The 57,671-nt window shown below is 39.3% G+C and carries 50 protein-coding genes and 1 pseudogene (2 of these 51 only partly in view); 26 read left to right on the top strand and 25 right to left on the bottom strand.

Going from position 1 to position 57,671, the window contains the following annotated elements; translation table 11 throughout:
• From CL667_01420 to CL667_01390, 7 genes are all read left to right on the top strand, one after another.
• Positions 1-5, top strand: the 3' end of a protein-coding gene (locus CL667_01420) for a sodium-dependent transporter (protein ID MAL16342.1). 1,342 nt of this gene lie to the left of the window's left edge; 5 of the gene's 1,347 nt are visible here — the last part of the coding sequence; the start codon falls outside the window, past its left edge; its stop codon occupies positions 3-5.
• Between the two features lie 67 nt (positions 6-72).
• Positions 73-642 carry an elongation factor P gene (gene efp / locus CL667_01415; protein ID MAL16341.1) on the top strand — a complete coding sequence of 190 codons (570 nt, stop codon included), beginning with the start codon at positions 73-75 and terminating at the stop codon, positions 640-642.
• A gap of 9 nt (positions 643-651) precedes the next feature.
• Complete coding sequence (accB, locus tag CL667_01410; protein ID MAL16340.1) at positions 652-1,128, top strand: acetyl-CoA carboxylase, biotin carboxyl carrier protein; 477 nt, start codon at positions 652-654, stop codon at positions 1,126-1,128.
• Between the two features lie 9 nt (positions 1,129-1,137).
• A complete protein-coding gene (gene accC / locus CL667_01405) occupies positions 1,138-2,490 on the top strand; it encodes an acetyl-CoA carboxylase biotin carboxylase subunit (protein ID MAL16339.1) in 1,353 nt (450 codons plus the stop codon).
• Position 2,491: 1 nt separating this feature from the next.
• Positions 2,492-2,872, top strand: a complete 381-nt coding sequence (gene gcvH / locus CL667_01400; protein MAL16338.1) for a glycine cleavage system protein H — start codon at positions 2,492-2,494, stop codon at positions 2,870-2,872.
• Positions 2,873-2,948: 76 nt separating this feature from the next.
• Positions 2,949-4,499 carry a glutamine-hydrolyzing GMP synthase gene (locus CL667_01395; protein ID MAL16337.1) on the top strand — a complete coding sequence of 517 codons (1,551 nt, stop codon included), beginning with the start codon at positions 2,949-2,951 and terminating at the stop codon, positions 4,497-4,499.
• Positions 4,500-4,560: 61 nt separating this feature from the next.
• Positions 4,561-6,255, top strand: coding sequence for a hypothetical protein (locus CL667_01390; protein ID MAL16336.1), 1,695 nt, complete (start codon positions 4,561-4,563; stop codon positions 6,253-6,255).
• A gap of 23 nt (positions 6,256-6,278) precedes the next feature.
• Here the strand turns inward: CL667_01390 and CL667_01385 are convergent, their stop codons facing one another.
• Complete coding sequence (locus CL667_01385) at positions 6,279-7,364, bottom strand: hypothetical protein (GenBank protein MAL16335.1); 1,086 nt, start codon at positions 7,362-7,364, stop codon at positions 6,279-6,281.
• 211 nt (positions 7,365-7,575) lie between these two features.
• The gene (locus tag CL667_01380) at positions 7,576-8,121 is read right to left on the bottom strand and encodes a hypothetical protein (protein ID MAL16334.1); all 546 of its coding nucleotides are present in this window, start codon (positions 8,119-8,121) and stop codon (positions 7,576-7,578) included.
• A 111-nt stretch (positions 8,122-8,232) separates the two neighbouring features.
• Here CL667_01380 and CL667_01375 point away from each other — a divergent pair, with 111 nt between their 5' ends.
• Genes CL667_01375 through CL667_01365 form a run of 3 tightly spaced genes read left to right on the top strand, consistent with a single transcriptional unit; the run spans position 8,233 to position 10,061 of the window.
• The gene (locus tag CL667_01375) at positions 8,233-8,643 is read left to right on the top strand and encodes a hypothetical protein (protein MAL16333.1); all 411 of its coding nucleotides are present in this window, start codon (positions 8,233-8,235) and stop codon (positions 8,641-8,643) included.
• Position 8,644: 1 nt separating this feature from the next.
• Positions 8,645-9,190 (top strand): hypothetical protein, encoded by a 546-nt coding sequence (locus tag CL667_01370; GenBank protein MAL16332.1) that lies wholly within the window; start codon positions 8,645-8,647, stop codon positions 9,188-9,190.
• 1 nt (position 9,191) lies between these two features.
• A complete protein-coding gene (locus CL667_01365) occupies positions 9,192-10,061 on the top strand; it encodes a hypothetical protein (GenBank protein MAL16331.1) in 870 nt (289 codons plus the stop codon).
• 8 nt (positions 10,062-10,069) lie between these two features.
• On the opposite strand, the gene CL667_01360 is transcribed toward CL667_01365, so the two are convergent.
• From CL667_01360 to CL667_01285, 16 genes and pseudogenes are all read right to left on the bottom strand, one after another.
• Positions 10,070-10,411 (bottom strand): hypothetical protein, encoded by a 342-nt coding sequence (locus tag CL667_01360; GenBank protein ID MAL16330.1) that lies wholly within the window; start codon positions 10,409-10,411, stop codon positions 10,070-10,072.
• Positions 10,404-10,712 carry a hypothetical protein gene (locus CL667_01355; protein MAL16329.1) on the bottom strand — a complete coding sequence of 103 codons (309 nt, stop codon included), beginning with the start codon at positions 10,710-10,712 and terminating at the stop codon, positions 10,404-10,406. Before CL667_01355 ends, CL667_01360 begins: the two co-directional genes overlap by 8 nt.
• Before the next feature lie 32 nt (positions 10,713-10,744).
• Positions 10,745-14,635, bottom strand: a complete 3,891-nt coding sequence (locus CL667_01350; protein MAL16328.1) for a hypothetical protein — start codon at positions 14,633-14,635, stop codon at positions 10,745-10,747.
• Between the two features lie 22 nt (positions 14,636-14,657).
• Positions 14,658-16,715: a hypothetical protein gene (locus CL667_01345; protein MAL16327.1), complete on the bottom strand. Its 2,058-nt coding sequence runs from the start codon at positions 16,713-16,715 to the stop codon at positions 14,658-14,660.
• The gene (locus tag CL667_01340; GenBank protein ID MAL16326.1) at positions 16,712-17,218 is read right to left on the bottom strand and encodes a hypothetical protein; all 507 of its coding nucleotides are present in this window, start codon (positions 17,216-17,218) and stop codon (positions 16,712-16,714) included. The genes CL667_01345 and CL667_01340 overlap by 4 nt, the downstream gene beginning before the upstream one ends.
• A 42-nt stretch (positions 17,219-17,260) precedes the next feature.
• On the bottom strand, positions 17,261-17,545 hold the full coding sequence (locus CL667_01335) for a hypothetical protein (GenBank protein ID MAL16325.1): 285 nt from the start codon (positions 17,543-17,545) through the stop codon (positions 17,261-17,263).
• Between the two features lie 29 nt (positions 17,546-17,574).
• Complete coding sequence (locus CL667_01330; GenBank protein ID MAL16324.1) at positions 17,575-19,134, bottom strand: hypothetical protein; 1,560 nt, start codon at positions 19,132-19,134, stop codon at positions 17,575-17,577.
• Positions 19,135-19,206: 72 nt separating this feature from the next.
• Positions 19,207-20,835 (bottom strand): annotated as a pseudogene (locus CL667_01325) (hypothetical protein).
• A complete protein-coding gene (locus CL667_01320; protein ID MAL16323.1) occupies positions 20,828-22,411 on the bottom strand; it encodes a hypothetical protein in 1,584 nt (527 codons plus the stop codon). Before CL667_01320 ends, CL667_01325 begins: the two are co-directional and overlap by 8 nt.
• Positions 22,404-23,597: a hypothetical protein gene (locus CL667_01315; protein MAL16322.1), complete on the bottom strand. Its 1,194-nt coding sequence runs from the start codon at positions 23,595-23,597 to the stop codon at positions 22,404-22,406. The genes CL667_01320 and CL667_01315 overlap by 8 nt, the downstream gene beginning before the upstream one ends.
• Before the next feature lie 13 nt (positions 23,598-23,610).
• Entirely contained in the window at positions 23,611-24,546 is a 936-nt protein-coding gene (locus CL667_01310) for a response regulator (protein ID MAL16321.1), read from the bottom strand.
• A 22-nt stretch (positions 24,547-24,568) separates the two neighbouring features.
• The gene (locus CL667_01305; GenBank protein MAL16320.1) at positions 24,569-25,699 is read right to left on the bottom strand and encodes a hypothetical protein; all 1,131 of its coding nucleotides are present in this window, start codon (positions 25,697-25,699) and stop codon (positions 24,569-24,571) included.
• A 211-nt stretch (positions 25,700-25,910) separates the two neighbouring features.
• A complete protein-coding gene (locus CL667_01300) occupies positions 25,911-26,633 on the bottom strand; it encodes a hypothetical protein (GenBank protein MAL16319.1) in 723 nt (240 codons plus the stop codon).
• Positions 26,634-26,680: 47 nt separating this feature from the next.
• Positions 26,681-27,253 (bottom strand): 5-formyltetrahydrofolate cyclo-ligase, encoded by a 573-nt coding sequence (locus CL667_01295; protein MAL16318.1) that lies wholly within the window; start codon positions 27,251-27,253, stop codon positions 26,681-26,683.
• Positions 27,250-28,863 (bottom strand): bacillithiol biosynthesis cysteine-adding enzyme BshC, encoded by a 1,614-nt coding sequence (gene bshC / locus CL667_01290; GenBank protein ID MAL16317.1) that lies wholly within the window; start codon positions 28,861-28,863, stop codon positions 27,250-27,252. The genes CL667_01295 and bshC overlap by 4 nt, the downstream gene beginning before the upstream one ends.
• A gap of 3 nt (positions 28,864-28,866) precedes the next feature.
• Positions 28,867-29,430 (bottom strand): hypothetical protein, encoded by a 564-nt coding sequence (locus CL667_01285; GenBank protein MAL16316.1) that lies wholly within the window; start codon positions 29,428-29,430, stop codon positions 28,867-28,869.
• 252 nt (positions 29,431-29,682) lie between these two features.
• Between CL667_01285 and CL667_01280 the strand changes: the two genes are divergently transcribed.
• The 12 genes from CL667_01280 to CL667_01225 all read left to right on the top strand — a co-directional run bounded on the left by CL667_01280 (position 29,683) and on the right by CL667_01225 (position 42,940).
• On the top strand, positions 29,683-30,057 hold the full coding sequence (locus CL667_01280; protein MAL16315.1) for an NADH-quinone oxidoreductase subunit A: 375 nt from the start codon (positions 29,683-29,685) through the stop codon (positions 30,055-30,057).
• A gap of 8 nt (positions 30,058-30,065) precedes the next feature.
• On the top strand, positions 30,066-30,548 hold the full coding sequence (locus tag CL667_01275) for an NADH-quinone oxidoreductase subunit B (protein MAL16314.1): 483 nt from the start codon (positions 30,066-30,068) through the stop codon (positions 30,546-30,548).
• A gap of 4 nt (positions 30,549-30,552) precedes the next feature.
• Positions 30,553-31,065, top strand: coding sequence for an NADH-quinone oxidoreductase subunit C (locus CL667_01270; protein MAL16313.1), 513 nt, complete (start codon positions 30,553-30,555; stop codon positions 31,063-31,065).
• A 3-nt stretch (positions 31,066-31,068) separates the two neighbouring features.
• The gene (locus CL667_01265; GenBank protein MAL16312.1) at positions 31,069-32,361 is read left to right on the top strand and encodes an NADH-quinone oxidoreductase subunit D; all 1,293 of its coding nucleotides are present in this window, start codon (positions 31,069-31,071) and stop codon (positions 32,359-32,361) included.
• Entirely contained in the window at positions 32,361-32,903 is a 543-nt protein-coding gene (locus CL667_01260) for an NAD(P)H-dependent oxidoreductase subunit E (protein ID MAL16311.1), read from the top strand. The genes CL667_01265 and CL667_01260 overlap by 1 nt, the downstream gene beginning before the upstream one ends.
• A 6-nt stretch (positions 32,904-32,909) precedes the next feature.
• Complete coding sequence (locus tag CL667_01255) at positions 32,910-34,196, top strand: NADH-quinone oxidoreductase subunit F (protein MAL16310.1); 1,287 nt, start codon at positions 32,910-32,912, stop codon at positions 34,194-34,196.
• A 69-nt stretch (positions 34,197-34,265) separates the two neighbouring features.
• Positions 34,266-36,002, top strand: coding sequence for a (2Fe-2S)-binding protein (locus CL667_01250; protein ID MAL16309.1), 1,737 nt, complete (start codon positions 34,266-34,268; stop codon positions 36,000-36,002).
• Positions 36,003-37,037, top strand: a complete 1,035-nt coding sequence (locus CL667_01245) for an NADH-quinone oxidoreductase subunit NuoH (GenBank protein MAL16308.1) — start codon at positions 36,003-36,005, stop codon at positions 37,035-37,037.
• Positions 37,038-37,218: 181 nt separating this feature from the next.
• Positions 37,219-37,713, top strand: a complete 495-nt coding sequence (locus tag CL667_01240) for a hypothetical protein (GenBank protein MAL16307.1) — start codon at positions 37,219-37,221, stop codon at positions 37,711-37,713.
• A gap of 75 nt (positions 37,714-37,788) precedes the next feature.
• Complete coding sequence (locus tag CL667_01235; GenBank protein MAL16306.1) at positions 37,789-38,268, top strand: hypothetical protein; 480 nt, start codon at positions 37,789-37,791, stop codon at positions 38,266-38,268.
• A 137-nt stretch (positions 38,269-38,405) separates the two neighbouring features.
• Positions 38,406-41,342, top strand: coding sequence for a hypothetical protein (locus CL667_01230; GenBank protein ID MAL16305.1), 2,937 nt, complete (start codon positions 38,406-38,408; stop codon positions 41,340-41,342).
• 113 nt (positions 41,343-41,455) lie between these two features.
• Entirely contained in the window at positions 41,456-42,940 is a 1,485-nt protein-coding gene (locus CL667_01225; protein MAL16304.1) for a hypothetical protein, read from the top strand.
• A gap of 13 nt (positions 42,941-42,953) precedes the next feature.
• Here CL667_01225 and CL667_01220 read toward each other — a convergent pair whose 3' ends face one another.
• Positions 42,954-44,123 (bottom strand): alkaline phosphatase, encoded by a 1,170-nt coding sequence (locus tag CL667_01220; GenBank protein MAL16303.1) that lies wholly within the window; start codon positions 44,121-44,123, stop codon positions 42,954-42,956.
• A 78-nt stretch (positions 44,124-44,201) separates the two neighbouring features.
• Positions 44,202-45,749, bottom strand: a complete 1,548-nt coding sequence (locus tag CL667_01215; protein ID MAL16302.1) for a hypothetical protein — start codon at positions 45,747-45,749, stop codon at positions 44,202-44,204.
• 140 nt (positions 45,750-45,889) lie between these two features.
• Here CL667_01215 and CL667_01210 point away from each other — a divergent pair, with 140 nt between their 5' ends.
• Positions 45,890-46,645: a peptidylprolyl isomerase gene (locus CL667_01210; GenBank protein MAL16301.1), complete on the top strand. Its 756-nt coding sequence runs from the start codon at positions 45,890-45,892 to the stop codon at positions 46,643-46,645.
• Between the two features lie 274 nt (positions 46,646-46,919).
• Here CL667_01210 and recD read toward each other — a convergent pair whose 3' ends face one another.
• From recD to CL667_01185, 5 genes are read right to left on the bottom strand one after another with little or no spacing between them, the layout of a single operon-like run.
• The gene (gene recD / locus CL667_01205) at positions 46,920-48,725 is read right to left on the bottom strand and encodes an exodeoxyribonuclease V subunit alpha (protein MAL16300.1); all 1,806 of its coding nucleotides are present in this window, start codon (positions 48,723-48,725) and stop codon (positions 46,920-46,922) included.
• Positions 48,722-52,213: an exodeoxyribonuclease V subunit beta gene (gene recB, locus CL667_01200; GenBank protein MAL16299.1), complete on the bottom strand. Its 3,492-nt coding sequence runs from the start codon at positions 52,211-52,213 to the stop codon at positions 48,722-48,724. Before recB ends, recD begins: the two co-directional genes overlap by 4 nt.
• Entirely contained in the window at positions 52,210-55,281 is a 3,072-nt protein-coding gene (locus tag CL667_01195; GenBank protein MAL16298.1) for a hypothetical protein, read from the bottom strand. Before CL667_01195 ends, recB begins: the two co-directional genes overlap by 4 nt.
• A gap of 56 nt (positions 55,282-55,337) precedes the next feature.
• Positions 55,338-55,610, bottom strand: a complete 273-nt coding sequence (locus CL667_01190; GenBank protein ID MAL16297.1) for a hypothetical protein — start codon at positions 55,608-55,610, stop codon at positions 55,338-55,340.
• A gap of 3 nt (positions 55,611-55,613) precedes the next feature.
• The gene (locus tag CL667_01185) at positions 55,614-56,372 is read right to left on the bottom strand and encodes a chromosome partitioning protein ParA (protein ID MAL16296.1); all 759 of its coding nucleotides are present in this window, start codon (positions 56,370-56,372) and stop codon (positions 55,614-55,616) included.
• A 179-nt stretch (positions 56,373-56,551) separates the two neighbouring features.
• Between CL667_01185 and CL667_01180 the strand changes: the two genes are divergently transcribed.
• The 3 genes in view from CL667_01180 to galE are tightly spaced (at most 53 nt apart) and all read left to right on the top strand, a layout consistent with a single transcriptional unit that may run on beyond the window.
• On the top strand, positions 56,552-56,923 hold the full coding sequence (locus tag CL667_01180) for an acyl-CoA thioesterase (GenBank protein ID MAL16295.1): 372 nt from the start codon (positions 56,552-56,554) through the stop codon (positions 56,921-56,923).
• Positions 56,924-56,976: 53 nt separating this feature from the next.
• Positions 56,977-57,279 (top strand): taurine dioxygenase, encoded by a 303-nt coding sequence (locus CL667_01175; GenBank protein MAL16294.1) that lies wholly within the window; start codon positions 56,977-56,979, stop codon positions 57,277-57,279.
• A gap of 13 nt (positions 57,280-57,292) precedes the next feature.
• Positions 57,293-57,671: the start of a UDP-glucose 4-epimerase GalE gene (gene galE, locus CL667_01170; protein MAL16293.1), read on the top strand. The gene runs 632 nt beyond the window's last position; only the first 379 of its 1,011 coding nucleotides appear in the window; the start codon lies at positions 57,293-57,295; the stop codon falls past the right edge of the window.

Here is a 57,671-nt window from a genome sequence, read left to right as displayed (position 1 = left end):
TTTAAACACGTTTGTTATCCAAGCGGTCAGGTAGTATTTTTGAGCGAAATTTTATTAGAGGAAAATTAAAGAATGTCAAAAGTATCAACATCAGATTTCAGAAACGGCATGGTTCTGGATATGGATGGAGAATTCTATTCAATTACTGAGTTCCAACATGTGAAACCCGGAAAAGGCCCTGCTTTTGTAAGAACAAAATTAAAGGGAATTTTAAACGGAAAAAATATAGATAAAACCTGGCGCTCAGGTGAAAATGCCGAAGAGGTTAGAATTGAGCACCACGAGTATCAGTACCTTTATAATGACGGTGAACTGTACTATCTGATGCACAACGAAACCTATGAACAGGTTCCTATTAACGCCAGTCAGGTTGATCGAAAGGGTTATTTTGTGGAAGGACAATCCTGCAAAGTACTTCTAAATGCAGATGAAGAGTCTATTTTACTTGCCGAGCCAAAAGATCAAATTGATGTGATAGTTGAACAAACTGATCCTGGCCTTAAAGGTGATACCGCGCAAGGCGGAAGCAAACCTGCCACCCTTGAGTCTGGAGCTACTGTTAATGTGCCTTTATTCATCAACCAAGGCGAAAAAATTAAAGTTGATACGAGAACCGGAGAATACTTAGAACGAGCTAAATAATAAGATATCATGGATTTAAAACTGATTAAAAATATTTTAGACCTCATCGCTGATAGCGATGTTAATGAAGTTTCTCTTGAAGAAGGCGACTTCAAAATTAAAGTTAAAAAACAAGGAGAAGTTCAACAGGTTAGCTATACCCAGCCTGCTGCGCCTCAACCTCCGGCACAACCGGCAGCTCCTGCAACTCAGCAACCTGCCGCACCTTCTTCTGGTCAGGACGACTCCTCTTCCGAGGCTGCTGATGGCGATACAGTTACCTCACCAATTGTAGGAACTTTCTATGAGTCTCCATCTCCCGATTCTGATCCTTTTGTGAAAGTTGGAGATAAAGTTTCTAAAGGTGATACGCTGTGTATTGTAGAAGCCATGAAAATTATGAACGAAATAGAAGCTGAATTCGGAGGTACTGTCAAAAAAATTATTGCCAAAGACGGACAGCCTGTTGAGTTCGAACAACCATTATTCATAATCAAAAAAGACTAAGCGGCTTTCATGTTCAAAAAAATTCTGATTGCCAATCGAGGAGAAATTGCACTGCGAATTATTCGCACTTGCCAGGAAATGGGCATCAAAACGGTAGCCGTTTACTCTACCGCTGATGCTGACAGTCTGCACGTGAAATTTGCTGACGAGGCCGTTTGTATCGGACCTCCCCCAGGAAAAGAGAGTTACCTGAAGATCCCAAGTATCTTAGCAGCAGCTGAAATCACAAATGCAGAAGCGATACACCCGGGATATGGATTCCTTTCTGAAAATGCTGAATTCTCACGTATCTGTGGAGAGCACGACCTGAAATTTATAGGTCCATCACCTGATGCCATTAACCGCATGGGTGACAAGGCTGTAGCTAAAGCTACAATGATCAAGAATAACGTTCCCGTTGTTCCTGGAAGTAAAGGTGAAGTTGATAGCTACGAAGAAGCGAAAAGCGTTTGTGATGAAATTGGTTATCCAGTTATTATCAAAGCATCTGCCGGCGGCGGCGGGCGTGGTATGCGAATGGTTATGGAAGCTTCAGAGCTTGAAAAGAATTACAAGATGTGTCGAAGCGAGGCAGAGACATCTTTTAATAACCCTGCTGTTTATATCGAACGCTTTGTTACTAATCCTCACCACGTTGAAATTCAGGTTTTATCTGACCAACATGGAAATCACATTCATTTAGGCGAGCGTGATTGCTCTTTACAGCGGAGACATCAAAAAGTACTCGAAGAATCTCCTTCCCCACTCATGACTCCTGAGCTCAGGAAACGAATGGGTGATGCTGCTACCAACGCAGCAAAAGCTGTAAATTATGAAGGAGCCGGTACTGTAGAGTTTTTGGTTGATGATGACCATAATTTCTACTTCATGGAAATGAATACACGAATTCAGGTTGAGCATCCGGTTACTGAAGAAGTAACAGGCATTGACCTCATCGAACAGCAAATTCGTGTTGCTGCAGGAGAGAAACTTCCTGAATTCGAGCTGGAGTTTACGAATCATGCCATCGAGTGCCGAATTAATGCTGAAGATCCGGCTCATAATTTTCGGCCCTCTGCTGGAGAAGTAACGGTTTTTCATCCACCCGGTGGCCATGGAGTGCGTTTAGATACTCATGCTTATTCCGGATATCGTATTCCTCCGCACTATGATTCTATGATTGCCAAGCTGATTGTTAGTGCTCCTACTCGTGAAGATGCGATCAAAAAAATGAAGCGAGCACTTAAGGAATTCATTATAGAGGGTATTAAAACCACTATTCCTTACCATATCCAGCTTATGGATGATGAAAATTTTATTAAAGGCAAGTTTGATACCAAGTATTTAGAAAGAGAATTTAAATTTATAGCAAAAGAAGACTAAAATGAGCCTACCAGCTGATCTTAAATATACCCGAGAGCACGAATGGATTAAAGATAATGGCGACGGTACTGCCACTATCGGTATAACCGACTTTGCTCAAGGTGAGCTTGGAGATATTGTATTTGTTGAACTTGAACCTGAAGGATCAGAATTTGATAAAGACGATACCTTTGGTACTGTAGAAGCTGTTAAAACGGTTTCTGACCTTTACGCCCCTGTTGACTGTGAGGTTATTGAAATTAATGAGAAGCTTGAAGATGAGCCTGAACTCGTTAACGACGATCCTTATGGCGAAGGCTGGATGGTTAAGATAAAACTTACTGATACCTCTCAGTTGGATGATCTCCTATCTGCTGAAGAATATGAAGAAGTAATTGCTTAACAATATTATTTAGGCCGGATTAGAATTATCCGGCTTTTCTATTTCGACTTTACTCACTCTCTAATAAAATATTTACATGCATAGCCGACACTCGGAATGGATTCTCATCCTAGATTACGGTTCACAGTTTACTCAGTTAATTGCACGTCGGCTGCGCGAACTTCAGATTTACTGTGAAATTCACCCCTACAATGTAAATCTTGAAGACGTTTCCACCCCTACTCCTTCCGGAATAGTCTTATCAGGTGGACCGAAAAGTGTAAACGATGACGATGCACCAGGCCTTCAAACAGAAATTCTGGACTGGGATATACCAATTCTGGGAGTCTGCTATGGCTTACAACTGCTCGCCCATACTGAAATTCCGGGAAGTGTAGAAAAAGCCGAAAAGAGAGAATATGGCCGTGCAAATCTACTTATTGATAATAGCGAAGACTTACTTAAAGATATAAAAGAAGACAGCGTCGTATGGATGAGTCATGGAGATCATATTCATGAATTACCTTCTTCTTATGAAGTTATTGGTCATACAACCAATGCTAAAGTAGCAGCAGTACGGCACAAGGAAAATCACATCTATGGAGTTCAGTTTCATCCCGAAGTTGCTCACACAGAATTTGGCAAACAACTCCTCAAGAATTTCGCTTATGATATATGCGACCTAAAAGGTGACTGGACATCAGAATCTTTCATAGACGAGCAAATTCAATCCATTCGAGAAAAGGTTGGAGATGATAAGGTTTTATGCGCCCTTTCAGGTGGGGTTGATTCAACCGTTGTTGCTACGCTACTACATAAAGCAATTGGTGATCAGTTAGAGTGCGTTTTTGTTGATAATGGCTTGTTAAGAAAGAATGAGTTTGAGTCAGTCATGCATCTCTATACAAAAGATTTAAACCTCCCGGTCCGTGGCGTAGATGCGACTGAATTATTCCTTGGACGATTAGAAGGCATTTCTGACCCCGAGGAAAAACGTAAGATCATCGGGAATACATTCATTGATGTTTTCGAAGATGAAATTGGCGAGGATACTGATTTCAAATATTTAGCTCAGGGCACCCTATATCCGGATGTCATCGAAAGTGTATCCTTTAAAGGACCATCTGCTACTATAAAATCACATCATAATGTTGGCGGACTCCCTGAAAAGATGAAGCTTGATCTCATTGAGCCTGTTCGAGAATTATTTAAAGATGAAGTACGTGAAGTTGGAAGAACCTTAGGAATACCTTCACACTTTATTGGTCGTCACCCTTTCCCCGGACCAGGATTAGGAATCAGAGTGATCGGCGACCTATCCAAAGAGCGCTTAAGTTTACTGAGAGAAGCTGATTTTATTTTTGTTGAAGAGCTTAAGAAGCAAAAATTATACAATGAAGTTTGGCAGGCACTCGCCGTTTTACTCCCAGTACAAAGTGTTGGTGTGATGGGTGACGAACGCACCTATGAGTTTACAATTGCATTAAGAGCAGTAACAAGCCTTGATGGGATGACCGCCGACTGGGCTCACCTCCCCTACGAATTTCTTGCCGATGTCTCCAATCGTATTATCAATGAAATTAAAGGGATTAATCGCGTAGTTTACGACATAAGCTCAAAACCACCGGCTACTATCGAGTGGGAATAATTTATCAGAACTTTTTAGCTTGAGCCAAGTTATAAATCAGGTAACCAATCTATACATCTTGATGAAACGACTTCTTTTTTCTTTTGCACTCATAATTATTTTTGGAACTTCAGTTCAAGGTCAATCCATTGAAACCGGGATTGAATTTTATGAAGAAGGCAACTACGAACGTGCACTTCGCATATTTCAGAATTCAGACGCCCCTACCGCTAATCTATTTGCCGGTAAAAGTTACTTTGCCCTTAATAACTTCATCAAAGCAAAGCACTATTTAAATCTTGTTGATAGCACCTCAGGTGACGTTTTTGCAGAGGCTAAATACACTAAAGCACTAGCTGAATTTCAATTAAAGAATTTTGCAGCTTCTCTTGACCTCCTGCATGAACTCAAGCAGGATTCTAAGTCACCCTCTGTTTCCAGAGCTGCATTTAGTTTTTATCGTGATGTAGTGAATTACTTAACTCTCGATCAACGGTTTACAGCCTTTCGGTCATCAAATTATGATGAGGTTCGGTTAGACCTTGTTGAAGCCGGTGTTGGAGTATTGGAACTAGAATCTGCTAAAGCTTTATTTAATGCCTACAAGAAATCTACCGTTTCTGATACAGCTGATTATGCCTCAATTGAAACCTTACTTAGCGATTCTGCTGCTTATTGGCAGAGGTACAATCCAAACAGATACACCAAAGCGCCATCCGGATTAGCTTATAACATTGGTGTTGCTCTCCCGGAATTTAATATTGAAACATCAGAATTTGAGATTCCTCAACACTTGTACTTTGGCATTCAGCTGGCGGTTGAAAAATTTAATAGTGAAAATAGTGATGTAAAGTCATTCATTACCTATAAAAATACCGAAGCTAAAGCTTCAAAAGCAGCAAATATTGCTAATGAGCTGGTTTGGAATCACGATGTGGATGTCATTATTGGCCCTCTATTCTCTGAAGTGGCTAAAGGAATGTCAGCCTATGCGGAAAACTATGAGATTCCCATGCTCACTCCTCTCGCAAACTCGGATAGTCTCAATTTAGATTTAAACTATACCTATCAGCTTAATCCAACCTTTGCCGTCCAGGGCAAGAAAATGGCTCGCTATGCCATTCAAACCCTTGGGTACGACACTCTCGCTGTAATTGCAGAGCGTGGCTCTCTCGGCGAACCCTCAGCTTTAGCCTTTCTTGATGAAGCGCGAGTCTTGGGTGGAGAAGTTGTTCGATACTATGTAGAAGACTTGGAATCGGATGGATACGATATCAGTAAGTATATGACAAACTTTGATCCTGAAGTCGATACCGTTTTTAACTATGGTATTGACGCAGTCTACGCCCCATTCACAGGAAATATTGCTGAGACTCTAATTAGCTCTCTCTTAACAAATTTAGAGGCCATAGATATCGATATGACGGTTCTAGGATCTGAAGAGTGGGAAACGGTTGATCTGCAAAACAGAAATTTACCGGATACTGAAATCTACTATACCAAAACTTTTGAAAGAGACCCGGGCAATACAGACATTGAAGATTTTGAAAGTGAATTCAGGATACGTTTTAATATGGATCCCAATCGTTTCGCCTTTATTGGGTATGATGCTGCAAACGTGGTGTTGCAGACTTTAAAAAGAGTTCAAAACCCAGCGTACCTGAAAGAAGGCTTGAAGAAGTTTAATAACTATAGAGGCTTAATAACCAATGTCAGCTTTAGAAATACCCACATTAATCAGGAAGTAAAAATTAAGCGGATTAGTAATCAGGAATAACGGCTTGAAAGAGGTTCTTTTATTTAACGGGTTTCTTTCTCTTCCCTTTGCTGTTCAGCTTCCCTTCTTCGCTTAATTCTGTACTGTTCTCTAAGCCAGATTCTCCATTTCTCGCTTTCTACTTGATGCTCTTGGAAAGTTCTGGTGAAAACATGCCCACCTTCAGGATTAGCAACCATATAAAGAAAATCATGATCTTCAGGGTATAAAGTCGCTTCGATAGTTGAAAGGCTTGGGTTGGTGATGGGTCCTGGTGGTAAACCACTATTCATATAGGTATTGAAAGGATGATCAACCTGATAATCTTCAAATAAAAGCCGTCTTCTTTCTCCAATTGCAAAGTTTACCGTTGGATCGGCTTGAAGTCTCATTCTACGATCTAAGCGATTCCAGTAGAGCCCACTTATTGTTGACTTTTCTTCCTGATTGTACGCTTCCCATTCAACAATAGAAGCCATCGTGACAACTTCGTTAATCGTTAGGCCACGTTCTTTGGCTTGAGCTCTAAATTCATCGGTAACAGATTCATTGAAAGCTCTCAGTACTTTACTGACAAATTCTTTTGGGGAGCTTGTCCAATAAACTAAATAGGTTTCCGGTAACATCCGGCCAAACAACTCTTGCTCACTCAATCCTTTTTCTAAAAGAAACAAAGAATCTTTCAAGACTTCTTCGAGTTCTTCTGAACTAAAACTCAAATTTTTAGAAACCGATGCTGCTAATCTTTCCTGCGTAATACCCGGTAGTATAACCGTAGAAACAGGGTCTTGTATTCCCCTCGCCATTTTAGAAAGGAAACTGTTGTAAGAGTAATTACCCTCAAATACATAACGTCCACGCTGTAAATTTCGCCACCCCAGTAGACGAGCAGCCCAATCTATCTCATCTTTATCATATTCAATGGACTTCGCCTCAAGTTGAGACTGAAGATCAGAAAGCGAGGAGTTTTCAGACAAAATGATCTCTACCTCTTCTTCAAATTCAATGGAGGAGTTAGAGGTCAGCCGAGTTAAACGAGAACTCATAACAGCGACTAAAATCAACACAAAAATGAGCAGAGTCGATACGAGTTCAGGTTTTGTCAGGGATATTTCTTTCTGCAGGTTCATGCGCTAAAGATACAAATTGATAATTAAAAGAGAAGTTTGAAGCCTAACTTAATATTCTGAATAATTTTCGAATAAACTGAAACATTGGAAACTGTAGGTCGTAACCATTCACCGAAGAGCAAAAGAGCTTTTGGATGCTGCATAAGCACCAAATGCCCTAAAGAAAAAAACCCGGATCCTGATCGGTCCGGGTTTCTTTTTGTCTATGAATTTATGATCGATATACATTTATCATAAACAGGATATGATCATTTAACTCTTTGCCGATTAAAGAAGCCCCTTCCCTGATATCCTCACGAGGTACACTAGCCGCAAACTTGGCATCCTTTAACTTCTTGGTCACCGATTTAACTTTCATATCTTCAAACTTATTGGGACGCATTAGAGAAACTGCATTCATAAATCCTGATAATTCATCGCAAGCAAAAAGATAGCGTTCAATTTCAGTTTCAGGTTTCTTTCCTGTCCGCTTAGGGGCATGAGCTTTAATTGCTTCTATAACATCTGTTGAGTACCCGGCATCAGGCAATATCTCATTAATTGCTTTATGGGGATGTTCATCCGGGTATTTTTCCCAGTCGAGATCGTGTAACAATCCTGCTTGCCACCACTCCTCTATTTCGTCATTAGTTTTACCAAGAGAAATTGCATAAGCTTCCATTGCCTGAGCAACCATTTCAGAATGATTAATCAAGCTCTCACTTTTGATAAATTTGTTTAGAAGTTTTCGCGACTCATTTCTTGAATTTGAATTCATAACATCTGTCTTATAATTGTTTGCGTATTAATAATTGCATAAATGGATTGAAATAGTTTAACATTCAACGTTTATTACAAGTAACTAAAAATATTTTTAACCAAGACTAACATGCGTAGCCTTTTACTACTTTCCTTACTGACAATATTGCTACTCTTCTCAAACTGCATTAACAATGTAGAAAATTTAAAAACAACAGATGACATAGATCCGGAAGATGTCAGTTATTCCGCTGACATCCAGACTATTTTCACTTCCAGCTGTGGCGGTAGCGGATGCCACGTTGGTTCATCCATAAATGGAGTAAATGTTTCATCCTATAATGCCACAATGAACAGCATTGGCTCACAATATGGAACTGAGATTGTTGTACCCGGTAATCCTGATGACAGTCCACTGGTAGATAAAATCGAAGCTAACCCTGAAATTGGATCTCGAATGCCTTTAGGAAGAAGTAGTTTAACCCCTACTGAAATTAACCAAATAAGAGCCTGGATTACAGGCGGAGCTGAGGACAACTAGAATGAAGAAAGTAATTACGACCCTCCTTTTTTTACTTATTTACGCCAACATAGCAAATGCTCAGGAATATATGACTGATAGCGGCACTGCTATATTTCACTCTGAAGTACCCCTTCACACCTTTACCGGCAGTTCTGATTTCCTCACTGGTTTAGTAAACCTGGAAGATGGAACCGTTGATTTCTATCTGGACTTAACCACTCTCGACACTGGAATACAAAAGCGAGATCGAGATATGAAGGAAACTCTTGAAACCGAGAAATTTCCCTTTGCTGAGTTTTTCGGTTCACTAGCTACAGATTTTAATCCCGATGATACCAGCGAACAACCTGTTAAAGTAACGGGAGATTTTAAGATTCACGGAGTTAGCCGCGAAGTAACTATTGATGGCACCTTACAGATGACTCCGGAAGGCCTAATGGTAACCGCAAATTGGGTCCTGGAACTTGAAGATTATGATATTGTCCCACCTAGTTTACTTTTTGTGAAGGTAGACCAGGAACAGAAAATTGAAATTGAAGCCCTACTAAAACCAACTGAAAACTAATATGAGCTTTAAGAAAACCGCTCTCCTTATCCCAATACTTTTATTCGGAATACAAACACTACAGGCACAGATGGAGCGAAAGCGTGCTGTTCAAGACGGACCTGTTGAAGATATATTCCTATCGGGTAGTATTGCCGGTATCAGTACTGTTGAAGGATTGCCGGCAAAGAACCTAAACTCTATGGTGATGCATAATTTCGGACTCTTCTCAACCGGAATTGAGAACTTTTTTGGGATCGACGGCGGGGCTGCTGTTCGTCTTGGTATAGATTATGGTTTAACGGACAGATGGGATATTGGAATTGGCAGAAGCGGTCTTGAAAATACCGTTGATTTCAGAACCAAATATATCCTACTGCATCAACTTAAGTCGGACAAAGTGCCTGTTCAAATTGCTTTTAAGGGTGATATTGGCGTAACAACACAGAAAGAAAGAAGATTTGATTACACCTTTACAGAGCGGCTCAATTACCTAGGCTCTTTAATGATAGCAAGAAAGTTTAATGAAAATTTCAGCCTTCAAGTAAGTCCTATGGTTGCTCATTTTAACACCTTGGTTTTAGAAGATGGAATCCCTACCCCAAATCATACTACATTCGGTGTTGGAATTAGTGGACGATACAAATTGAACAATCGTAAATCTTTCGCTTTTGAGTACCTACCAGTTGTAGGAGACCGGAATCCGGGCACCATCAATCATATGGCTATTTCTTATGAAATTGATACCGGTGGACACGTATTCCAGCTTTTTATGATGACAGGACAGTGGTTTACTGAACAACACCTATTAACCCGAACAGATACCAATATCTTAGATATGGACTTCCGTTTCGGATTTAATATCAATCGATTTTTCGGAATTGGTAAATAGAACTCTTTTTAAACGTATGAACGTATTTCCTGAGCAACATTCCTATTGTATTGAAAAGCCATATCTTTGTAATTGACCAGGTCGACTATAGTACCAATCAGGCATAGTCCACCAGTAAATATGTACAAAATACCCATTCCAATTTGGTTCAGTAATAGTCTGTGTACTCCTGCAATCAGGAAAAAGCCAAGTATACAAGTTATGAGTACTGTCTGTGGATCCTTTCTTCTGGAGCGATAAACTGATGCGAATTTTGATGCTTGTTCGTCTGTTAGATCGGAAAATAATTTCCCCACGTAGAGTGATTCATCGCCTTCAATTTCTGGTAGATGATCAATTACATTAGCCATGTGTTTCCTTCTTTGTAGTTAGTTTTGAATCTTGATAGAGTTTACGCCAAATATAAATCACTCTTGAACTTAGGATAGCCACTGCAAATGGTCCTGCAAAATGCGCTTGCATTGCAGCTGAAAAGTCTCCCCTAAAAGTATAGGATATTGAATGCCCAAGACCTTCTCCGGGACAAAATTCGATTCCAATCCACTCAAAAAAGCACAATGAGGTACCTGTATTTTCAGGGCTCATTAAGCCAAGTAGTAGAATTCCGAATCCAAATACCATCCATTCAAGATGTTTTCTTACGTAGCGCATAGCTTGGTTACGAGTACTTTTACTGTATGTTTCTATTCACTGCTAATTAATGTTTTCGGAAAATAATACGAGAGTGTAAAGAAAATTCTATTCGATCGATATACCTGGCTTGTCGAAATTTCACTTCCTAAGCCAAACTCCCAGAAATTTCTGAATTTATGCTGAAATTCTAGTCTTCCAGAGAAAAAGAAACCTTCACGGCGTTCATGTCTACCCATTATTTCTCCCGTAAGCTGTGTCCTATACTCAAAGGTATTTGGGTTTCGATATTGTAAATCTAATCCAATACCCTGTGCAAAATATTGGTCAGGAGTATAATAAGGAATACCACTTATAAAACTCTGTGTCGCATCTGAATAACTAACTTCGCCAAGTGGTCTAAACTTCCATTTCGATTCCATAAGGTCAAGAATTACTCTGCCCTGCGCTCCATACCGAAATACGTTATTCGTGAAATACTTACCAGATGCAGAAAGCGCAGTCGTAATATTCCCGTCAAACCAATAGTCCTGTCGGTAAACCTGAAGTTGACTCTGATAATAATCATTTTGAAGAGATGTTGATGTTAGTTCTGCTCCTCCGGTAAGTTGTACAGAGGTAAATGAAGAGTCCTTCGAATACCCCACTGAAACCAGTGCTTCAGGAATGAAATCACCTTCCCCAAATAAGACCGTAGGTCCGGCTCTGAATTGAAATTGCTGGTCATCTGACCGGTGAGCGAACTCATAACCGAGCCCCTGATAATTAAAAACTGTGCTGGTTTGGGTTGCATTATCAGAGAAAATTAAGTACTCTGATTTAAAAGAATGGGTGTTTTTCCTTCGATTCCCAATCTCAACAGAAACTCCTCCTCTTCCAAATGTATTGTCAAAATTGTCATCCCGGTATTCACCAAAAACTGTTGCTTTGACTCCCCGATTTCTTCTGTATTCGTCCTGAAGATCTCCTTCCTGGTCTTCATCAAAAAACTCAGGGTATCTTTTGTAGAAGTCTTTCTTCTGATCGTAAGACAAATAGCCAATTTCATTCCTCATGAGCGTATCGGCAGCTAAACCCTGAGTATTTTGGCGTTCGAATAAGGGATATAAAACCTTATAAGATTCTTCTGCCAATCCTTGATAGAATAAATTAGTACCTATAAATGATCTTAGACTATCATCTGCAGGGCTATTTGTTATCATTTTCTTTGCTTGAGCAATATAAAGCTCATCGTAGTTAAGCTGACCAAGCCAGTAGAGCTTCAATCGCTCGTCAAAATTAGGAGCATTATTAGCCCAGAATAAAGCCTGCTGGAAATCATTGGCATTAAATGCGTACATAAATGCTAAGTTTGAGGCAAAAGGAGTCAGCTGTGGGTATGATGAAGTAGAAAACTCCTCAACAAAATCCATGGTGCTGTCCGGGATTTCGTAGTAAAACGATCTCTGCAATGCAAAAGCGTATAATGAATCCGTTTCTGGATTCATGCTTAACAATCGTCTCAGGTTCTCTTTCATTTCCGGCCAGTTTTCCTGGCTTTCAATAGATTTTGTATAGTTTAATAAGGTGTTGTAGTCATCAGGATTTAGCTGAAGTTCTCGTTGTCTCCACCTTCTTTCAAAATCTTCTCCGAATAAACCCAAAGCAGCAACTGCTTGATTTTTTAAGGCTATTACTTGCATTGAAGCATATTTAGCCCACAGATCTTCCAAAAATAGTTCAGCACGTGTTTGCATGCCTTCCCAACCATAGTATGTCAACAACCTTTCCTGATCTCGCTCTGACCAATTCTCGTTGTTTAAGAGTCGATTTTCCAAAATGGTTATAGCTCTGGACATCTGGTTGAACTCTGTACTGAGTGTGATTAAATTCTCCTGGTTTGCAACGCTTTGAGGATTCATCCTCCAGGCTCTGACAGCATCTTCAAGCCGGGTATCTCTCCATTCCTCTCCGGAACCACTAAACCCACCAGAAGCGACCAGGTACTGCTGATAATTTCCCACCTGATCCCGAACTAAGTTCCTTACAAATTGTTGATCAAAGTAATATGATTTTTCAAAATTAGGCACAAAAAAGATTTCACTTTCAGTACTGAACTGGTAAAGATATCCATCCCAAATTTCTGTTCTCTGATAGCTTAAACCTTGCTTGCTCAAAGTTGACTCAGTTTCCAGAGCTTGATCTTCAGTTACATACATATACCAGTACTTGGTGCTATCTTGAAACTTCGGGATATAGTTTGCTCTAAAGGATGTGTTCACCTTCAAAGAAGCTCCGGATTGTGTGTATTTAGTCAATCTTCTTCGCCAATCTTCAGCTCTCTTGCCTCCCTGAGTAGCAGTAACAAAACGGCTTTTTGGAAAATGTTCCATGGTGAATTGTACCCGATCCCGAAAAAGGTGATATAAGCCATAGTCATATTCTTGGGAAGATTTCCAGCCAAGCCCAAGAGGGTTTCGGCTAGTAAATTCATCTTCCGCTCGTTGTGTAACCTGAAACACATCATCAGGATGAATAAAATGGTTCCATATCCCTGTAACTAATTGCATGCCCTGTTGGTCAAGCAGGGAATTTTCGTTCATGGTGAACCCACTTGTAACTCTCGGATAGTCAAACAATTGACCCGGAGCGTAAGGATCAGGATCGAATTCTCTTCCCTGCCCTTCTTCTTGAACACCAAAGTAAAGAGAGCTCATATATCTTATGCTCGGCATACCAATGGTGATTGCAAGAATACCAACTGAATCAATTTCATTAGTCGGGGGCACATAATTAGTGGGTAGTTTACCAAGATTATCAACTCGCCATCTTTTACGTGCAGCCTGAAGGGATGAAATCATAAAGTTGATGTTATCCCAATCCTGCTCCCACAGTGAGAAGTGGTTGTATCCGTGAAAAGCCAATTCATGCCGAGTATTCTTCACATCATTCGCGAGGAAAATGCTCCCTTGTACAATATTTTGATTATAAATTATTGATCCCTGTCGCCACTCTTGAAAATCAAACGGCGGAACGACATTAGCGTTATAGTTAAATGCCGTCATAGCTGAATAATCGATATTAAAGGTATCTGCAAATGCCTGCATATCCTGCCACCAGATTTTACTAACAAACTCGGCATGGGTCACATCATACTCTTCATCAATTGGAGGAAGCTTCTGGTTGTATAACGGAGCCGGAAAGTCATCCAGGAAAATAGTACTCACATTGGCAACCTGATAAGGAACCCCTTGTAATCCTTTAAGGATGGATGAGAAAATAATCCCTCTGTATATTTTCCCTCCCAACACATAACTGTTTATAGTGATTACTTCACCTAATCCAATTTTATTAGATACAATAAAAGGTTGATTCTCATCTGTAGCTGTACTTGCCAGTATGTTTACTGAGCTTTTGAATTCCTCAGCTAGTAAACCGTAATGAGGTAGTAATCCATCGTAATTGTAGGTCATGCCTTCTACACCCGGAAAAGCTTTACTAAAGAGCTTATATCCGACGCTTAGTGAATCCACATTATACTCTGTATCAGTCTTTAAGCCTTGTAGGAATGCAAAATTCTGTGAACTAACGGGGCCTGTCAAAACAATTGAATTCCCCCTGGCAACAAATTCTACTAATTCCTCAAAATCTTCGGTTCTTAGTTCTTGCACCCTATCAGTAGTAATAACGAGACTTCTTACACTATTTGGAATAGAAAATTCTCGGGAAATAATGCCAAGGTCGATGGTTAGATAAGGTATTTTAGTGTAATCAAGAGCCTTTACAACCTGTGCAGATACTTCAGTGCTAAAATCATTTGCCTGATTTTTAAGTACCATGACAATTGGAGATTGAGCATTGACGTCTAAAGTCCTGATAAAAGGATCATTATCAGTACAACTTGAAATAAGCAGCACTCCAATAAGTAAAAAAGCAATAGAAATGCTTTTTAGCATTCGAGACATACTGGAATAAATTTTCCCAACCTTATTTGAATAACCTCGCAGCACGTCCCTCCTCTGTAGAATATATGTTCTTTAATACACCACTGATGCTAGATTCGCCTTCACGATTTATAATTTCATAGACAATAGTTTCTTCTGTCTCATGATAGACTTCCAGTACCCGGTCTTCCAGTTCTCTAAAAGAAACTAACCACTGCTCGAGATCTCGCATAGTTCCCTGTGCATCATATAAGATACCCTGCTGAATAGAGCCATATGGCGGTTTTTCAACAAAGAGGAAAATACTAGCTGGTGGAATTTCTTCGGTATCCAAACGCTCGTCAACTGGAACCGTTAAGTATTGCTGATATAAGGAATCTATAGCACCGTAGTTATTAAGAAAGTATTGGTAATTCATGAAAAAGTGTCTGTTAGTAGCTAATTCACGATCTAACTCTGGCCCAACAGTGGCATATGTATAAGGAATTCTTTCATTGATGATGTTATAATAAGCATCAAAAAAACCATTTGGTTGGGTTGTTGGGAGAATTCTACTAACCTGAATTCCACTTTGTAAAAACAGAAACAAGGTTGCCAGCCCTACTACCATCGACGGTGCTAAATATGGAGTTATTACTTTTGATGATGCAATCACCCATTCAATGAAAATGAGAATTGAGTACAGTAGAAGTCCTGCAAAAATACAGATTAACACTCCATAAAAAGTGTTTAATTGATCCGGATCAACATAAATATATTGGTAATTAAAATATGGGGTGTAAATATATGATACGATAAGAAACAGGATCAGGAATGAGATTTCCTCTCCGATTCTGTCCTTACTTTGAACAAAGAATCGAGCTAGATATCCAAGTAATAGTAGCCCTCCAACAAGTATATAGATTACGCTAAGATCTTCTATGGGAATAATTAGATTTGGGGTAAAACTGAATACTTGCGTATTGAAAAGTTGATCCTGAAAGAAATTGGCTATGTTAATTCTGTGAGCCAGACAGTACTGAATATAGGGAGATATAGACAAGGCTATTACGAGGATAAGTCTCGATGAAATTCTAGTAAACCGATTAAAAAGATTTTTTCTCGGAATAGAAATAAGTCCAACTATCAAAAATGGTATTAATACCATTAATAGAACAAACAAATCAGATAGTGCCGTTGCAGCAATACCGGCATAAATATAAAACCAAGGGGTTTTCCCTCCAGAACGAATATTCCGGAAGAAGAAAAGCATCGTCGGCAACGCAAAACACATTGCGAATGATAGACTTGTTAACTCGGATTCCAGTTCCAAGGAAATAGGAATAAATAGAGTGGGGAAAATTCCATACAACAGTGCCGAAAAAAGTGCTGCTGATGGATGTTTACCCCTTGTTAAATCTTTAACAAACCAGAAAATAATTATGGTTAGGAAAAAGCTTATTAGCCCACCCATAGTGTGAAGAATCATTTCCGGGCTAACCTGAGTGATCGTGCTAAAGAAATGAATCATAGAATGCATTCCTTTAGGTACAGGATATCCAGTAAAATATTCTTGAAGGCTTAGAGCTTTAACAGCATCAAGCTCGAAGTACCAAGCTCTTGTAAATGGTGATGAATTACTTATTGATGGAATAACCCGCAGAATAGAAGCACCTATTCCAATCAGAATAGCAGCGAAGGTATAGGGACTTTCGTAATTGAGGGAAGGTTTTTTTAGAAATTTATCTTTTATGTCTTGAAGGGTTAGCCTCCTGATTTTTTCGATAAATTTCACGTGAGTAGCTACTACCCTGTTTTCACCCATCGTAAAAATATCAACAATAGAATTCCCCTCCCATGAGCGCTGGAAAAATTTTATAAGCAGAGGTATCATCAAAAGGCAAAATAGAACGCTTATAAAATCATAAATATTGAGGGTGACAAGAATAAAAATTGCAGTAATTATCAGTCCACCAAGACCCACCCAGGAAAAAATAACACGATCTATACCCTTCTTTTTACCAGCATAGCTGAAAAAGAGTGGTGTTATAAACCCAAATACAAAGAGAAACCCTACGGTTATTCTTATGACCGAAAAAATTGCCTGAAAATCGTAACTCATTCCTTTTTAACTTTCAGGTTATTAGTAATTGAGTCTGGTTGAATCGGCAATTTTGACAACCCGATATTACTTATAAAATATGGTCTTCCAAGAGTATCTAACCGGGTAGTCAGTTGTTTTCTTTTTATGTCAGAATCAGCAAAGCCAACTATGAAGAATGGTTTATTGCTTTGCCCGGCATAGTAATTGAGGTAAGTCAGGCGATCATTAAAATCCTCAGCAGTGCGAACAGAATACTCTTTACTAACAAAGTTATAGTCAGAAGCTAACGCCTCGGTAAGAAAGGCATCAATATCATCTTTGGTTCTGTCTAGCAAGAAAACTCCTGCGTTTTGGATAATCACTTTATTTGGATAATTCTTTCGTATGCCTTCAATCATCTCCACCATATAGGGCTGAAGATGTCCACGTTCTGTAACCGGTGATACGGCATCAATCGTATCAAGGAAAAGCCCATCCACTCCTTTAGCAATAATCTCAGGTATAACTTCATTTAGTATCAATTGTCTTGATTCTTTTTTTTCTAAATCAATGAAGTAGCTATTCTAATTATCATTCTTCCCAACAAATCCAATTTCTTTAAGTCGATTAAAATACCAGCGGTTCTCATCTACTTCACCTAAAGTGACATAGGCAATAATTTTAGTACCTGTTGAGCGTAATGCGCTCATTTCCTCTTTTGAATAGAAATCAGGTTCAATTATCACCATACCATAATTATCGACCTGTTCAGGCGTAACTTTAGCGTAACAAACACCAAAAGGGGTATGATCCGGAACTGAAAAAGTACTGGAATCTGAACTTTTACATTGTGTGAGCAGAAGAGCCATAAGTAATCCTGATAAAAGCTTTATACGCATTATTCAACACCAAGGCTCACACAACCTTCCCACCCAAGTGCCTGCAACAATTGGATTGCAGTGGGAATCAAAACCATATCAAATTCAATATCAGCCCTTTCCATTAGCCCTTTTGATAAGAGTTCCATCCACTCATCATCAGATTTTGATTTATCATCAGCATGCGTCTCAACAAAATCAACGACATATTCAAACAAACCAACAATCTTACCGGTCCATGGTATGCTTTCGCTCTCAAGTCCACTTGGAGTTCCATTACCATTTACCCATTCATGATGCGTTTTTATTCCCTCAACTACCTCTCTTTCAATAGCAAGATGTTCCACTAAATTAGCACCAATCAAAGGATGAGATAACTCACCCCCGATAGTTTTAGCTGATTCGATGCTAATGGCTCCAACATAGCCGATATCGTGAAGTTTGGCCGTTAGCATTATGGTTTTCATTTCGTCGTCTTCAAGCCCAAAGAACATCCCAAAACGCTGCACAAAAGCCATCATCCGAGGAGTGTGATGTTTTGTCTTTTCACGGCTCTTTTCAATACTCCTGAGCATACTGTAATAGGCCTCTATTAACTGATCTGAGAACTGTTCGTTTTTAAAACGATAATCAAAAATATTAGCCAGCGACATCCCAATCTTCGAAATAAGGCCGGAAAAATCAAAAGAAGCTTTCTCTGTGGGTTTCTCAACCAGCATATAGCCTGAGTGGTGTTCGCCATTGAAATAAATGGTTTCTACTTCTTTGCCCCACTTATCAAGAAAGGCTTTTCCAGTTTTTGTGGGTTGGACGTTGTCACCCTTAACCTCAAATAGTGAACTTTCAGCATCAGCGGAAAATTGAGCAGCTACAGCTTCCGTCATTCCAATGGATGCCAGTAACTTTTGGCCGGTTTCTGTGAATTCTACCACGCAACCAGTTTTAGTCTTTCCCCCATGTACAACATATCGAAGGATTATTTGAGCAATACCTTCAGTATTTAACTTACCGGTACCAAGGTCATCAACTACCGTTTGAATTTTTTGTTCATACTCTTTGATAGGATTAACCTCTTCTTCATCGAGGCTTATTAACCAGCTTGCAAGAATTCTACCTACAATGGATAATTTTGGGGTTATTTGATCCGGACTTTTTGTGTATGGGCCAGCGCAGTAAATCCCCCATAAATCTCCACCTTTTGTGAAAAGCGGAATATGTTCACATTGCCCTATAGAATGAGATGTTATACCCTGTTCTAGAAAGACATCATCCATATCCATTTTCTTTTCCAGGTTCTGAAGCTGGTACTCAAAGTCTTTTATGTATTCTTTCTGCTGAGGAGTTTGTTTGTGTGCAGGGCGTTCTTCGTTCTTCTCTTTAAGTATGTTTTTTGTGATTACGTGTCGGCGATGCAGTATCAGTTTATTCTCTTCTGCTTTATAAATGAAGTGAACAGGAGCTCGATAGAGTAAATCCATCCATGCAACAATATCGCTGAAAGCCGGAGTTTCTTTTCTCGAAAAATGTTCTGCTGAAAGCTCCCAGAATTCAAGTTGTTCTTCAGAGTCAAACTCTTCCATGGAAAAGGCTTTGCTGAGCCGAGACCCTACCGCATGTATATAACTTTTGACGTCTTTAATCATAGTTCTACCTCAAAATGCTGAGTAATAAAAGTAATCGAGATGTTTAAAAAATCGCCTTGCGAGAATACCCGTAGATATTGCAAATACAAGAGATCCGACAATTAGGCCTATTACAGCATACTCTAATCCAAAGATTCTGCTGCATAAATAACCGGTAATAAAGTTTACAAACAATGCGCCGATCATGCAGTACATAACCATTTCCGGCCTATTGAGTGTGAAAAAGAACAAACTGTTTAAAAGACCATAAATTAAAAACAGATAGCCAATGCTGGCTAACCAAAATACTTTGAAAGTCATTGGATTCTCAAAGAAATCAGCTATTTCGGGGACTTCGTTTTCAAATACTCTCAAACTTAGAACTCCGTAATAGGTTAATAAAATAGATATTCCACCTACGAACAAAAGAAGTAAAATTTGTTTTATGTAAAATCGTCTGAAAAAACGGTTAAAGAGTTTAATTTTGGAGACGATTGCTTTCTTCTGAGCAGGAATTAAGTTCAACGAAAAAGAATAGATACTGTATTCAAGCATTGCTATTGTAATCACCAAGCTGATCAATGCCCAATCCATTCCAAGTTCGTAAGGCGTGTTGAACCAGATGATATATTCAGGAGGTGGTGGCCCTGCAGACCAAGCTAAAATCCTATCCATGAATAGAAAAGTGAAGTAGCAGAAACCATATATAAAATATCGGTAAGTGTTATAGTAACCCACTTCAGCTTCAGGCAATGACTGCTTGAATAATTCTTGACGCAGTGTTCTGATCTTCAATCGATAATACATGTATGAATAAGCCCCCATTATGATGGTGGCTGTAGCAATACCTAGCCACTGTGAGATATAGATACCAAAGTCAGCAAAGTCCATCCCAAAAATCACAACAACGGTACCTAATAGAATGCTTAACAAAATCATTGTTCGTTGTTCTGAAGCAAACAATACCGCTGCAGACAACAAAAGCAGCGATATAAGCACCATATACATCATTGATAGAATGATAAGCTGCTGTGGATAGAACGGAAGTATCAGGTTTAAGCAAAAAATGGCTCCAGCGGAAAGTAGTATAAAAGGGATAGCTATTTTCAGGACAGACCAGGATGCCTTTGCAGCTAAATAATAGTTCTCCTCCCCTTTATACTTTGATACTAAGCGACCTAAGGTCTGTATAAAGCCACCTGTAAGTATAAAAGCAATTATAGTTCCTAATGCGACAACTGTTGCTTGTGCTTCATTAAAATCAAACCAGGCCCAAAGGGCGTATTCAAAAATGATAATAGCAACAATCTGGCTAATCATCGGTAAGGAGAAAACCATTCCCGCTGAGTAGAACTTGGCAAAGAGTTTTAATGTCCTTCTATAACCACCAAAATTAAATTCATCATGGTCGTCTTCATCCTTGTCTAAATCATCATAGACTTTCTTTTTAATCCGTTTATAAACTACATCAGCAAGATCAAAAACGGAGTCGTAACCGTAATCTGTTCGGGCATCAATATCTCTAACAACCTATGATTCAATAGTTGCAGCAACAGCCCATTTACTAATCGGGTTACCAATTAAATCATAAACCTGCTCGGTAATTAACCCTATAGCTTCTGCTTCTGTTACTTCTTCTGTTTGAACCTGATCAAGCATATCTGAACTCCTCCTCTTCAAGGTATTCCAAAAAGTTCAGTACCGATTCCACTTGAATCCGGTTTTTCCATGGATCTCTTTCCTTTGCCGACAATCTCATATACGAGTCATAATACGCATCCACTGACTTCTCTGTAGTGAATGTCAGTAAGACCCTTTCTCGAGATTTTCTGCCATATTCGAGTCGCAGATCATCATCATTCAATAACTTTACAACACCGTTTGCAATATCCTGAGGATCTCTAGGCTTACAAAGTATTCCACAACCTTCAAGGGCGTCTTTAATCCCTCCTACATCAGTTGCAACAACCGGTCGTGCGCAACTCATCGACTCAATCACGGTATAGGGAAACCCTTCAGAAATAGAAGTTAGAATAGAAATATCACCTTCGTTAAAAATCATACTTGGCTGATCATGAAACCCACCAAAATGGAACGTCTCCTCCAAATCAAGCTCTTTAACCAGGTTCCTGCATTTTTGTACATACTCCTGATCTACTTCTAAACTTCCATACACTTTGAATTGTACCTCAGGTATTTCTTTCCGGACTAAATCAGCTGAACGGATCATAGTCTCAATATCCTTAAGCGGAAAAACCTGTGCTACTGCAATTACTGTTGGAGTATCTCTGGTATGATTTGGTTTTGGAGTAGGTTTAAAGAGGTCCGTATTAACGCCATTATAGATTGGGAAGATATTTTCGTCAGCCGCTTCGAACCGCTTCTCCCATTCTTTATTTGCAGTAGTAACAGGAGATATTTGATCTGCAGTGTAGTATACAGATCTACTTACCATTGCCGACATATTTACCAATAATCGTTTAGAAAAGTATGGCATGTCTGCTTGCCCAACATTGATCAGGCGTTCGCGCATGTAGACTCCATGATCTGTAACCAAACTTGGTATCCCATATTCATACTTTGCAGCGATTGATGCTAATGCTGGAAAGCCAGCTAATGTAGCATGCGTTACATCAATATTTTTATCAATTGGAGCGGCTAAAGGCATTAAAAAATGATAGAGCCAACGCATTCCAAAAGTAATATCGAAAACCCTCGGCTGCTCGTGAAAAGCCATATCGTTCTCTTCAAAATAATTGATCAACGACTGCTTAAATTCAGTCCAAAGCAAAGGCTGGCGTAGCGTCTGCTTATAATCATGTATTTGGAAGTATTTCCAAAGCCCATATAAAATATCGCTTATTCTGGTAACATCACCATAAGGGTCAAAAAGATAATTGATGAAATCTTCAAAAATAGGTTTAAAATAATCTTGTGTAGCAGCCTTGGTGGCTCTCGCTTTTTTCTCAATTTGATGTGAGAATGGGTGGCGATCATCATAATAATCTGATGGCTCATCAACGCCCCAAAGCGGGATGTGGGTAATTTTTTTAATGTTATCCGGGAGGCGATAGCGACTCTCTACATATGGATTACCCGTTATCGCCAATAACTCAAAATCTACTTTCTCTCTTAGTTCGGTACATAAAATATGAGACCAGGTCGAAACCCCGCCCCCACTGTATGGATACGAGCCTTCTGTTTCAAATAAGACAAATGGCTTTTCTTTACTCAATGCTAGAAATCGCCTCCATATCCGATACTTCTACAATCAACTGTTTGTAGATATTAAAAATATGTTCCCAGGTATGCTCTTGCTTAACTCTGTTGTAACGCTCAGCTACAAACTTCTCAAACATGGGTTTTTGGCTCCACAGAACCGCGATTTCATTTGCCAGGTCTCCAAATGAAGCCCCTTTATCTATAACCAATCCATATTTTTCAGTCAAATCCCCTACCCGAAATCCTACAGGCAAGGCACGCTTTGCCAATGCTTCAAGCATAACGAGTGGTTGTGATTCATTATGGCTTGTTATGGCTAAAAAATCGAAATCAATAAAAAACTCTTTTGCAGATTGATTCCAGATACACTCGACTTCCGGATACTGTTCAGCCCGCTCTCTCACTTTGGCTTCGAGTGCTATTTCATTGGCGTCACTGAGCAACATTGTGAATTCAGGACTTAAATCGGCTTCTCTGAATTGATCTACCAATTCAAAAAAAGCTAATGGATTCTTCATTTCAGCACATCGGCCGACCCAACCTATTACAGGCTTGGACTTTCTTTCCTTCTCAGCAGTAAGCCATGATGAAGGGATGCCGTTTGGGATATATTCAATATCTAAAGCACCTAACTCTTTTTGGTATGGAATATTAGATTCAGAAACCGTAACTATCTGTGCGGCATTAGAATAGGTAAATGAGGCGAAGTCTTTAAAAGCTGATATAGTGTTGCTTTTTTCTTCAGTAGTAGCAGGAATCTTGTAGCCACACTCCAAGGCAACGGCTCCCATCTCAACTTCTTTCCAATAAATAGCGTGCTCGGTTAGCAGCATGGGAACATCGGAAGACTTAGATATTTTAGAGCCTAACCATCCGGCAAACCCGGTATTTGTAACATGAACTGTATGAAAGTCTTCTTCAGAAATAAGTTTATCTACTGAAATAGATTCAAACCAAGTCTTCAAGTACTCCGCATAATCGCCTTCTATTTGTGGTGGCGGAATACGGATAAACTTCTTCACATTACTTGTCAGAGGGTATAAAGCGTCTTCGGGATCAAGTCCATGAAATTCATCAGTGGCAATCTGCAGTATCGTGAATTGGAATCCTGAAAGGTGTGTCAGGTACTGGTAGACCCATTCGCTGACCCCTCCTCTGTACCAAGGATACGTTCCTTCTATAATTAGCAGAATGTTCATTGATGATTGGAGTTCAGGAGTTAGCCTTTTTAAAAAGTCTGTAGAGAATAGATCCGGACTGCTTGATCAGCCTTGATACAAGTTCAAATTCAGTTGATGAGAACAGAACCGATCTCTTCAATAAAAGAACTCCAAACATCTCTGCATCACCAGGGATCTTCATATTATTCATAAGCAGATCGCGCTCACTTACTGCAAAAAGAGGAACACCAATCTCCGCGGCAAGCCCCTCTTCTCTGGAATAATCTACAAAGAAGCCTTCGTCTTCTTTAAATACATGATTACTTAGATATGGTTCTTTGCTTTCTTTTAAATGCTCAAACGTTTTTTCTTTTGATAAGTCATCAGCATTTTCAGGGTTGTTAGCATTTGCTGTTTTGAGGTGAAGGGCATTTGTTTGATCACCATGAACCATCCAAAAACCTGTGAATTTAGTTGAAACAATTTCATTTAGTCCCTCGCATAAAGTTTCAACTGTTTTGGGAAAAGAGCCGGTAATCGCTGTTTCCATCAGCTTCATAACCAAGCGATCTTTCTTTTTTGATTGATCTTCATCAAGCCCATCAACTCTTACATCAGTAACTATCTTCATCCTGATTATTTCGAGGACTTTTTCCTTGTCATTATTGAGCAACTCTTTTTTGATAAAGTCAGCAGCTCCAAGATCATAGGCTTTTTGTTCCTTCTCTACCGTAGGTAAATTGGTCATAATTAAGACCGGAATCTTCTTCTTTTTCTCATCAAGACGAATGGATTCCAAAAACTCTAAACCTGAAATACCCGGCATATGGATATCAGACAAAATTAGATTTACATGTGTTTCTGATAATATATCGATAGCCTCCTGAACATCATGCGCATTCAAGACTTGAAATTCTTTTTTTAAGAGGCTTTTGACCATGAAATGAATGGGCTTATCATCATCAATTACTAAAACCTTATAATTCATATTTAGCTCAAGTTTTCGCTTATTATTGTTGGGGAATTTCTATAAAGAAAGAGGTTCCTTTGTTTAAGGTAGATTCGACCCAGATTTTACCTTTGTGAAGCTCAACATATAATTGAACAATATCTAAACCCAGACCTGTTCCAACTTCGCCACTGGTGCCCAGTCTTGAAGATTTTTTTGGGTCCCTAAATAAATCATGCTGCATTTTTTCTGGAATACCTATTCCTGTATCACGGACTTCAAATTTAATTACATCCTTTTCTTTACTTACTTCTACACTAATACTCCCGCCAGAGGGAGTGAACTTCAATGCGTTTGCTACCAGATTATTAATAACAATCTCAATTTTAATTTGGTCGATTAAGACATTGAAACCACTTGGTTTAATCGAATAATCCAGATTTATGTCTTTAACGATTGCTTTGGCTTTATTCATAGAAATAACCCGAGCAAGTAATTCACCTACTTTAACTTCAGAATAATCCAGTTCTTCAGACTCTGCCACCTTAGCTTCTCGGTCTAAAACGTCTCGAACCAGGTTTAATAAATTATTGCCGCTATCTTCAATTACGGATAGCATTTGCTTTTGCTCTTCAGCAGAAATCTTATCACTATCCCTCATCAGCTTAACCAAGCCAATAATACCAGTTAAAGGATTCTTAATGTCGTGACTAACTGTTCTTACAAGGTCATCCTTTTTTTGGTTCAACCGGCTTAGCTCTACCTCTCTTTCACGGAGGATGTTGATGCGCTCGTTTAGTTGCTTTTGCAAAAATCTTATCTGCAAATGGGCTTTTATCCTGGCGAGCGTTTCTTCTTTCTGAAATGGTTTTGTTATGTAATCTACTCCACCAGATCTAAACCCTTCAACCTTATCATCTGTTTCTGTAAGGGAACTCAAAAATATAATGGGTATATCTTCAAGCAATTCATTCTCCTTGAGCTTTTTTATAACCTCAAAGCCACTCATTCCCGGCATCATGATGTCTAGTAGAATTAGATCCGGCACATGCTTTTCAGCCATTTCTAAAGCTTCATTACCATCTGTGGCCTCAACAAATTCATAACCTTCCTTTGACAGAACGTGAGACAATAACCTAAGATTGGCAGGAGTATCATCAACAATTAAAAGTAAGCTATTTTCTGGGTTCAAAAGTAAGCAATTCTAAGTAATTCGGGGTTCTGCTTAAACTAATAAATGACGAGCCGAAATAGTACAACTATTTAAACAAAGGGTGAATTAGATCTAATTAAAAAAAAGACTTCCTCTACTGAGAAAGTCTTGCCGTAAATATCTAAATGTAAGTCTTTTGTGATAGAATAGATAAGTAAGAATAGAATACTCTATTCAGCAAATGGCATTGCTAGTAATCAAAATCATCCATCATATCTACAGGCTCTTTAGGCATAGCAAGAGATAGGCCAAAATAAACAAGGAGACTAGCCCCCCACCCCATAAAGAAAGCAGCAACGAAGATGAAACGAACAACAGTAGCGCTTATACCAAAATATTTCGCCAAGCCTCCACACACTCCTGCCCATTTCTTGTCAGATCTGGATTTCATTAATCTTTTTGAATGACGATATCCAAAACTATCAATGCCGCTTGAAGTGCTACTTCTGCTGTTTGAATTTGATTTTGAATCAAGAGCGTTGTTTAGTTTTGAACCGGAATAGCTTTTATCCTCAGAACCGGGTATATCTGAATACGTTTTAGAGGAACTTGATTTTGCTTTACGGCGTGCTTTTTTCTCTCTTCTTTCCCTTTTTCTATCACCTACAAAGTACCCAAAACCGATCAAAGTAATCAAAGCACCACCAATAATTGGAAGACCTACAATAGCATCAGAAACGAAATTTGAAAGTCCTTCACCGATTGGAAGCCCAACCCACTGCACCAAAAAAGTAATAGCCATAAATAGCATTACCATTCCTGAAATAGTCGCGATGTTCCAAATACTTTTTCCAGTATCCTTTTCTTCCTCTTTGAGAAATTCTTGCATAGTTGAGTTGAGTTCGAACTCATTAAACTCAAGCGAAGCAGTTCCTGTTTGTGATCCAGATCTTGTTTTTGTTTGGTCAGCCATAATTATTTTTTTCCTCCGTGAAAACCTACGCAGAAATTAGTTCATTGTTACGCGAAAATCACTTCTTCTTCAGTAATTATCACATCCAGTTTTTCATCAAACTCTTCTGTGGGGATTTCATCAAATAGAAAGTCGCTAAATACTAAGCCCACTTTTTTTGCTTTTGTTTTTTTCAGAAAGCGATCATAAAAACCTTTTCCATACCCTAACCTGTTGCATTTTCTATCAGCAGCTGCCAATGGAATGATGATGAGGTCTAACTCAGCTATATCAAAATTATCTGAGTCTCTGGGCTCTCGTACTCCCCATTTATTTGCTTCTAATTCGGAGGTAGAATCAATCTCAGTATGAGTGAGGGTTCCGCTTTGAAAATGAGTAATTGGTACCACTACCCTTTTATCGGAATTAAATAAACTTTCTATCAAGGGATCGGTAGCAACTTCACGCCGACTATTTAGTGAAAGATAAGTATGAACTACTTTCGCTTCCTTGTAAAAATCAGTTGATTGAAGAGTTTCAATTATCTTATGTGAACTTTGCTGCCACACTGCCTCTGAGATATGGCTTCGCTCTTCTAGTACTTTATCTCTTAGCTTCTGCTTGTTGGCTTTAGAACTCATAGTTCAATTAAGTGATGCTTAGTAAGATCTAAACCTTCCTTTTCAATTTCGGAAATCAATTGATTCCAAATATCTAAACCATATTTGTTCATAAAATAAACGGGTGAAACAGATCGCTCTTGTAAACCGCCATCAGGAAATAGATTTACTTTAATCTTTTCGATCCTGTTGATTTGAATTTCCTCCTGCTTTTTGATCGATCGGTAAACTCTCCCTTTCAGCTTGTCCAATTCATTTGAGAAACCAGCTACCGTTTTACCAACAGTCCCATCTAGAGTAGGGTCAATTTCATTAATAACTTTGAGGGGATCCTCAGCAGCAGCATCGAGTTTATCCTTCCAGATTGAAAAAACTTTTTCGATATCAGCACTCTCAGATTGCTCTACAAATTCGGATTCGAGATCTTCGATTCGCTTTCCATAATCAGGAAACTCAAATGGAAGTTTATCCAAAATCCTGGTTATTCCGGATTCTATAATAGTTCCGGTAAATCGAGGTATGATTGGAGGCATCTCTAAATCAAATTCTTCATATAACTCTTTCATTTGACCATAATAGGCGAGTTCTCCGGGCCCCGCTACATACCCAAGCGTTGGTAGTAATTTGTCCTGTATAATTGGACGCAGAAATACATTTGGCGAAAATCTTTCTGGGTTACTTTCAATTAATTGAAGCAGTTCTTGCTCCGTCCAGTCTAACTCCCCCGCTGACCACCTTCCATTACTATGGTGAATTTTGATTCTGCCAGCATCTTCCGACAGATAGAAAAGGTTAGAATCGCCATTCATAACTTGCCGATGATAATCCTTTTCGAGCTCAGTACTTTTGCTTTCTAAAGATTCAAATATAGAATCAGATTGGCTTATGGATGTAATAAACTCTGGAGCAATCAGCTTTTTGATTGGTTCAAAGTTACTTCCTGCAATCAAAAGCCCTTCCCCAGCAAACCAAGAATTAATAAGCCCGGCAAAAGCTTGAGCGTGTGTATTACCAGTTTTATAATGAGTATTGAGTTGTGCTAAAAGAGCTTCAGAAAAGTCAGTATCAAACAGCTCTTCCTTAACCTTTGATTTGAACTCCTCAATTTGATCTGTGACTAGTTCTTCAGACACAGGGATTTCTTTACCCTGTTGATTGAGAGAAATCTTACTGAAATCATTTCGGCCAACTATTCCAGTCCAGGCAATTTCTTCGAAGTCGTGGTCTTCATCAGCAAGCCAAAAAACAGGTATTACCGGACGCCCTAATTCTTCTTCATACTTTCGGGCCAATAAAATAGCAGTCATTGTTTTGAAAACCGTAAAAAGCGGCCCTCCATAAACACCAAGCTGCTGACCGGTAACTATTACTAAGGCATTTTTCTTCGAGAGTTTATCGAGTTGGTCCCGTTGGGAGTCTTCAATACCCAATGCCTCGTGGTACTTTGCCAAAGCTGAAATATAGTTTGTTTTATATACAGAAGATTCTAAGCTACTTGCCCGCTTTTCCATATCTACTGATGAAAGTGGATTAAACGGGTAAAAAGCCTTCAGCTTATCGAAATTAGAAATGTATGTGTTAAATAGTGTTGAATAAGAAAGTTCGCTAAACGAACAACCAGATATGTCCAAAATTTATCCTTTCATTTTTGAAATGCGATCTCGGATTTTTGCCGCCTTTTCATAGTTTTCAGTTTCAATAGCTGTTTTAAGTTCTTCTTCCAGCTTTTCTACCTGTGATAACTCTTTTTGGCCGGGAACTTCCTCTTCAGTATTGAGTGCTTCTTCCAAAGTTTGAGCTTCCGGCTCAGTACTGATGCCGGCTTCTTTAAGAATCTTACTGTCTACATATATTGGTGCATTAAAGCGCACAGCCAAAGCAATTGCGTCACTTGGCCGGGCATCTAACTCTATCAACTGATTATCACGCTCATAAATAATCTGAGCAAAGAAAGTGCCTTCTGATAAATCATTTACATAAATTTGTTTGATTTGGGTATCAAAACTTAGAACAAAATTTTTCAGCAAATCATGAGTCATGGGGCGGGGCGGTTTTATATTTTCGAGCTCTAAAGCAATTGCCTGAGCTTCAAAGGAACCAATAATAATAGGTAACCTTTGGTTGCCCTCAGCCTCTGTTAATATTAATGCATACGCACCACCACTGCTTGGACTCGTTGATAGTCCTAAAATCTCCATCAGTACTTTACTCAAATCTACACCTTTTATATGCTTTTGCAGGTTGAATTTAGAAGGTAACGAATTTTATTTAAGTCTTAAACCGACTGATTTATTAAACCAACTTTATTCGATATAAAAAAGTTTATCCAATTTTAAATCTTTTTCTTCCATAAAAATTCAAATAAAGCCTATATTCTCAACCGATTTCGTTGACATTGCGTAACATTGAGGCTAACTTTTCAGCCTATTAACTGAGAACATTTCAGATACATGCTCGAAAATTATTTTCCTATTTTAATCCTTGCTGTTGTAGCTGTAGCTTTAGCAGCAGTTCTATTAACTCTTTCTAAAATACTTGGGCCCTTTCGCCCCAATAAAACAAAATTAAATCCCTATGAAAGTGGGATGGATCCTGTAGGGGAAGCCAGAGATCGTTATTCGATCAGTTTTTATCTGGTAGCTATGGAATTCATTGTCTTCGACCTTGAGGTTGTATTCATTTATCCATGGGCAGTTCGGTATTTAGAACTTGGGTTCGGAACGTTTGTATCCATGATGATATTTATTGTAATACTATTTGTAGGCCTTCTTTACACACTTAAGAAAGGCACCTTAGACTGGGACTTAAATCATTTTAAAGCTTAATTGATACCATGGGAATTGAATCAGCACTTGGTGAAGGATTTTTTACTACTAAAATTGACTCGCTCACAAACTGGGCTCGCGCTAACGCTGCGTGGCCGATGCCAATGGGTCTCGCTTGTTGCGCTATTGAGATGATGGCTTTCGCCGGACCTCGATATGATGCCTCTCGTTTTGGATCAGAAGTAATGCGTTTTTCTCCACGGCAGAGTGATGTTATGATTGTGGCCGGATGGTCGACTTATAAAATGTCACACGCTATTCGCCGAATTTGGGATCAGATGCCTGATCCCAAATGGTGTATTGCAATGGGTGCTTGCGCCTCAACCGGAGGAATGCATCGGTGCTACGGCGTAGTTCAGGGTGTAGATAATTATTTGCCTGTAGATGCATACGTATCTGGGTGCCCGCCACGCCCCGACGCCCTACTTCATGCCTTAATGAAGATTCAGGACAAAATTAAAACTGAGCACTCTGTTTTATTAGATACCTAAGAATATGAGTTTAGAATTAAACAAAACTGAACAAGCAGTTGTAGATGGTTTGTCTTCTGATTTTTCAGAAGACCTGATCGAAGTCTACCAGTCTTGTGACCATACATACATTCGGGTGGAAGCGAATAACATCGTTGATATCCTTACTTACTTAAAAGATAAGCATCACTTCATTTTTCTATGCGATATTGTCGGAACTGACCGATATACTTCTGACGAACGCTTTGAAGTGATTTATAATATCATGAACCTTCGAACACAGGATCGTATTTTTGTTAAGATCCGGCTTGAAGAAGAAAACCCAGTTGTTAAAACAGCTACTTCCGTATGGAAAGCTGCAGGATGGCTTGAGCGTGAAGCTTATGATATGTTTGGTATTCGTTTTGAAGGTCACCCTGACCACAGAAGAATATTTATGCCAGAAGATTTTGAATACTTTCCACTAAGAAAAGAATTTCCATTGTTGGGAATCCCCGGTTCCATTGAGCTGCCTAACACAACACCAGATACGGAGTAAGGCATGAAACTCAAAGACATTAATAGTAAGGTTGATCCCAAGTTTTTTAAAGAACACCAACGAGGCATCTATCAAAGCCTCGAAGATAAGCACACTACTATTGAGGAGATTGACAGTGAAGACCCACTCAATGCCAAGATGGTTTTGAATATGGGACCTCAGCACCCTGCTACTCACGGAGTGCTTCGTCTAATTCTCCAACTGCGTGGTGAACTTATTGAAAAGACGAAAATTGATATAGGATACCTTCACCGTGGTGTTGAAAAGATTGCGGAGAATAAGACTTATCAGGAATTCATGCCTTATACTGATCGCATGGATTACCTCTCTCCCTACAGCAACAACGTTGCGCTTTGTCTCGCTGTTGAAAAACTAGCTGAAGTTGAAGTCCCTGAACGAGCTCAATATATTCGTATGATCTGTTGTGAGCTTGCTCGCATCTCCTCCCACCTTTTATGGTTAGGAACAATGGTAATGGATGCCGGAGCAATCTCCTTCTTTATATGGACATTCAGAGAGCGTGAGAAGATTTATGATATTTTTGATGAGGTAGCCGGTCACAGGTTTACTGTTTCTCACTCCCGAATTGGTGGAGTAGCTAATGACTTTACAGACGATGCTGTTGCTCGAATTAAGGAGTTTGTTGAAAAATTCCCGCAAGAATTAAAAGACTGGCATGGACTTTTAGACAGAAATCGAATTTTTATTGATCGTAATAAAGATGTCGGCATTCTAAAAACAGAAAATGCTTTAGACATCGGCGCAACCGGACCTGTTTTAAGAGCAGCTGGCTATGGCGTTGATCAACGAATTATAAAGCCTTACCTCAAATATGATGAGGTAGATTTTGAAGTACCTACACGAATGGAAGGCGACAATCTTGCTCGCTATTTTGTTCGAATGGAAGAAATGGCTGAAAGTATCAAGATTATCAATCAGTGCTTTGATAAGATGCCTAAAGGACCTATCAGAGCTAACAATGCTAAACAAGCCTACCCTTCTAAAGATGAGGTTTATTACTCAATGGAAGGAATGATTCATGACTTCATGATGACAGACACTGGTATTTGCCCTCCGGCAGGTAAAGAAGTTTATCATGCAGTTGAATCACCAAAAGGTGAATTAGGATACTTTATTCAGAGTGACGGCACAGGACACCCATGGAGGCTTAAAATTAATGCGCCTTCTTTCCGAAACCTGCAGGTTCTTGAGAATATGCTGGATGGAGAAATGGTTGCCGACACTGTAGTAATAATTGGAGGAGTTGACCCAGTATTGGGAGAAGCAGACAAATAATGGAAGAAACTTACGAGTTCACAAAAGAAGATTTAAAGGAAATAGAAGCTATTAAAGCAAAATTTCCAGAAGTAATGCCCGCTACCCTGCCAACGCTTTGGGTAGCTCAAAATAGATTCGGACATGTTGAACCTGGTGTTCAGCGATTAGTTGCTAAGACACTAGACCTCCCCGAATCTCACGTTCATGGAGTAGCTACTTTTTATACACAGTATTATAAAGAGCGAAAAGGTAAATACGTTCTCGACGTCTGTACAACTACCAGTTGTCAGCTTTGCGGTGGGTATGATATGCTTCATTATCTGGAGGACAAACTTGGTATTAAAGCAGGAGAAACTACTGAAGACGGTAAATTCAGTATTCAGTCTGTTGAATGCCTCGGTGCATGTGGCTATGCCCCGATGATGCAGATTACAAATGATGTGTACGTCAACAATCTTACTGAAGAAAAATTAGATAAGGTTATTGACGACCTGAAAGATGATAAAATGCCTGAATTTGAATCTGTAGGAATGCCCCTCCTCGAAAAAAGAAATATTTAAGTAATTATGGCTTCTGATTGGAAATCTTTTGAACCGGTACTTATTCCCGACATTCCCAACCTCGAGAAAATTGATGTTTACACCAAAAATGGTGGCTACAAAGCACTCGAAAAGGTAGTGAAGGGTAACGAGTGGACACCGGAAAGTGTAGTTAATGAAGTTAAAGAAGCGAATATTAAAGGTCGGGGCGGTGCCGGTTTCAATGCCGGACTAAAGTGGTCGTTCATGCCCAAACCTGATGGCGGGCCACGCTACCTCGCTTGTAATGGTGACGAGTCTGAGCCTGGTACCTTCAAAGACCGAAAAATCTTCGAGTATAATCCACACCTATTTATTGAAGGTGCATTGATAGCAGCTTATGCTATGCAAATCACTACTATATATGTATATGTTCGTGGTGAGTATATCGATTGGGTAGAGATGATGGAAAAAGCTCTACAGGATGCAAGAGACAAAGGCTATATTGGTAAAAACCTTTTTGGAACCGATTATAGTGTTGAATTTGAGATTACTTACGGAGCAGGTGCTTATATCTGTGGCGAAGAGACTTCAATGCTGGAATCATTAGAAGGTAAGCGTGGATATCCACGTGTTAAGCCTCCCTTCCCTGCTCAGAAAGGATTATGGGGACGCCCAACAACCATCAATAACATTGAAACACTTGCCAACGTCCCCGGAATAATTAATAATGGCGCGGAATGGTTTAAAGGGATCGGTAAAGAATCCCATCCAGGTCCTGTACTCTATGGAATATCCGGTCACGTAAATAGACCTGGTGTTTATGAATTGCCATCGGGTGTCTCTGTTTTGGAACTCATTGATGATGTAGCTCAGGGAATTCGCGGCGGGAAAAAACTTAAAGCCCTGATTCCAGGAGGTTCTTCTACACCAGTACTTCGAGCCGATCAGCTAGACGGTGTTTCTATGGATGCTGATTCTCTTAGAGAAGCGGGTTCTATGATGGGAACAGCCGGTATGATAGTGATGGACGAAGAAACAGACATGGTTGATGCTCTTTGGAGAATTTCTCACTTTTATCACCATGAGTCTTGTGGTCAATGTACTCCTTGCCGTGAAGGAACCGGTTGGGCTGAAAAGATTTTATTGAAAATTAAAAACGGTGATGGTGAATTAAGGGACTTAGATCTTTTGCTTGATCTGACTACTCAAATGGAAGGACGAACAATCTGTGCTCTGGCTGATGCCGCAGCATGGCCAATTCGTCATACCATCAATCGCTTTAGAGATGAATTTGAAGCTCGCTGTAAAAAAAGCGCGCATGCAGTTGCTTAATGATTAACCACAAAGAACACGGGGAAAGCAACTAAGCTTTGTGAACTCTGTGGTTTTAATAAAGAAATTATGCCAGAAATATTTATAGACGGACAACGATACGAATTTGAAGAAGGCTACGATAAAGGTCTGCTTCAATTCATTTTAGATAATGGTAAAGAAGTTCCATTCTTCTGCTATCACCCATCCATGAGTGCACCGGCTAATTGCCGTCAGTGCTATGTAAAGGTGGGAACGCCAGTTAAAAACCGTGAAACCGGTGAATACGAGCTGGATGAAAACGGTGAGCGTGAAATACGCTGGTTCCCAAAAATGCAGACTTCCTGCACCATGCAGATGCAAGATGGAATGGTAGTCCACACTCAGGAAACGAGTGAAGAAGTTGCCAGAGCTCAAAAAGATACCATGGAGCTCATTCTTATCAATCACCCGTTAGATTGCCCTATTTGTGATCAGGCAGGTGAATGTCCACTTCAAATTCAAACTTATAAGTATGGACCAGAAGGCAGTCGTTTCGAAGTTAAGAAACAACACAAGCCAAAACGGGTTGAGTTAGGCCCAAGAGTTACGCTTGATGCCGAGCGTTGTATTAATTGTACTAGATGTGTTCGGTTTACGGAAGAAATTAGTGAAACCAATCAGCTGACGATTACAGCTCGTGGTGATAAGAACTACCCGATTACAGCTCCGGGACGTGAGTTTGATGATCCGTATTCAATGAATACCATCGATATTTGTCCGGTTGGAGCTCTCACCTCTACTGATTTCCGATTTAAAGCACGTGTTTGGGAAATGAATCAAACCCCAAGTATCGATATCACAAACGGAAAAGGAACCAATATTGATCTCTGGACCCGGGATAATCTCGTACTTCGCATCACCCCAAGATATAATGGTGAAGTGAATGACCACTGGATGCCTGATGAAGGCCGTGCAGCTTATCGCAGATTTAATGAAAACAGAATCTCCCGCCCTGCAATTAAATTGGACGGAGACAATCAGACCAAAACTTCTTGGAATAATGCTATTGAGACTTTTGCCGAGACCTTAGAATCTCACAAACCAGAAGATGTTTTGGTAGTTGGAAGCGCTCATGCTTCAGTTGAAGAAAATTATGCCTTAATGAAGGTATTCAATCTTTGGGGAGTCAATAACTTTAAGTTTGCTCCTCATATCGTTGAAGGAGCTGGTGATGATTTATTATTGACCGACGATCAGGCTCCAAACACACAGGGCGTTAAGCTTCTTGGGTTTGAAGAAACTTCAAATCTCAAGTCTGAAGTTAAAGACGCTAAAGTAGTTATTATACTTTCTGATGAACTGATAGATCGTGAAGTGCTTTCTGCAGATGATCTATCAGGTAAGTTCAGCATTTTACTTTCAACAAATGAATGCGAAACCGGCAAAGTTGCTGATCTGGTAATTCCGGTAACTTGTATTGCAGAACATGCAGCAAGTTATGTAAACGTAGATGGTCGCATCCAGCGCTCCTTCCCTGCTAAAGAAACTAAATACACCCACAGAAGCCTGGATCTTGAAATGTCTCAGGGACGTTTAGATCGCTATGGTACTAATTTTGATAACTGGGTAACTGAAGACAACAAAGTAGACTGTGCACCTGCATGGGATATTATGAATCAGTTAGCTGAACGAATGGGATTAGATGTTTCCTTAGGAGCACCTCGGGAAATTATGGAAGAAATCGCATCAAGTATACCTGCCTTTAAAGCAGTGAATTATGAGCGAATGGATAACGAGATGGGTATTAATCTTAATGCTTCAAACAAAGAAGAGGCTACTGCATAGATGAGTACAGGTGGAATTGATATTTTTGGATTGTTATTTGTCCCAACCTGGGTAGCTGTATTAGCGATCGGAGTGATTACTTATTTAAACTCAGCCGCCGTTTTGGTGTACGCTGAACGACGTATAGCTTCATTTATTCAAAACCGGGTTGGACCTAACCGAGTTGGACCTTTTGGTCTTCTTCAACCTATAGCTGATGTTGTAAAGCTTCTTCTAAAAGAAGACGTAACTCCTTCAAAGGGTTATAAAGTACTTCATGCTGTCGCACCAATGATCCCTGTTATTACAGCTTTAATGTCTGTAGCGGTTATACCATTTGGTGAAGGTCTTTATGTGACTGATATTAATGCTGGAGTTTTATTCATTCTTGCTGTGGCTTCTCTCGGAGTATACGGAGTAACCTTGGCTGGATGGGCATCAAACAGTAAATACTCCCTACTGGGTGGTCTTAGAGCTGCAGCACAGATGATCAGTTACGAACTTCCTATGGGAATGGCCGTAGCTTCGGTTGTATTAGTGGCAGGCTCTTTAAGCGTAGTTGAAATCGCTGCTTCACAGGAACACTTGTGGAACTTTTTCATCAACCCAATTGGTGCAGTCATATTTATTATTGCTGCTTTTGCTGAAGCCAACAGAACTCCTTTTGATCTTGTGGAAGCTGAACAAGAATTAGTTGGTGGATTTCACACGGAGTATTCAGGAATGAAATTCGGAATGTTCTTCCTTGCTGAATACATGCACGTATTCATTGGAAGTATTCTAATCACCACCTTCTTCTTTGGAAGTTACCACCTCCCTTTTGCAGGCTACTGGCTACCAGAATTAGATCCTCTTTTGAAGGGAATTCTTGATGTATCTGTATTCTCAGTGAAGGTTATATTCTGGTGCTTTGTATTCATCTGGGTCCGTTGGACGATCCCGAGATTCAAGTACAATCAGGTTATGAAGCTTGGTTGGGGAAGATTACTGCCTCTGAGCATCCTCAACTTCATGTTGATTGCATTGGGTATGTATGCATATACACACTGGTTATAATCAGAAACAAATCTATTATTTATTAAAAAAGCCGGATTTCCGGCTTTTTTTATTTCTCTTTCCCTCATCACCTATCGCATGAATTGCCTAACCTAAAGATGCGATATTTTATTAAGCCTGCGTTTTCTATTCTCATCCAAGTTCTTGATTGAACATCATACCAAATAAAAAGGAGCTTGTTATGAAAACCCTAAAGTCTTTATTAATCATTACCCTCTTATTCAGCTTTTCTTCCTGTACTATTTACGATAACGATGTGGAAGGTGACGTTGACTTAGTCTATTCCAGTACGATCGTAATTTCTGAAAATGACTTTGATCCCGAAGATGAATTTATTTCTGTAGCTGAATATGGCTGGGATAACCTGGATGAAGAAATGGTAGACTACGGCTTAGTTTTAGGCTACATCCGGTTTGAAGGAACAACAGCCTGGCATGCCCTGCCTTACTCTGTACCCTTCGATGATGACTTGGTTAACCTGCGTTACTTATTCGATATAAACAACTTTAGCTTAGTGTTAGAAGGCGAAGTGGCAAATAACAACCGTAGCAATGCTGAGCTTTTCAACGGTGATGTACTTAGGGTAATTGCTATTCCACCTTCTGAGGTAATAAGAACCAAGGGAATTGATTATCGGAACTATGAGCAAGTTGTTGAGTTATACAATATAGAATAGAACCTCAAAACTATCTTTTTTAGTTAAAAGACTTTTGGGGTTATTTATAATCTAACTAAAAAATTGGAGTCACTAATGAAGTGGTTTAAATACTACACGACAACTTTAGCACTTTTACTTTCAATATCTGTATGTCAGGCTCAAACACTCCCTGAGCAAAATAATCTGGGGATAAGAGCTAATATTGGCGGGCAGACCAATATAGAACTACCGTATATGCTCAGCGAAAGCTTTTCTTTAGCACCTTATATTGGGTTCCAGTCTACAGAAAACTCTACTACCAGCCTAAACATTGGAGTTAGTCCAAGATACTATTTCGGCATTTCTGAAGCTCTAGCTACTTATGTGACAGGTACTCTTGGAATTACTAATGTTTCTTCCAACAATACCAATAACTCAAATACTAACTTTAATATAGGTGCCGGTTATGGGGCTGAATATTTCTTTTCTAATCAGTTCAGTCTTAGTGCAGATGCTGGTTTAACCAGTCGGGTTGGTGACTCACCAACTAATATTGGTACGGTTGTAAGAGTCTCTGCATCGTTTTATTTCTAGTCTTAAACTCTATTAACATCAAAAGCCGCCTCTTGCGAGGTGGCTTTTTTTATTCAATTTGTCACTAACACCTATATTCTTCATTTTATATATTCCGACGTTGGCTTACAAAAAAAGAAAACTCTTCCCTCCTATCAATGGATAAAAATCAGATAATAAAGATATTTAAGGCTAGTCCAGTTCCTACTACCATAGTAAGAGCGGATGATCCCAGCTTTACTTTTATTCAGATGAATGATGCCTACCTAAAAATGGTCCAAAAGAATGAAAAGGATTTGATAGGAGAATCACTTTTTGAGCAATTTCCTGAAAATCCGGCTCAAGAAAAACCTTCCGGAGTTGAGCTCTTTAAGAATTCTTTTAGAGAAGTTATTAAGACCAAAGCAACGCATTCAATAAAAAAGGTGCGGTATGATATTCTGCAGGATGATGGAAGCTATAGTCAAGAATACTTTCGGGTAACCAATGCTCCTGTATTTGGTGAAGACGGAAAGATTGAGTTCATCATCAATACCGTATCCAATATCACCAAGCAAGTTGTTTCTGAAATTCGATTTAAAACCTTAGTTGAACAAGGTAATGACGTCGTTTTCATTTTGGATGAACAAGGTTCTGCTAAATATGTATCTCCTTCAATATCCAGAGTTTTGGGGTATTCGGTTGATGAAGCTATGGACTTCGATGTTTCAAACATTATACATCCTGACGATCAGGAAATTGTGAGTTCAGAAATCATGAAGTCCTTAGAACAACCCGGAGTTCCTATACAGGTTGAACCGGCACGAATGAGGCATAAAGATGGAGACTGGAGGTGGTGTTCTGGAACCATCAAGAATATGTTGCACGACCCTGACATAGCCGGAATTGTCGATAATTTCAGGGATATCACAGAGAAAGTAATAGCTGAAAATAAACTCAAGGAAACTAAACAACTTTATCAGTCTCTTGTACAAACAATTAATGGCGTAGTATGGGAAGCAAAAGCTGATACTTTTGAGTTTACATATGTAAGCCCACAATCAAAGAAGATCTTCGGATATAAACCCAAGGAATGGATTGAAGAACCCGGATTATGGGAAAACTCTATTCATCCGGAGGATCGTGAAGAAGTAGTTCAATACTGCAGAAGAGAAACTTCTAAAGGACTAGATCACGATTTCGAATATCGCTTTAAAAAGTCAACCGGTGAATACGTTTGGATCCATGACGTGGTTACCGTGATTAGGAAAGAAGGAAAGCCTGACTTAATAAGAGGCTTAATGATTGACATCTCTGACAAGAAAGAGCTTGAACAACTAACAGAGGAAACCTACGAGATCGCAAAGATTGGAAACTGGGAGCTTGATCTTGAAAATAGTGAGCTTTACTGGTCTCCATATGTCAGAAAACTCCATGAAGTCCCGGCTGACTATGAACCAAATTTAGAAGAAGCTGTTAATTTTTATCTGGAAGATGGAAGCAGGCAAAAAATTTCCGAAAACGTGCAGCAAGCTATTGAAGAGAGCCTTTCTTTTGATCTCGAACTAAAGATTGAAACAGCTAAGGGGAATGAAAAATGGGTGCGTGTCGTGGGTACGCCTGAAACCATAAATGGTAAATGTGTTCGGGTTTTTGGAAGTACTCAAGACATAACCGAACAGAAATTGATGAGGGAGGAATTAAGGTCTGCCGAGCAAAAATACCGTAATGTTGTAGAGCATAGTACCAATATGTTCTATACCCATGATACGGAAGGCATTCTAAATTATGTAAGCCCACAATCGAGCTACTTTCTAGGTTTGGAACCTGAAGAGGCTAAAAAGAGATGGGTGGAGTTTGTTACCGACCACCCGATCAACGCTAAAGGTATAAAGGTTACTCAAAAAGCTATTGAAACAGGGAAAACTCAGCCGCCCTACGAATTGGAGCTGCGGACTGCTAAAGATGAAATCATCTGGGTTGAAGTTAATGAAGCCCCCTATGTAGTTAATGGGGAAACAAAATCCATTATAGGTTCATTAACGGATATCACCGAACGTAAAAAGTATGAAAGTCAGCTCAAGGAAAGCTTAAAGAGATATCATTATGTAACTAAAGCTACCAGAGATGCTATTTATGACTGGGATGCAGAAAATGATACCATCCACTGGGGAGATGGGCTAAACATCCTCTTTGGGTACAATCCTAAAGAGATGTATGATTCAGCTAACAACTGGATTACAAAAATTCACCCAGAAGATATTGATCAAGTTCAGGAAGAGTTGAAGTTCACGCTCAAAGATGAATCTATGAATCACTGGACTTATGAGTATCGCCTGAAAAAGGCAGAAGGTGATTATGCGCATGTTCGGGAAATCGGATATATAATCAGAAATGATGATGGAAAGGCTATACGAATGATTGGGACTATCCAAGATGTGACCGAAGAGGTAATCACAAAGAAAGAAATTCAGGCCTCCCTTTCCGAAAAAGAAACATTGCTTTCTGAAATCCATCACAGGGTAAAAAACAATCTTGCAGTCGTTTCAGGGATGATGCAGCTTCAGGCTTACGACACCGAAGACGCTGAACTTCAAGCCAAGTTATTTGACAGCGTAGTACGAATCAAAACAATGGCAACGGTTCATGAACTTCTTTATCAGTCACAAAGTTTTTCAAAACTCGAATTCTCTGATACCCTTCAAAAACTAGTAGAAAATATATCGGAGACGCTTAGAACAAAAGCGATCGTTGATGTTTCCATTGACTGTGAATCAATCAACCTAAACATTAATCAGGCTATTCCCGCTTCACTTATTGTGAATGAAGTAATGACGAATATCTATAAGCATGCCTTCAGAAACCTTGAAAAAGGTACTATCACATTCACACTTAAAGAAAGAGACAACAAAATAACAATCGCTATTGAAGATGACGGGCAGGGATTTCCCGAGGATTTTGATACAAACGTTAATACCTCTTTAGGTTTTCATCTTATACGTGTACTTAGTGAACAGATTGATGCTTCTTATACCTATGATGATAATAGCACAGGTACATTCTTTGAACTTACTTTTGAAAGGCAGGATAACACTGCAGTAGAAAATATCACCTAAATTATTGCAATTTATTAACGGGCACATCTGCTCCAAGTTCTTAACTTTTTGTCGCGAATATTCGCATAATTTTAAGCCGTTAGTTTTTGCTAAAAGGCTTTAGCACTTTATTCATGAAGACTTTAGAAACAAGCCAAATACTTGATAAAATACCTAACAGCATTTTTATAATAGAAGTGCATGATAATAGTAAGTTTAAAATCAATCATGTAAACGAAGCTCAGCTGACTTCTATCAATAAAAAGCGATCTGATATTGTTGGGAAGTTTATTCATGAAATTCTTCCGGAAAGACTTGCCAATTACACTTCCTCCATGTACCAACAATGTGTAGATAAGCGTGAGAGAATTTCCTACGAAGAACAAGTTGATTTACCGGATGAAGGTGAAAGGTATTTCTTGACTACCATCACCCCTATCGAAGATGAGGATAACAAAATAACTAGGCTTGTAGGTACTTCTGTTGAAATAACAGAGCAAAAAAAATCGGAACAGTCATTAAAGGAAAGTGAGGAAAAATACAGAGGATTTGTTCAAAATAGCAGCGAAGGCATCTACCTGTTCGAGTTTAGAGAACCTATCGATAGCTCCTTACCTGTTGATGAACAAAGAGAACTGATTTTTGAAAATGGTTACATATCGACCTGCAATTTGGTGATGGCAAATATGTACGGTTACAATGACATTGACTCATTAATTGGCAAAGATCTAAATGCTTTATGGGGGGCAATTGGTGAAGAAGAAAATATTGAGTATTTGACGAATATCATCGAATCAGGATATGATATTAAAGATGAACTAAGCGTTGAGGTAGACAAAGACGGGAATCCAAAATACTTTCTGAATAGCATCACTGGGGTAGTAGAAAATGGTTACCTAACCCGTGTATGGGCAACGCAAAAAGACATCACCTCAGAAAAGGTTTCTGAAAACAAGATTCAAGAGTCCTTAACTGAAAAAAATACTCTTCTTTCTGAAATTCACCACAGAGTTAAAAATAATTTGGCAGTAGTATCCGGAATGATGCAGCTGCAGGCTTTTGAATCGGATGATGATGAGCTAAAAGCAAAACTATATGATAGCGTGGTGCGCATAAAAACAATGGCCACCGTTCATGAGCTACTGTATCAATCGCAGAGCTTTTCACAACTTGAGTTTTCTGAAACGCTTCAAAAATTGGTTGAGAATATATCCGATACCCTTCAAACCTCAACTCCAATTGAAACAAACATTCATTGTAACCCATTGAAGCTTAATATTAATCAGGCTATTCCGGCTTCATTAATTGTGAATGAAGTTTTGACCAATATCTACAAGCATGCTTTCGATGGGCATGAACTTGGTAAAATCGATTTTGAGCTAACCGAAGAAAATGAACTGATAAGTATAAAGATTGAAGATAATGGTATTGGCTTTGAACCTGACTTTGTTGAAGGAGAAAGCAGCTCTCTTGGCTTACACCTAATCAGGCTACTGAGCGAGCAAATTGACGCTACCTACACTTATAAAAACCTGGAAGATAAACCAGGTGCTTATTTTGAAATCCAGTTTAAACGGAGTAACGAGATTTCAGGAATCGGTAGTGCAAATGTTAACTAAAGGTATAACATCTTTAGTTTTCGAGTAAAATAGGCAGATTACCAACCTGTAACAGTTCCGCTAACTTCTTTCCAACATAAGTATTATCTCTCCAGCCCATAAATTCGGTAGCATTTGGGCCATATGCCATTAAAGGAACAGGTGTACCGGTATGATAGCCTGTGGTCCAATAAATTTCCAAGGAATCTCCGTCCGCAGTTTGACGCTGTAGAGTCATCCCTCCTGTTTCGTGATCAGCAGTAACTACAACAAGGGTCTCGCCATCTTCCTGTGCAAAATCTAACGCTGCTTTAACCGCCGCATCAAAATCCTGAACTTCATTAATTACATAATCAGCACTGTTGCCATGCCCACCCCAGTCAATCTGACTTCCTTCAACCATGAGGAAAAAGCCCTTCTCATTTTTGTTTAATATCTCAAGTGCTTTAGAAGTCATAGCAGCTGTTGAAGGTTCACCTTCTGCCCTCTCTAAACCATCAGAAGCAAACAAACCAAGCAATTTATCTGAAGTTGAATTATTGAGATCATCAGCATTTAGCAGAACCTGATATCCTTTATCACTGAACTCAGAAATCAAATCTCTTGAATCCGATCGATCTTCAGAAGAAAAATACTCTACTCCTCCTCCTAACAATACTTCAACACCTGAATTTAAAAACTGAGCAGCTATCTCATCTTCCATACTTCTGCTTTCAACATGAGCAGCAAAGCTGGCGGGCGTTGCGTGGGTTATAGATGAAGTTGAGACAAGACCGGTGCTTAAACCTTTTTCCTCAGCAAGCTCAAGGATGGTCTTACAAGGCGTTTTATCAGGATTAACCCCTATGGCACCATTGTAAGTCTTCAGGCCGCAGGAATATGCTGTAGCCCCAGAAGCTGAGTCTGTGATTAAATTATCTGAAGAGTGTGTTTTAACAATCCCTGTTACCGGCATGGTTTGCACATGAAGAAGACCGTCCGAGCCAACCGTTGCATACTGACCAGATGTTAACTGTGCGATTCCTGTACCGTCTCCGATCAAAAAGATAATATTCTTTATAGTTTTACCTTCAACAAGAGGCAGTAACTCCGGAGTAGCTTCAGACTCTGCTACAGAAATATTCTCTGTAGGATTATTATCTGATGAATCTTGACAAGCTGTAGAAATTGATAGTATAAAAACTAACAGGAATAATCTTTTCATAGCACAATTTTTTATTCTTAAGATAAAAATTCAGATTTAAGCGAAGGTTATTATAACGTAAAATTAAGAAAGTGATATTTATGAAAACAACGCTTTAATCAATCCCCAAAAACCTTTTGCAGGCTTTAGAGAGTTTTGATTTCGCTTTGTTGCTTTCGTAATCCTTTCTGCTGGGATAGCAGGCTCTTGCCGCCCGTTATTATTACTATTCCGTTCCGACTTCTTAGGAGAAGTCTTTTTAGAAGATTTTGAGGAGGATGATTTATCATCTTTTTTCTGAGTGCTTTTCTTTTGAGATCCTTTCAGGATAACATCAACACTCTCGAGGTTCTCGACAATTTTGTTGGCTTTGGCAATATCTTTATCCGTTAATACTTCTGCTTCTTTCTTTTCCGGTTTTTTAGATTCAGCTTTCTTTGGGGATGGTTTCTTGCTTGCTTGCTTATTCGAGTCCTCTTCCTTTTTCTGAGGAGCTTTCTTGCGTACCGGCTTCGATTTAGTTTTCGAATTGCTTTTATCTCCGGGATCAGTAAGAATCTCGAGTTGATCTCCTACCTTATCCTGAATTGCTGAAAAGGCTCTCTTATCTTTCTTATTCACAAAAGTAATGGCGATACCTGTTTTATCGTAACGGCCTGTACGCCCTATTCTGTGCACATAATCTTCCACTTGTCTTGGTACGTCAAAGTTCACAATTAGTGAAATGTTATCAATATCAATCCCTCGGGCTAATACATCTGTTGCCACAATAACCGGGTATTTTCCACTTTTGAATTCATGAAGTGCCTTATTCCGTTCATCCTGATCTCTGTCTCCATGAATACTTCCAGCTTTAATGCCTTTCTTTTGAAGAAGTTTTTCAAGTTCATCAACTCCCCTCTTTGTAGCACAGAAAATAATGCAAGATTCCCAGTCAAGGTCGTCCAGAACATTTTGAATCAATCCAAGTTTCTCTTTCTGCTCAACAAAATAAGCTCGTTGAGATATGCTCCCTGATGGCTTCTCAATTGCAATCTCAATTTTCTCCGGATTGTTCATGAAATCATTAGCCAGCTTTTTAATTTGATCTGGCATGGTCGCAGAAAACAAAAGGGTTTGCCGCTCTTTTGGGAGTTTTTTAATGATCTTTGTTACATCCGGCAAAAATCCCATATCCAGCATCCGATCTGCTTCATCAAGAACCAGGAATTTTATATTGCTGAAATCAATATCCAGCACCTTAGTCTGATCAATAAGTCGGCCGGGAGTAGCCACAATAATGTCCACACCAGAACGAATGGCTTTGGCTTGCTGTGAAAAATCAGCCCCACCAATAACATTGGCAGATGAAATACCCGTGTGATAGCCTAAGGCAAAAATCTGCTCATCTATCTGCTGGGCAAGTTCTCGGGTTGGTGAGAGAATCAAAGCCTGTGTATGCTCTGAGGGATTCTCTAAAATCTGTTGAAGTATTGGAATTACAAATGCGCCTGTCTTACCTGTTCCTGTTTGGGCAGCCCCAATAATATCCTTCTTATCAAGTATGATCGGAATTGTTTGTTCTTGAATCGGAGTAGGTTCTGTGTAGCCAATATCTCTTAAGCCAGATTGTAGCTCGTCTTTGAAATCAAAATCGTTAAATGTCAATGGATTCGTCTGTAGTGAAACTTTTCATTATGTAACAATATACACAGATAAGCGATTATTTATTCCACTTTGCTATGATTTGCCCTATTTTATAATGATACCGAACCAAGATTAAATTTCTAAACATCAAAAAGTTACTTATGACACTTAATAAACTATTTCTAAGTGCCCTATTGAGCATATTAATGCTGACTACAGCTTGTAATCAGCCCCAAATGGGCACACCCAAAGCGGACCTTTCAACAAAACTTGACAGTGTGAGTTACGCACTCGGGTACCAAAATGGTACTTTTCTTAGCCGTGAAGGGATCACTGAATTAAATATGAATAATTATAATGCCGGAATTGGTGCAGGACTTTCTTCGGAAGATGGGTTACTCACTCAACAAGAAATTCAAGCAGTAACCAACAGCTACCTGCAGGAAATCACTGAGAAAATTAGCCAGGATAACCTAGATGAAGGGCAAGCTTTTCTTGAAGAGAATAAAACCAAGGAAGGAGTTATGGAAACAGAATCCGGCCTTCAGTATAAAGTAATTGAAGAAGGTGACGGAACTTCTCCTTCAGCACAAAGCACCGTTCGCGTTCATTATGTTGGCGAATTGCTTGACGGAACCATTTTTGATACAAGCAGAAAAGATGTAGCCCAGGCAAACGGACTTTATAACCCACAAAGAGAACCTTATAGTGGTGCTGAATTTCCTCTTAACCGTGTTATTCCCGGTTGGACAGAAGGTGTTCAGCTAATGAACGAAGGCGCGACTTATGAGTTCTATATTCCCTCAGAACTTGCTTATGGAAGCAGAGCTCCACAGGGCAGTAAAATTGGACCTAACGCTACGTTAATCTTTGAAGTGGAATTACTCGAAGTTAAATCCCCTGGCTCTTCAAACTAATATTCTGAAGATCTGTTTTGTTGATTAAGCCTGGCATTTAAAATAATGTCAGGCTTTTTTTATTACCCTTTATAAGATTTACTTAATGCTGATTAAGAATATCTAAGGGTTTTTAACTAAAACTATACCGATATTTATGAAAATAAATAAGGGGAAACGGCTATCAACCGCTCCCCCCTGATACGTTGGCTTTTTGGGGTACAATTTATTTTGGGGCTTAATATTAAATTGTAGCTTTTTGGTAATAATTTGTTCCGAGGAAGTTTAACCCCCTCTAAGGACCCCAAATTTTTTCCTTCAGACCACTTCTTCTTGATACAGATCTAAGTATTGTTTTACGTAAAACATCTTCATTTACAATGATAAGAGTGTTTTTACGGGCTCTTGTTACAGCAGTATAAAGAATCTCTTTCGAAAGCACTGAATTTACTCGATTTGAAAGAATTACTGCTACTTCGTCAAACTCCGAGCCCTGACTTTTGTGTATCGTAATAGCAAATGCTGGTTCGTAATCTTTAAGACGATTCGCTGAAAGACTTTGCCCTTCCTCTCCTTCAAATTCTATAACTCCGTTTTCTTTATCCGTATAAATTCCAATATCCCCATTTCTAATTCGTAGTAAAGCATCGTTTCGGGTAGCCATCACAATTCTGCCTTCATACCAGATTCTTCCGGCTAATATATTATGCTTCCTTTTAATGATACTCTCTACTTTCCCGTTTACTTGTTCAACTCCAAAAGGGCCTTTTCTAAGAGCACATAATATTTTCTTTTTGTTTGATGCACTCAGGCGTTGATCCTGAGGCTTCTTTTGGAACTCAGCGTGGTGGTTTACCGCATAGTCTCGGACTATAGTTTCCATATTTTCACTTGTCGGCTCCAGCCAGTTCAGGTCGGTAAGGTTGGAATCCTGAAGTATCTTTATAGCTAAATCGGGATTGGACTCATTTACAGCAGCAGCAAATTTTTGGATTCCACTGTTTTCTCCGAAGCGGTAGCTTTTTGTTAAAAAGACAATACAATCATTTATTGAAGGCTGATCCTTAACAATAGGTATATTTGTTCCCTGAATTTGGCTAATTGATTTAGCTATCCTGTCTGAGAAAGAGTTATCACCCCCGCAAATATCCCCCAGAATAGAACCTGCTTCAACAGAGGCCAACTGATCTTTATCTCCCAACACAATCAGCTTAGTATTTGAACCAATCGCGCGAATCAGGCGAACCCACATGTTCATATCCAGCATAGAAGCTTCGTCAATGATCACAAGGTCGTATGGGAGTGGGTTTTCTTCGTTGAATGAAAATGAGGCTCCCCTAAAATCTGACCCTAGTAATTTGTGAACTGTTTGGGCTGAATCCGGAATCTGTACTTCACCCTGCATTTTATCAGGTAAGTTATTTTTGCCAGCTTCGAGAGATTCTGCCAGCCTTCGTGCAGCTTTTCCGGTCGGAGCAGCTAAAGCAATTCTGAAATCTCCTTCAGGTTTGGATAACAGGTGTGCTGCGATAATATTTAGAACCGTGAATGTTTTGCCTGTTCCTGGTCCTCCGGAAACGACCACAATATCCTTCAAAAAGCTAAGCTGAACTGCTATATGCTGCCAATTGGTTTCAAAAAGATCTTCTGTAGGATTGAGTAGAGATTGCATGACCTTTTTCTCTATCTCAGAAATTTGGTTCGTTTTGGAAGATTTATGATTCAGCCAGTCACATAATTCTCCTTCAAAACTCCAAAATCGATGCAGATATAATCGACTTGATTCTAGAATCAGAGGTTGTAATTCTTTTCCATCGCTTACAATAGGACACTCTGCCAAAGATGTAATCCATTGTTTCTTAATGGAATCGGTGAGTTTTAGGTTCGATTTCTTGTCATTGAATAGCCATTCATCATCCCAATTAGCAAAATCAAGGCAGACGTGACCATTCTTTTGAGCGTAAATACAAGCAGCCGCAGCCCAAAGCACATCATCCTGAACCGACGGGTGTATTTCCAATAGAAAACGAACAAATTCGACTTCTACAGCCGAAATCACTTCTTTTTCACGCAAATCTTCAAGTCTGGTCAGTACGCTCATTCTACCCTCCCTGTACTGAAATATCGGTCCATCTTATCAATAAGCTTCTTATCTGGACGGTCGAAAAAGACTCCACTTCCCGGCTGGGTCACTTCTACTCCTCTTAAAAATAAATACAAGACCCCACCAAAGTGTTGATCATATTCATAACCCTTAATTCTGTTTCTAAGAAAGCGGTGGAGAGCTAGTGTGTAAATATGGTACTGAAGGTCATATCCAGCATCAGTAACCGCCTGAGCAAGTTTAGGAGAATCATAGTCAGAAGCCTCATGCCCCAGGTGATTCGATTTGTAATCCAGTATATAATACTTGCCTCTATAACAGAAGGTCAAATCAATGAAGCCCTTCATAAACCCGCTAAGAGATTGAGAAATTGATGAATCGGGTTCATTTGTTCTAATGAACTTCCACAGCTCCTGAGCATCAATACCCTCAACCGGAAAAAAGAACTCCATTTCTTTCAGAACTTCGGATTCTTTCAAGGCAGAAAGGGATAACTTAGGATCACCAAGATTATGGCTTAATGCATTTTTGACCCACTTTTTAACGGGTTCTTGCCAAATAGATTCAAACCCGTAATAATCCAGATTATCACCGATTACTTGTTCCAGCTTCTTGGGATTATCAAACCGAATATCTTCGAATATGTTATGCAAGCAAGTTCCGGCCCCGGCTCCTTTGGGAAACCCATATTTATTGAACTCAACAGTTTCTTCTTTTTGGGAGGTAAATAGCTCGTCATAGTCACGGCCAACTTCTCCATGTTCTTTGCCTTCTGCTAATGAAGAATAGCTAAGCATTCTTGGGTATAAAAGCGCGTCTTTTCGTTTAAATTCTCCCGCTTTTAAAGTTTCTGCTTTTGGACTTTTTTCTTTTGGGGTTGAATTCTTTGGAGTTTCTGAAGGCTTCCTCACTTCAATGTACTCACATTCATTAAGCCGACTCTTGATGAATCCATAATCTGCTTTTTGATCATTCCTAAAACCAGCTATGATACTCGCCAACGCTGAGTCATCCATTTTTTTATAGTCTGGCAGGAAAATATAACAAGCAGAAACCGAACGGGTTAGAGCAACATATGTCAGCCTAACCTCCTCTGCCTTTTCCTGATCTTCGGCTAAATCAGAAAATTCTTCTCTTTTTGGGTGAGTAATTCCCGCACTGATGTCAATGAAGTTTTCGCCTTCTTTGTGAAATTTGAGGAGATCGTTCTTTTTCTTAGCAGCTCCAGAATCCCATAAAAATGGACACAAAACAATTGGGTACTGCAACCCTTTTGCCGCATGTATAGTTGAAATTTGTATCAGGTTCTCGTCACTTTCCAGTCGCAGCTGTTCATCATCGGATTCTGTACCAGACTTATTCATCTTTTGATAGAACCACTTTAGTAGCGCCTTTCCCTCAATACGAAACTCTCGCTCTGCCTTAGCCAAGAGCTCCGATAAATGCATCAAGTTGGTGATTCTACGTTCTGCATCTTTTTGTAAGGCTAATGATTCCTGCACATCAAAAACAGAAAGCAATTGTTCTATCGAAGATTCAATCCCTCTCTTCTCCCATACTTGTTTGAGCTCAACAAATTTCTGAATAATCGCGGACCATTCAGGCTCATCATCCAATAATTCGTATAGTTTCTGAGCGTTAAAACCAAGCAATTCCGTTGCTAAAGCAGCTCTTACTCCAGGTTCATAACTTATCTTTTGAATGGCCTTTAATATCAAAAATAGCTCATCGGCTTCTTTTGACTCAAAAACACTACTCCGGGACTTCAATACACTTTTAAGCCCTTTATCGCGAAGTCTGGCTTGAATCTCTTCTCCTTCAAATCCTTTGCGCACTAAAATCGCAATGTCCTTCTCTGCAACACTCCGATCATTAATTGAATACTCTCCAGACAATAGCTCTAAAACTTCACCACACACCGCATCATACAGCTGATCTTTAAAAGCATCTTTTGAACCGGACTCTTCATTGTCGAAAGCAACGATCTGCATGGGGTTTACCAAGTTGCCCTTATTATCTAATATATATTGGTCATCAGATTTTTCATCAGGGAAATGAGCGGAATTAAAGGTGAGCCCATCAAATAGAAATGGGTTATCAGAAATCGTATAGAACTCATTAACACCCTCAATCATCCGCTTATTGGACCGGAAATTATTGCTCAAAGTATAAGACTGTGAATCATCGGCATCCTTTTTGGCATCCAGATACGTGAATATATCCGCTCCTCTAAAACCATAAATAGCCTGCTTAGGATCACCGATCATAAACAAAGCCGCATTCTCCCTTCCTTCATACATTTGGCGGAAGATGCTATACTGTGTAGGATCTGTATCCTGAAACTCATCCACTAAAGCCAGTGGGTAATTTTCTGAAAGTTTAGCACCTAATTTATTATCACTATTACTTCTTATGCCTGATTCAACTACTTCTAACAAATCATTGTAAGAAAGCAGGTTACCTGATTCCTTTTCAGCTTCAAACTGTCTCTTTATTTCTTTCGCTGCCTCCTTGATGAAGATGGGTTTCAGCATCTTTAATTGCTCTGTTATAGCAATAAATTCATCGACAATTCCAAAAAAATCAAAGTGCGGAACTTGGTAGGATTTCTTACTGCCCCGGTCTTCCATATAGCTTCCGAAACGTGATAATCGATCAGAAATAGAGATAGACGGCTTTGCTTGCTTTAGCCAGCTTTGCAGTATCTCCCAATCGGGCTGTCGTTTTGATTTTCTGAATGCATTCCCATCTAAATCACCATTAAAGTAAACATCTTCAAATGCTTCTTTCTCTTGTACCCAGGTAGCCTTTGCTTCTTCAAACTTTGACCTCCAATCATCCAAAAGTGAAAATAGCTCTTCCTTTGTTGGTTTCTCGGGAACCAGAGATGTATTAGGCCGATTAACAATTTCACTAACTATCGCTTTTAGTTCATCGGGTCCAAAGCCTTCATCCGTTAAATAATCCAGAATAATGTAAGCCTGTGGATCATCCTCAGCTTCTACAGTGAAATTTCGCCAGTAATCATCTACACAATCCTGAAGGAGCTCCGATTCATCCGTCAACAGCTCAAAATCTGGAGAAACACCGAACTGTAAGCTAAATTCTGTGAGAATACGACTACAAAACCCATGAATCGTGAATACGGCAGCCTCATCGAACAAGTCAACAGCGTTACGCAGCCTTGATGATGCTTCCGGATAATCTTTTTGCAGGAGCTTTTTTAGAAAGGGATCTTTTCCGGGCTCCCCTGACTCAACCGCATTTAATGATTCCTTTAATCTGTTTCTCAAACGAAGCTTCAGCTCTGCGGTAGCCGCTTCCGTGTAGGTCATTACAAGGATTTGGGATGGATCTAATCCCTTCTCCAAAACCGCCCTCACATATAATGAAGTAATATTGAAGGTCTTACCCGTGCCCGCACTTGCCTCTACAAGGCTTATTCCCGACAGAGGAGCATCAAATACGTCTAAAGGTCTACTCATGCTCCATCTCCGCCTATTGCCTCTAAAAATGGAACCCAAAAGCGAAGACCCTTTTGCTGGAAAGCTTCGATCTCTATAGGATTATAACCCCGCCAGAGTAAAGCATTGAAATAATCTCCGGACTCTCCGTATTGATTAAATTTTGTCACCTGCCATTGAGATTCGGCTTTGGATTTTGCCTTTTCCAGATCGCTGCCATCTGAAAAGGTTTTTGCAAAGGATTGGGATGAGGCAGGAAAAAAAGCTGCTTTGTTTAATATTGGCTCATTTGAGAAAAACCACTTTAAATAGTCATTAAGAGGATTTTTATAAATATTCTCTGAAGGTATTTCAAGGATATCAACACTATCATCATCTTTCGAGAGGAATATACTTTTGGTAATCGGAGTTCCATTACTCAACAGTAAAAGATGTTTTAACCAGTGGCCAACCTCATGCTTCTCCCTTCGTTTGCCAACACGATAGGTAACCAATACGTCGTCATAAATTCCGTTGATGATTCCAAGAATCTCTGCTCCTTCAAAATTTATACGAATATCTTCCTTACGCTCCTCTTCGTTTGTCAGATTCTCCAGGCTGTTTACTAACTCTTGAATATTCTCTTTTTCGACTTGAAATGACTTCTTCCCTTGAAGTTTTTGGGGAATTAAAGCAGCAGCTGATGCAAAGTTAAATACTTGGTTTATGGGGTGATCATTTGCCAGTGCATCGAATAAATAGTCGTCCAGTTTATACCGATCTAAGCCCTGCAATTTAAACTGCTCTCGATCAATAACTTCATTAAATGAGTTATAATTCTTAATGTTTAATTCATTCTGCAATAGATACTTAGAAGGATGACTGAAATAATTTATTATATCTGATATATGAACTATATCAGTTGTGTTATGTGAATCTGAGCTCCATGCTCCATCTGTAAAAAGGATAGGATGATCCTGACTCTCCAACTGCATTTTTTGGGCGAGATTGAGGTTAGAATCCGAGTAAGACTTCAACCCCTTTCCATCAAAATATTTTTTATTGAATGGATGTAAACTATGGCGAATAATTCCCTTCCCTTCCTCTCCCTTTGTATCGAGTAATTGCTGAATCAAAATGGAAGGTAATCGCTCCGAATCAGACCGCTGATCTTGCCCCTTATAGCTTAGGTGTAGATGAGTCTCAGCAGCCTGCAGGGTTTCCAGAAATAAATAGGAATCGTCTTCTTTCAAGATTCGGTCACCTGGTTTCGGCTGGGCATAGATGAGATCGAATTCAGGCCGAACTGCCTTTCTTGGAAAAACACCCTCATTAATGCCCAACATCGCGATAAATTTAAACGGGACTGAACGATATGGGATGTAGGAACTTACCGTTACTCCCTGACCAAAACGTCCGGAACTTGAATCATGAGACTTTAGCTGTGAAGTAAGCCAATCTTTAATAAGGTCAAAATTAACTTTTGGGTTCTCCTCTGTGAACTCCATTTGCCGACGAAGCTTATCAAGTAACTTCCTTAGTGAAGCGCTAGCAGCTTCTTTACCATCTGATTGACCTACAAAAGTATCTACTAATGACTCTGTAAATTCAATCCATTCTGAGGGAGTTTTACTCGATTCTGATCTATTCTTAGCGTCCTTTAACGCGTGAATGAATTGTGAAAAATTAGCTGTTAGTTCAGCATCATCAGAGGACGATAATTCACCAAAAGGAACCAACCCGTTATATACTCCCAGGGAACCTGATTGCATCATAAACCCTGAAATCAGTTGGTTTAACCCTTTTCGCCAGCTATACTGCTCGTTGAATTCTTCGCCTAACGAGCGATGAACTCTATTGACGAGTATCCAATCTTCCAATAAGTCTAGATGGTCATCGGTAAGTTTAAATTTCGATTTAACAGGCTCGAGGTTGAGTAACTGTAAAACTGCGGTGGCTTTGAATGATGAACTTAAGAGCTCAAGAAGTTCCGAAATCGTGTATTCTGCTGATTGGTAGTTCTTTCCAGAAAGTTGAGAAACCGGCAAAACTGGTTCTTCCTCGTTAAATACGGTTTCCAAAATACCAGCATACTCTTCTGCATCTGGCACCATAGCGAGTATATCGCTAGCCTTGGCATCATGATGTTCATCAAGAAAGCTTAGGATTTCATTCTTCAATACCTCCACTTCCCTGCGATTATTATGACAGGAATGAATTGCTATCTCAGGTAATACATTTCTTTCACTTGCCAATAGTTCTTCCTGCGAAAAAGGCAATTGAGCATTATTCAAAATGCTTTTTAATAAATTCAATTGTTCAGATGCCGGCTTGCTCCAGTTTAAAACAAGGTTTTCAATTTCTGAATGTGGTTGAACATCCTGAACAGATTTAGTGAAGTATTGAAGCTCGATTTGGGAGGAAAGATTAGAAATCACTTCCAGAAAGGGCTTTGAAGTTTGTGAAAGCCCAAAAACATACAATTGCTTGGGGATATGATCCCAAATTTCGTTATCAGGGTCTTGCAACCAATTCAGTAGCTCGGCATAAGCTTGTGATCTTCTGGGGATATCTCTTGTTTTTTCCGATTGGTTCCAAGCTTGATTCAAACTTCGCCAGATAGATAGCTGCCACTTTTCATCTTTATGCTTGGTAGCAAGTTTCCCATGAACCCAATTCTCCATCATATCGGGTCTATAAACCTGATATTGATCAAAATTATCAGCCAACTGATTACTTAGCTGAAATAGCCGTTTGCTGTCGCCTTCAGTATTTCCAAAAGAAGGCAGTTGCTTCAATAATGCAGCGTTAGTTGTCAGCTGCTTAAAAATAGCCCACTGCATAGCCTGAAGGTCACTGGGAAGTACTTTAGGCACCTCATCATGTTTAAGCCGATAGAGAAGCCATATGAACTCCGATGGAAATATAAACTTCAGATTCCCGGCAATACCCTGATCCTTGGCTAACTGTAGGGAAAGCCATTCTTTAATCTCATTATTCTGAACTATCACCCATTGCTGAGTCAGCGGATTTGCACTATCAGGTGCAAAGATTTCTGACAAGTGATTAGATAGAAGCCGTAATGAATGTGATTGATAAATATTGAACATAGTGCCTTTATTCTGAGGCACATAATAAGAAAAGCATAGAGTTTTAAAAGCCCCTTTTATCGATTATTAAGCTTTTTAATCGCACTTTTAAGAATAGCATTAACAATGGATGAATATGAAGTTTCCCGATTGTCAGCGATATCCTTAATTCCATCTACTACAGGCTCTTCGAGGTAGTAACTAGCTGTTGTTTTAGAAACCTTGGTGAAATTTTGATCATGCTCCTCCTTGTCCTGCTTCTCATCAGAAGGAGTAATAAAATCAAAAGACGCATGTCTCCGCGTGCTATATGCTAGCGGATTATGCCCAAGGCTCTTTTTCTTACTCATTGTTTAATGGCCGTTTTTTATTTCTTTAGCTAATGCGAAGTAATCTTGTGCACCCGCACTATTTCCGTCATACTCAAAAATAGTTTTATGGTGACTAGGAGCCTCAGCAAGCGCAACGTTATCACGAATAATCGTTTTAAATACTTTTGGTCCAAAGTAATCTTTAATATGTCCTACAACCTCTTTGTTGAGGTTTTTCCGGCTATCGTAAAGGGTACAAATTATCCCACCAACTTCGAGCTTATTGTTCAGTCGTTGTTGTACAACTTTTACTAAATCAAGAAGCTTTGACAAACCGTGCAGGGCAAGGTATTCAGACTGCAGCACAATGAAGATATCTTCAACAGCAGTAAATGCATTCAATGTTAACAGACCAAGGTTGGGCGGGCAATCAATCAACACATAGTCATAATCGTAATCATCCAGCTGCAAAATTAAGTTCTTAAGTAATCCCTCCCGAGCAGGTTCGCTAGCCAGTTCGAGCTCAGCACCTGATAGTTCCAGAGATGAAGGAATAAAGTCAAAACCATTGTGTTCAATAATCATTTCTTCCACGCTGGCAGTACCTCTTAGTGCGTGGTAAACTGTCTTTTCAAGCCTATGAGAATGCGTTCTTAGCGAGTAAGTTAAATTTGCCTGAGGATCCAGGTCAATCAATAGAACTTTTTTACCTAATTTGGCAAGTCCTGCCCCAAGATTAATGGTTGTTGTTGTTTTACCAACCCCACCCTTTTGATTAGTTAATGCAATTGTCTTCATAATATATCTAAGCCGTGATAATTCTTTTTACTTAGAGAGTAATAATTTGCCCTTTTGTTACAATAATATTAGTTCGGCGGATTGTCCAATAGAACTTTTTAATTGTCATAAAGAGCAAAAAGAAACTATTTCATTTATTTTTATCTCTTATCTTAAATGTACCAATAATGAAGATAGATATAATGAGATTTTTTAGCCGAAAACTAATTAAGCCAGAAGACCTAAATGCCCACGGCACCCTTTTTGGAGGTTCCGTTTTAAGCTGGGTTGATGAGGAAGCAGCGATATATGTTTTATGTCAACTTGGGAAAGGTAATATCGTTACTAAGTACATGTCGGAAATCAATTTCGTAAATTCAGCTAAACTGGGTGAAGTTATTGAGATTGGTATGGAAACTGTTAAGTTTGGCAGGACTTCCATCACCGTTAAGTGCGTGGTTAGGAATAAGTTTGATAAAGACACTATTATAAGTATTGATGAGATTGTTTTTGTTCACCTTGACGAATTCGGTAAACCTACCCCTCATCATATTACTGAACCTGCAAATGATTAAAGACTAGATTGAGTAAGAAAGACAAATTAGTAGATTTTTCGAGCCTGAATGAAATGTTGTATGGTGAGGAAAAGTATATTCAGGAATTTGCAGAAGCTGCGATTAGTTCATTTCAGGAATTTTCGGAAAACTATAAGAAGTTTTTACTACAACGGGATGAAACAAACTTCAGAAAAGCGGGACATAAAATTAAGCCGGTAACCCAGATGCTTGGAGTTGAACAGATACTGGATGAATACGAGCACGCAAAAACGCTTATTTGGGATGAAGGACCTCAGGAAGAGTTAGAAAAGTCTGCTGATAAGGTTCAAAGCATTTGCTCAGATGTTGTCAAAGAATTAGAAGAAAAACTTTAGATACATATACCTAATGAGCGTATTAGTCACTGGTGGAGCGGGTTATATTGGAAGTCATACCGTACTGGAGTTATTAAATGAAGGCCAGGATGTGATTGTTGTTGACAATCTTTCAAATAGCAGCTATGAAGCATTAAAAAGAGTTCAGAAAATCACGGATAAAGAACTCACGTTCTACGAAGAAGATTTACTCAATAAAGCAGCACTTGATAAGATTTTCACAACACACAACATTGATTCTGTTATACATTTTGCTGGATTTAAGGCTGTGGGTGAATCTGTATCAAAACCGCTAAAGTATTACGATAATAATATTACCAGTACGCTTTATTTGTGTGAACTCATGAAAAAGCATGGTGTTCGAAATATTGTTTTTTCATCTTCAGCCACAG

The sequence above is a fragment of the Balneola sp. genome, assembly GCA_002694685.1.
Lineage (GTDB): Bacteria > Bacteroidota > Rhodothermia > Balneolales > Balneolaceae > Gracilimonas.
The sequence above is the reverse complement of the archived record's forward strand: the minus strand, read 5'-3'. Positions and strand labels throughout refer to the sequence as shown.

Bases quoted from the DNA above. Each gene is read 5' to 3' on its own strand.
- efp (MAL16341.1), top strand. From the start codon at position 73: ATGTCAAAAGTATCAACATCAGATTTCAGAAACGGCATGGTTCTGGAT.
- CL667_01190 (MAL16297.1), bottom strand. From the start codon at position 55,610: ATGAGTAAGAAAAAGAGCCTTGGGCATAATCCGCTAGCATATAGCACG.
- CL667_01385 (MAL16335.1), bottom strand. From the start codon at position 7,364: ATGAACCTGCAGAAAGAAATATCCCTGACAAAACCTGAACTCGTATCG.
- CL667_01280 (MAL16315.1), top strand. From the start codon at position 29,683: ATGCTCGAAAATTATTTTCCTATTTTAATCCTTGCTGTTGTAGCTGTA.
- CL667_01295 (MAL16318.1), bottom strand. From the start codon at position 27,253: ATGAGTTCTAAAGCCAACAAGCAGAAGCTAAGAGATAAAGTACTAGAA.
- CL667_01275 (MAL16314.1), top strand. From the start codon at position 30,066: ATGGGAATTGAATCAGCACTTGGTGAAGGATTTTTTACTACTAAAATT.
- CL667_01375 (MAL16333.1), top strand. From the start codon at position 8,233: ATGCGTAGCCTTTTACTACTTTCCTTACTGACAATATTGCTACTCTTC.
- CL667_01265 (MAL16312.1), top strand. From the start codon at position 31,069: ATGAAACTCAAAGACATTAATAGTAAGGTTGATCCCAAGTTTTTTAAA.
- CL667_01240 (MAL16307.1), top strand. From the start codon at position 37,219: ATGAAAACCCTAAAGTCTTTATTAATCATTACCCTCTTATTCAGCTTT.
- CL667_01380 (MAL16334.1), bottom strand. From the start codon at position 8,121: ATGAATTCAAATTCAAGAAATGAGTCGCGAAAACTTCTAAACAAATTT.
- CL667_01365 (MAL16331.1), top strand. From the start codon at position 9,192: ATGAGCTTTAAGAAAACCGCTCTCCTTATCCCAATACTTTTATTCGGA.
- CL667_01345 (MAL16327.1), bottom strand. From the start codon at position 16,715: ATGAGTTACGATTTTCAGGCAATTTTTTCGGTCATAAGAATAACCGTA.
- CL667_01230 (MAL16305.1), top strand. From the start codon at position 38,406: ATGGATAAAAATCAGATAATAAAGATATTTAAGGCTAGTCCAGTTCCT.
- accC (MAL16339.1), top strand. From the start codon at position 1,138: ATGTTCAAAAAAATTCTGATTGCCAATCGAGGAGAAATTGCACTGCGA.
- CL667_01245 (MAL16308.1), top strand. From the start codon at position 36,003: ATGAGTACAGGTGGAATTGATATTTTTGGATTGTTATTTGTCCCAACC.
- CL667_01235 (MAL16306.1), top strand. From the start codon at position 37,789: ATGAAGTGGTTTAAATACTACACGACAACTTTAGCACTTTTACTTTCA.
- CL667_01390 (MAL16336.1), top strand. From the start codon at position 4,561: ATGAAACGACTTCTTTTTTCTTTTGCACTCATAATTATTTTTGGAACT.
- CL667_01395 (MAL16337.1), top strand. From the start codon at position 2,949: ATGCATAGCCGACACTCGGAATGGATTCTCATCCTAGATTACGGTTCA.
- CL667_01285 (MAL16316.1), bottom strand. From the start codon at position 29,430: ATGGAGATTTTAGGACTATCAACGAGTCCAAGCAGTGGTGGTGCGTAT.
- CL667_01300 (MAL16319.1), bottom strand. From the start codon at position 26,633: ATGGCTGACCAAACAAAAACAAGATCTGGATCACAAACAGGAACTGCT.
- CL667_01175 (MAL16294.1), top strand. From the start codon at position 56,977: ATGTTGTATGGTGAGGAAAAGTATATTCAGGAATTTGCAGAAGCTGCG.
- CL667_01210 (MAL16301.1), top strand. From the start codon at position 45,890: ATGACACTTAATAAACTATTTCTAAGTGCCCTATTGAGCATATTAATG.
- CL667_01355 (MAL16329.1), bottom strand. From the start codon at position 10,712: ATGCGCTACGTAAGAAAACATCTTGAATGGATGGTATTTGGATTCGGA.
- CL667_01270 (MAL16313.1), top strand. From the start codon at position 30,553: ATGAGTTTAGAATTAAACAAAACTGAACAAGCAGTTGTAGATGGTTTG.
- accB (MAL16340.1), top strand. From the start codon at position 652: ATGGATTTAAAACTGATTAAAAATATTTTAGACCTCATCGCTGATAGC.
- CL667_01370 (MAL16332.1), top strand. From the start codon at position 8,645: ATGAAGAAAGTAATTACGACCCTCCTTTTTTTACTTATTTACGCCAAC.
- CL667_01335 (MAL16325.1), bottom strand. From the start codon at position 17,545: ATGGCTCTTCTGCTCACACAATGTAAAAGTTCAGATTCCAGTACTTTT.
- CL667_01220 (MAL16303.1), bottom strand. From the start codon at position 44,123: ATGAAAAGATTATTCCTGTTAGTTTTTATACTATCAATTTCTACAGCT.
- CL667_01310 (MAL16321.1), bottom strand. From the start codon at position 24,546: ATGAATTATAAGGTTTTAGTAATTGATGATGATAAGCCCATTCATTTC.
- CL667_01360 (MAL16330.1), bottom strand. From the start codon at position 10,411: ATGGCTAATGTAATTGATCATCTACCAGAAATTGAAGGCGATGAATCA.
- recB (MAL16299.1), bottom strand. From the start codon at position 52,213: ATGAGTAGACCTTTAGACGTATTTGATGCTCCTCTGTCGGGAATAAGC.
- CL667_01250 (MAL16309.1), top strand. From the start codon at position 34,266: ATGCCAGAAATATTTATAGACGGACAACGATACGAATTTGAAGAAGGC.
- gcvH (MAL16338.1), top strand. From the start codon at position 2,492: ATGAGCCTACCAGCTGATCTTAAATATACCCGAGAGCACGAATGGATT.
- CL667_01315 (MAL16322.1), bottom strand. From the start codon at position 23,597: ATGAACATTCTGCTAATTATAGAAGGAACGTATCCTTGGTACAGAGGA.
- CL667_01255 (MAL16310.1), top strand. From the start codon at position 32,910: ATGGCTTCTGATTGGAAATCTTTTGAACCGGTACTTATTCCCGACATT.
- CL667_01225 (MAL16304.1), top strand. From the start codon at position 41,456: ATGAAGACTTTAGAAACAAGCCAAATACTTGATAAAATACCTAACAGC.
- CL667_01195 (MAL16298.1), bottom strand. From the start codon at position 55,281: ATGTTCAATATTTATCAATCACATTCATTACGGCTTCTATCTAATCAC.
- CL667_01260 (MAL16311.1), top strand. From the start codon at position 32,361: ATGGAAGAAACTTACGAGTTCACAAAAGAAGATTTAAAGGAAATAGAA.
- recD (MAL16300.1), bottom strand. From the start codon at position 48,725: ATGAGCGTACTGACCAGACTTGAAGATTTGCGTGAAAAAGAAGTGATT.
- CL667_01180 (MAL16295.1), top strand. From the start codon at position 56,552: ATGAGATTTTTTAGCCGAAAACTAATTAAGCCAGAAGACCTAAATGCC.
- CL667_01330 (MAL16324.1), bottom strand. From the start codon at position 19,134: ATGGAAGAGTTTGACTCTGAAGAACAACTTGAATTCTGGGAGCTTTCA.
- CL667_01350 (MAL16328.1), bottom strand. From the start codon at position 14,635: ATGTCTCGAATGCTAAAAAGCATTTCTATTGCTTTTTTACTTATTGGA.